Annotated in this window: 56 protein-coding genes and 3 pseudogenes (3 of these 59 cut by a window edge); 23 read left to right on the top strand and 36 right to left on the bottom strand. The window is 66.4% G+C overall.

From position 1 onward, the window contains the following. Position 1, top strand: partial view of a CHC2 zinc finger domain-containing protein gene (locus tag ACYVIP_RS21535; protein WP_460399056.1) — a 1-nt sliver only. It extends 368 nt beyond the left edge of the window; just 1 of its 369 coding nucleotides falls inside the window; the start codon falls outside the window, past its left edge; its stop codon straddles the left edge of the window (only 1 of its three bases is visible, at position 1). Here the strand turns inward: ACYVIP_RS21535 and ACYVIP_RS21530 are convergent. From ACYVIP_RS21530 to ACYVIP_RS21510, 5 genes and pseudogenes are all read right to left on the bottom strand, one after another. Then, positions 1-371, bottom strand: the 5' portion of a protein-coding gene (locus ACYVIP_RS21530) for a hypothetical protein (RefSeq protein WP_460399053.1). It extends 13 nt beyond the left edge of the window; only the first 371 of its 384 coding nucleotides appear in the window; it begins with the start codon at positions 369-371; its stop codon lies beyond the left edge, outside the window. The genes ACYVIP_RS21535 and ACYVIP_RS21530 overlap by 14 nt on opposite strands. Before the next feature lie 419 nt (positions 372-790). Next, positions 791-940 (bottom strand): annotated as a pseudogene (locus tag ACYVIP_RS21525) (hypothetical protein); the annotation flags it as partial. A 179-nt stretch (positions 941-1,119) separates the two neighbouring features. Next, positions 1,120-1,539: a hypothetical protein gene (locus tag ACYVIP_RS21520; protein ID WP_460399051.1), complete on the bottom strand. Its 420-nt coding sequence runs from the start codon at positions 1,537-1,539 to the stop codon at positions 1,120-1,122. 2 nt (positions 1,540-1,541) lie between these two features. Continuing rightward, a complete protein-coding gene (locus ACYVIP_RS21515) occupies positions 1,542-2,003 on the bottom strand; it encodes a hypothetical protein (RefSeq protein WP_460399049.1) in 462 nt (153 codons plus the stop codon). A gap of 467 nt (positions 2,004-2,470) precedes the next feature. Then, on the bottom strand, positions 2,471-3,988 hold the full coding sequence (locus ACYVIP_RS21510) for a competence protein CoiA (RefSeq protein WP_460399047.1): 1,518 nt from the start codon (positions 3,986-3,988) through the stop codon (positions 2,471-2,473). 496 nt (positions 3,989-4,484) lie between these two features. Here ACYVIP_RS21510 and ACYVIP_RS21505 point away from each other — a divergent pair, with 496 nt between their 5' ends. The 3 genes from ACYVIP_RS21505 (at position 4,485) to ACYVIP_RS21495 (ending at position 6,447) form a co-directional block, all read left to right on the top strand. Next, positions 4,485-4,976, top strand: coding sequence for a hypothetical protein (locus ACYVIP_RS21505; protein WP_460399045.1), 492 nt, complete (start codon positions 4,485-4,487; stop codon positions 4,974-4,976). Between the two features lie 209 nt (positions 4,977-5,185). Beyond that, positions 5,186-5,725: a hypothetical protein gene (locus ACYVIP_RS21500; protein ID WP_460399043.1), complete on the top strand. Its 540-nt coding sequence runs from the start codon at positions 5,186-5,188 to the stop codon at positions 5,723-5,725. A gap of 269 nt (positions 5,726-5,994) precedes the next feature. Beyond that, entirely contained in the window at positions 5,995-6,447 is a 453-nt protein-coding gene (locus ACYVIP_RS21495; protein ID WP_460399041.1) for a hypothetical protein, read from the top strand. A gap of 310 nt (positions 6,448-6,757) precedes the next feature. Here the strand turns inward: ACYVIP_RS21495 and ACYVIP_RS21490 are convergent, their stop codons facing one another. Further along, positions 6,758-7,303, bottom strand: a complete 546-nt coding sequence (locus tag ACYVIP_RS21490; protein ID WP_460399039.1) for a dihydrofolate reductase family protein — start codon at positions 7,301-7,303, stop codon at positions 6,758-6,760. A 756-nt stretch (positions 7,304-8,059) separates the two neighbouring features. Between ACYVIP_RS21490 and ACYVIP_RS21485 the strand changes: the two genes are divergently transcribed. Beyond that, positions 8,060-8,203 (top strand): hypothetical protein, encoded by a 144-nt coding sequence (locus ACYVIP_RS21485; protein WP_431428854.1) that lies wholly within the window; start codon positions 8,060-8,062, stop codon positions 8,201-8,203. Between the two features lie 72 nt (positions 8,204-8,275). Beyond that, entirely contained in the window at positions 8,276-9,472 is a 1,197-nt protein-coding gene (locus tag ACYVIP_RS21480) for a JmjC domain-containing protein (protein ID WP_460399037.1), read from the top strand. On the opposite strand, the gene ACYVIP_RS21475 is transcribed toward ACYVIP_RS21480, so the two are convergent. From ACYVIP_RS21475 to ACYVIP_RS21465, 3 genes are all read right to left on the bottom strand, one after another. Next, positions 9,458-10,297 (bottom strand): hypothetical protein, encoded by an 840-nt coding sequence (locus ACYVIP_RS21475; RefSeq protein ID WP_460399034.1) that lies wholly within the window; start codon positions 10,295-10,297, stop codon positions 9,458-9,460. The genes ACYVIP_RS21480 and ACYVIP_RS21475 overlap by 15 nt on opposite strands. Before the next feature lie 65 nt (positions 10,298-10,362). After that, positions 10,363-10,581, bottom strand: coding sequence for a DUF397 domain-containing protein (locus ACYVIP_RS21470; RefSeq protein WP_460399032.1), 219 nt, complete (start codon positions 10,579-10,581; stop codon positions 10,363-10,365). A gap of 28 nt (positions 10,582-10,609) precedes the next feature. Continuing rightward, a complete protein-coding gene (locus tag ACYVIP_RS21465) occupies positions 10,610-11,413 on the bottom strand; it encodes a DUF5753 domain-containing protein (protein WP_460399187.1) in 804 nt (267 codons plus the stop codon). 254 nt (positions 11,414-11,667) lie between these two features. On the opposite strand from ACYVIP_RS21465, the gene ACYVIP_RS21460 reads away from it, so the two are divergent. The 7 genes from ACYVIP_RS21460 to ACYVIP_RS21430 all read left to right on the top strand — a co-directional run bounded on the left by ACYVIP_RS21460 (position 11,668) and on the right by ACYVIP_RS21430 (position 15,012). Continuing rightward, on the top strand, positions 11,668-12,021 hold the full coding sequence (locus ACYVIP_RS21460; protein ID WP_460399030.1) for a hypothetical protein: 354 nt from the start codon (positions 11,668-11,670) through the stop codon (positions 12,019-12,021). A 98-nt stretch (positions 12,022-12,119) separates the two neighbouring features. Further along, positions 12,120-12,431, top strand: coding sequence for a hypothetical protein (locus tag ACYVIP_RS21455; protein WP_460399028.1), 312 nt, complete (start codon positions 12,120-12,122; stop codon positions 12,429-12,431). Positions 12,432-12,452: 21 nt separating this feature from the next. Continuing rightward, on the top strand, positions 12,453-12,839 hold the full coding sequence (locus ACYVIP_RS21450; protein ID WP_460399026.1) for a hypothetical protein: 387 nt from the start codon (positions 12,453-12,455) through the stop codon (positions 12,837-12,839). A gap of 133 nt (positions 12,840-12,972) precedes the next feature. Further along, positions 12,973-13,260, top strand: a complete 288-nt coding sequence (locus ACYVIP_RS21445) for a hypothetical protein (protein ID WP_460399023.1) — start codon at positions 12,973-12,975, stop codon at positions 13,258-13,260. An 11-nt stretch (positions 13,261-13,271) separates the two neighbouring features. After that, the gene (locus ACYVIP_RS21440) at positions 13,272-13,652 is read left to right on the top strand and encodes a RapZ C-terminal domain-containing protein (RefSeq protein ID WP_460399021.1); all 381 of its coding nucleotides are present in this window, start codon (positions 13,272-13,274) and stop codon (positions 13,650-13,652) included. 242 nt (positions 13,653-13,894) lie between these two features. Continuing rightward, positions 13,895-14,194: a hypothetical protein gene (locus ACYVIP_RS21435; RefSeq protein WP_460399019.1), complete on the top strand. Its 300-nt coding sequence runs from the start codon at positions 13,895-13,897 to the stop codon at positions 14,192-14,194. 302 nt (positions 14,195-14,496) lie between these two features. Continuing rightward, positions 14,497-15,012 carry an NUDIX hydrolase gene (locus ACYVIP_RS21430; RefSeq protein ID WP_460399017.1) on the top strand — a complete coding sequence of 172 codons (516 nt, stop codon included), beginning with the start codon at positions 14,497-14,499 and terminating at the stop codon, positions 15,010-15,012. A gap of 20 nt (positions 15,013-15,032) precedes the next feature. Here ACYVIP_RS21430 and ACYVIP_RS21425 read toward each other — a convergent pair whose 3' ends face one another. The 9 genes from ACYVIP_RS21425 to ACYVIP_RS21385 all read right to left on the bottom strand — a co-directional run bounded on the left by ACYVIP_RS21425 (position 15,033) and on the right by ACYVIP_RS21385 (position 22,293). After that, positions 15,033-15,584, bottom strand: coding sequence for an NUDIX hydrolase (locus ACYVIP_RS21425; RefSeq protein WP_460399015.1), 552 nt, complete (start codon positions 15,582-15,584; stop codon positions 15,033-15,035). Beyond that, positions 15,581-16,423 (bottom strand): class I SAM-dependent methyltransferase, encoded by an 843-nt coding sequence (locus ACYVIP_RS21420; RefSeq protein WP_460399013.1) that lies wholly within the window; start codon positions 16,421-16,423, stop codon positions 15,581-15,583. The genes ACYVIP_RS21425 and ACYVIP_RS21420 overlap by 4 nt, the downstream gene beginning before the upstream one ends. Positions 16,424-16,493: 70 nt before the next feature. Further along, positions 16,494-17,414 carry a DUF2797 domain-containing protein gene (locus tag ACYVIP_RS21415; protein ID WP_460399011.1) on the bottom strand — a complete coding sequence of 307 codons (921 nt, stop codon included), beginning with the start codon at positions 17,412-17,414 and terminating at the stop codon, positions 16,494-16,496. Between the two features lie 30 nt (positions 17,415-17,444). Beyond that, positions 17,445-18,140, bottom strand: a complete 696-nt coding sequence (locus ACYVIP_RS21410; protein WP_460399009.1) for a dTMP kinase — start codon at positions 18,138-18,140, stop codon at positions 17,445-17,447. A 20-nt stretch (positions 18,141-18,160) separates the two neighbouring features. Further along, positions 18,161-19,228: a hypothetical protein gene (locus tag ACYVIP_RS21405; protein ID WP_460399007.1), complete on the bottom strand. Its 1,068-nt coding sequence runs from the start codon at positions 19,226-19,228 to the stop codon at positions 18,161-18,163. Then, positions 19,228-20,043 carry a hypothetical protein gene (locus ACYVIP_RS21400; protein ID WP_460399005.1) on the bottom strand — a complete coding sequence of 272 codons (816 nt, stop codon included), beginning with the start codon at positions 20,041-20,043 and terminating at the stop codon, positions 19,228-19,230. Before ACYVIP_RS21400 ends, ACYVIP_RS21405 begins: the two co-directional genes overlap by 1 nt. Continuing rightward, a complete protein-coding gene (gene folE / locus ACYVIP_RS21395; protein WP_460399003.1) occupies positions 20,043-20,669 on the bottom strand; it encodes a GTP cyclohydrolase I in 627 nt (208 codons plus the stop codon). The genes ACYVIP_RS21400 and folE overlap by 1 nt, the downstream gene beginning before the upstream one ends. Positions 20,670-20,902: 233 nt before the next feature. Next, entirely contained in the window at positions 20,903-21,607 is a 705-nt protein-coding gene (locus tag ACYVIP_RS21390; RefSeq protein ID WP_460399001.1) for a 7-carboxy-7-deazaguanine synthase QueE, read from the bottom strand. Beyond that, on the bottom strand, positions 21,604-22,293 hold the full coding sequence (locus ACYVIP_RS21385; RefSeq protein WP_460398999.1) for a 6-pyruvoyl trahydropterin synthase family protein: 690 nt from the start codon (positions 22,291-22,293) through the stop codon (positions 21,604-21,606). Before ACYVIP_RS21385 ends, ACYVIP_RS21390 begins: the two co-directional genes overlap by 4 nt. A 273-nt stretch (positions 22,294-22,566) precedes the next feature. On the opposite strand from ACYVIP_RS21385, the gene ACYVIP_RS21380 reads away from it, so the two are divergent. Together ACYVIP_RS21380 and ACYVIP_RS21375 are read left to right on the top strand one after the other, a co-directional pair. Further along, positions 22,567-23,100: a GntR family transcriptional regulator gene (locus ACYVIP_RS21380; protein WP_460398997.1), complete on the top strand. Its 534-nt coding sequence runs from the start codon at positions 22,567-22,569 to the stop codon at positions 23,098-23,100. Positions 23,101-23,130: 30 nt separating this feature from the next. Beyond that, positions 23,131-23,859, top strand: coding sequence for a GntR family transcriptional regulator (locus ACYVIP_RS21375; RefSeq protein WP_460398995.1), 729 nt, complete (start codon positions 23,131-23,133; stop codon positions 23,857-23,859). 28 nt (positions 23,860-23,887) lie between these two features. Here the strand turns inward: ACYVIP_RS21375 and ACYVIP_RS21370 are convergent, their stop codons facing one another. The 12 genes from ACYVIP_RS21370 to ACYVIP_RS21315 form a co-directional block, all read right to left on the bottom strand. Further along, positions 23,888-24,691 carry a 3-deoxy-manno-octulosonate cytidylyltransferase gene (locus ACYVIP_RS21370; RefSeq protein ID WP_460398993.1) on the bottom strand — a complete coding sequence of 268 codons (804 nt, stop codon included), beginning with the start codon at positions 24,689-24,691 and terminating at the stop codon, positions 23,888-23,890. Between the two features lie 9 nt (positions 24,692-24,700). After that, positions 24,701-25,726 carry an NAD-dependent epimerase/dehydratase family protein gene (locus tag ACYVIP_RS21365; RefSeq protein ID WP_460398991.1) on the bottom strand — a complete coding sequence of 342 codons (1,026 nt, stop codon included), beginning with the start codon at positions 25,724-25,726 and terminating at the stop codon, positions 24,701-24,703. Beyond that, positions 25,723-26,541, bottom strand: a complete 819-nt coding sequence (locus ACYVIP_RS21360; protein WP_460398989.1) for a phosphotransferase family protein — start codon at positions 26,539-26,541, stop codon at positions 25,723-25,725. The genes ACYVIP_RS21365 and ACYVIP_RS21360 overlap by 4 nt, the downstream gene beginning before the upstream one ends. Before the next feature lie 77 nt (positions 26,542-26,618). Then, positions 26,619-27,281 carry a histidine phosphatase family protein gene (locus tag ACYVIP_RS21355; RefSeq protein ID WP_460398987.1) on the bottom strand — a complete coding sequence of 221 codons (663 nt, stop codon included), beginning with the start codon at positions 27,279-27,281 and terminating at the stop codon, positions 26,619-26,621. Then, positions 27,278-28,057: an aminoglycoside phosphotransferase family protein gene (locus ACYVIP_RS21350; RefSeq protein WP_460398985.1), complete on the bottom strand. Its 780-nt coding sequence runs from the start codon at positions 28,055-28,057 to the stop codon at positions 27,278-27,280. The genes ACYVIP_RS21355 and ACYVIP_RS21350 overlap by 4 nt, the downstream gene beginning before the upstream one ends. Further along, complete coding sequence (locus ACYVIP_RS21345) at positions 28,054-28,902, bottom strand: class I SAM-dependent methyltransferase (RefSeq protein WP_460398982.1); 849 nt, start codon at positions 28,900-28,902, stop codon at positions 28,054-28,056. The genes ACYVIP_RS21350 and ACYVIP_RS21345 overlap by 4 nt, the downstream gene beginning before the upstream one ends. 73 nt (positions 28,903-28,975) lie before the next feature. Next, positions 28,976-29,494 (bottom strand): P-loop NTPase family protein, encoded by a 519-nt coding sequence (locus tag ACYVIP_RS21340; RefSeq protein WP_460398980.1) that lies wholly within the window; start codon positions 29,492-29,494, stop codon positions 28,976-28,978. Between the two features lie 111 nt (positions 29,495-29,605). Next, positions 29,606-30,673, bottom strand: coding sequence for a hypothetical protein (locus ACYVIP_RS21335; protein WP_460398978.1), 1,068 nt, complete (start codon positions 30,671-30,673; stop codon positions 29,606-29,608). Further along, positions 30,670-32,355: a carbamoyltransferase family protein gene (locus ACYVIP_RS21330; RefSeq protein WP_460398976.1), complete on the bottom strand. Its 1,686-nt coding sequence runs from the start codon at positions 32,353-32,355 to the stop codon at positions 30,670-30,672. The genes ACYVIP_RS21335 and ACYVIP_RS21330 overlap by 4 nt, the downstream gene beginning before the upstream one ends. 41 nt (positions 32,356-32,396) lie before the next feature. Beyond that, positions 32,397-33,362 carry a thymidylate synthase gene (locus ACYVIP_RS21325; protein ID WP_460398974.1) on the bottom strand — a complete coding sequence of 322 codons (966 nt, stop codon included), beginning with the start codon at positions 33,360-33,362 and terminating at the stop codon, positions 32,397-32,399. Then, positions 33,359-35,215 carry a glycosyltransferase family protein gene (locus ACYVIP_RS21320; protein WP_460398972.1) on the bottom strand — a complete coding sequence of 619 codons (1,857 nt, stop codon included), beginning with the start codon at positions 35,213-35,215 and terminating at the stop codon, positions 33,359-33,361. The genes ACYVIP_RS21325 and ACYVIP_RS21320 overlap by 4 nt, the downstream gene beginning before the upstream one ends. Beyond that, positions 35,212-35,925, bottom strand: coding sequence for an HAD family hydrolase (locus tag ACYVIP_RS21315; RefSeq protein WP_460398970.1), 714 nt, complete (start codon positions 35,923-35,925; stop codon positions 35,212-35,214). The genes ACYVIP_RS21320 and ACYVIP_RS21315 overlap by 4 nt, the downstream gene beginning before the upstream one ends. Positions 35,926-36,186: 261 nt before the next feature. On the opposite strand from ACYVIP_RS21315, the gene ACYVIP_RS21310 reads away from it, so the two are divergent. Together ACYVIP_RS21310 and ACYVIP_RS21305 are read left to right on the top strand one after the other, a co-directional pair. Further along, positions 36,187-39,270, top strand: coding sequence for an orotidine 5'-phosphate decarboxylase / HUMPS family protein (locus ACYVIP_RS21310; protein WP_460398968.1), 3,084 nt, complete (start codon positions 36,187-36,189; stop codon positions 39,268-39,270). Next, positions 39,267-39,740 (top strand): GNAT family N-acetyltransferase, encoded by a 474-nt coding sequence (locus ACYVIP_RS21305; RefSeq protein WP_460398966.1) that lies wholly within the window; start codon positions 39,267-39,269, stop codon positions 39,738-39,740. The genes ACYVIP_RS21310 and ACYVIP_RS21305 overlap by 4 nt, the downstream gene beginning before the upstream one ends. A 327-nt stretch (positions 39,741-40,067) precedes the next feature. On the opposite strand, the gene fxlM is transcribed toward ACYVIP_RS21305, so the two are convergent. Next, entirely contained in the window at positions 40,068-41,309 is a 1,242-nt protein-coding gene (gene fxlM / locus ACYVIP_RS21300; protein ID WP_460398964.1) for a methyltransferase, FxLD system, read from the bottom strand. A gap of 409 nt (positions 41,310-41,718) precedes the next feature. Here fxlM and ACYVIP_RS21295 point away from each other — a divergent pair, with 409 nt between their 5' ends. Then, positions 41,719-42,159, top strand: a complete 441-nt coding sequence (locus ACYVIP_RS21295) for a hypothetical protein (protein WP_460398962.1) — start codon at positions 41,719-41,721, stop codon at positions 42,157-42,159. A 304-nt stretch (positions 42,160-42,463) separates the two neighbouring features. Next, positions 42,464-43,762, top strand: a complete 1,299-nt coding sequence (locus tag ACYVIP_RS21290; RefSeq protein ID WP_460398960.1) for an AlbA family DNA-binding domain-containing protein — start codon at positions 42,464-42,466, stop codon at positions 43,760-43,762. A 211-nt stretch (positions 43,763-43,973) separates the two neighbouring features. Here ACYVIP_RS21290 and ACYVIP_RS21285 read toward each other — a convergent pair whose 3' ends face one another. Further along, entirely contained in the window at positions 43,974-44,360 is a 387-nt protein-coding gene (locus ACYVIP_RS21285; protein ID WP_460398958.1) for a hypothetical protein, read from the bottom strand. A gap of 209 nt (positions 44,361-44,569) precedes the next feature. Here ACYVIP_RS21285 and ACYVIP_RS21280 point away from each other — a divergent pair, with 209 nt between their 5' ends. The 4 genes from ACYVIP_RS21280 (at position 44,570) to ACYVIP_RS21265 (ending at position 50,752) form a co-directional block, all read left to right on the top strand. Further along, a complete protein-coding gene (locus ACYVIP_RS21280; protein WP_460398956.1) occupies positions 44,570-48,037 on the top strand; it encodes an AAA domain-containing protein in 3,468 nt (1,155 codons plus the stop codon). After that, positions 48,034-49,485: a phospholipase D-like domain-containing protein gene (locus ACYVIP_RS21275; protein ID WP_460398954.1), complete on the top strand. Its 1,452-nt coding sequence runs from the start codon at positions 48,034-48,036 to the stop codon at positions 49,483-49,485. The genes ACYVIP_RS21280 and ACYVIP_RS21275 overlap by 4 nt, the downstream gene beginning before the upstream one ends. 141 nt (positions 49,486-49,626) lie before the next feature. Beyond that, on the top strand, positions 49,627-50,241 hold the full coding sequence (locus tag ACYVIP_RS21270; protein WP_460398952.1) for a hypothetical protein: 615 nt from the start codon (positions 49,627-49,629) through the stop codon (positions 50,239-50,241). 28 nt (positions 50,242-50,269) lie between these two features. After that, on the top strand, positions 50,270-50,752 hold the full coding sequence (locus ACYVIP_RS21265; RefSeq protein WP_460399189.1) for a hypothetical protein: 483 nt from the start codon (positions 50,270-50,272) through the stop codon (positions 50,750-50,752). Positions 50,753-50,862: 110 nt separating this feature from the next. On the opposite strand, the pseudogene ligD (ACYVIP_RS21260) reads toward ACYVIP_RS21265, so the two are convergent. From ligD (ACYVIP_RS21260) to ACYVIP_RS21245, 4 genes and pseudogenes are all read right to left on the bottom strand, one after another. Next, positions 50,863-50,985 (bottom strand): annotated as a pseudogene (gene ligD / locus ACYVIP_RS21260) (non-homologous end-joining DNA ligase LigD); the annotation flags it as partial. 125 nt (positions 50,986-51,110) lie between these two features. Continuing rightward, positions 51,111-51,260, bottom strand: a pseudogene (gene ligD / locus ACYVIP_RS21255) (non-homologous end-joining DNA ligase LigD); the annotation flags it as partial. Between the two features lie 99 nt (positions 51,261-51,359). Then, positions 51,360-55,601, bottom strand: coding sequence for a hypothetical protein (locus ACYVIP_RS21250; protein ID WP_460398950.1), 4,242 nt, complete (start codon positions 55,599-55,601; stop codon positions 51,360-51,362). Then, a protein-coding gene (locus ACYVIP_RS21245; protein ID WP_460398948.1) for a hypothetical protein crosses the window boundary here: on the bottom strand, positions 55,598-55,937 show its final stretch. 1,076 nt of this gene lie beyond the right edge of the window; only the last 340 of its 1,416 coding nucleotides appear in the window; its start codon lies off the right edge, out of view — the gene reads right to left on this strand; it ends in the stop codon at positions 55,598-55,600. The genes ACYVIP_RS21250 and ACYVIP_RS21245 overlap by 4 nt, the downstream gene beginning before the upstream one ends.

The raw sequence follows: 55,937 nt of genomic DNA, 5'->3' as shown, positions 1-55,937 counted from the left end.
ACACATGGCCCGTCGCTAGTAGGGGTGACGGGTTCGTCCGCGTCGTAGGGCCGCAGTCCGAGGTAGAGGGTGTAGTAGGCGTCCCTGACCGCGCGCAGCTTCGTCTTGCCGACACCGAGGTGTCCGGCGATGGCCCGGCCGGTCGGCGCGCCGGCCCACGGACCGGTCGGGTGGGTCTTCACCGCGCCGCCCCGGTGCGCGTGGTCGATCCGGGCGAGGTGGCTGGCAAGCTCGTCATCAGTGAGCATGGCTGGGCGCCGTGCCAGTGCGGTCAGTTCGATGATCGCCGCCGACAGTGCGATCCGCCGCCGACGGAACCGCAGCAACAGCTCCGCACACTGCTCCTCGAGCACACTGTCCGGCGTGGGCATCGCCGTCACCGTGGTTGCTCCGGAGTCGGCACCGAACTCGGCTTCGACGTGGGCGTCGAAGTCCGTGCTGGTCCGAGCTGAGCCGTGCGGCGTGCCGCAGCCTGCGCCCACCGCTGCCGAAAGGCGTCCGTCGCTTCCGCGTCGTCGACGCGGGAGCTCAGCCACAGCTTGACCCGCGGCGCACGTGGGCCGCCTGGGTTCGGCGCCGTGTCGTCTGGCTGGCCGAGAAACGACTTGATCATCGCAGGAGTCCATCCGCGGTCCTTCAACTCGGCCACCCCGACGTAGGCCCCGCACCTGTGTCGCCAACTCAACAGTCGACTCCTTTCGCTCGCGCTACCCGGATCGGCAACGAGAGCGACACAACCGCACTGACCAGCGGATTGTCGAGCCCGGGAACTAATGCATAGGCTTCACCCTCAATTCGCCCGTTCAGGGGAGCACCAGCACACTCGGCTGACCAGCGGACGTCGTGCGGCGACGTCCAGCACTTGGGCGCTGCCGACCCCCGACACGGCAAGCCCTACGGCGACCGCGATGAGCGCCGCGAGCACGAGCAGGACGACACGTCCGCCATCGACCGTGTGCGGCCACTGTCGTGGCTGCGGGAGTTACAGTTCAGGCCCGGAACTCCCGCAGCCGACCCCGAGCCGCAAAGTAACGGCTTCTCGCTGGTCAGGTGAAGGATTGGCTCGACGGTCACGGCTTGTGCGCCGTGAGTCGGTGCCCTGGTGGCAGGACAGGCAGATCACGTGCGAGGCGCAGGCGAGGCCCGGTGTGGGTGTGCGGCGTGCCGGGCGAACGCCTGCTCGAGTTCGGCCGGGTCGAGCAGGTGGAGGAAGGATCGGCCGTCGCAGACGCCGCACAGCGTTGCGCAGCCGACGTCGTATCCGGCGCCGTATCCACCGGGCTTGCTGAATGCCGAGGTGACTGCGCGTATTCCGCTGACGGCGCCGCAGCCGGCGCACCGGTCGGCGACCGGGCAGTCGGTGGTGTCCAGCAGCGCGTCGTCCGGCGGGCCGGGGAACGCGACATCGTCGAAGTCGGCATCGTCGAGGTCGGTCAAGCCGACGGTATGCCAACCGTCGAGGGTGAGCCCGTCCAGCCGGGTGTTGCGGCGGCGGTGGTGGTCGGCGCGCCGGATGCGGTTGCGTTGCGCCTTGCCCATGGTCAGGCGCCCCGTGTCGAGTCGGTGTGCTGTGTCGCCGAGGCATCCGCTCGCGGCCGCGGCGGCCGGCCGAGTCTCCGGGCGACGTCGGTGATCTCGGTATCGCCGTACGCGGTGCGGGTGCCCGAGATCGACATCCCCGTGACTGCGGCGAGATCCTTGAGTTGGTACGGCTGTGGTGTGGTGAACTCGCGGGCGTAGGCCACGAGCAGCCGCATGCGCGCCTCGGCGGCGCGCATCTCGGTGCGGGCGCGGGCGATCTCGGCCAGCAGGGGGTCGTAGTAGAAGTCGGCGTTCTCGTCGGCCAGCCGCACGTTCTGCTCGAACGCGCGCCGCTGCTCGTCGACCTCGCCGCGCCATGCGTCGTGGCCGTCCCGCTCGTCCTCGGTCGCGTCCTTGGGCGGCGGGTCCGGCATCGGGTGCACGATGTCCACCAGATCATCGATCATGTCTCGCTTCGCCATGTGAAACAGTATGCGTAACAGAGTACGATGATCGCAATGGGTTGCGCATGTCGCATCCTTGGTGTGGTGTCCTGGTTGCTGGCGGCTCTCTGTGGCGGTAAGGAACCATGGGAGATCAATCCTCGGGCAGGAAGGCATCACGTGGTCGACATCGGATACACGCTGCCCGGCGACGACGGCGAGATCCGCTACAACAACGGCAGGCCGAGCATGTGCCCCGGGTCCGCGAGCTGGTCGTGTTCGACAACGAGCAGTGGTATCAGGTCGTTGACGTCCTGTGGCAGGTCGTGGGGCCGATCCGGCTGATCACCATGTCACGGTGACTGGCTGTGAACTGGGCTGGCACGAGAACATCGCGAAGACCCTGACCCGAGTGGCGTGCCCACAAAACTGGCCAGTGACCTCGCTCGAAGAAGCCATCACGTTGTCCGTCTCGCGAACCCCACTGTCCCCTGCGGTCTTCTAGATCAGCGACAGTTGTTCGTACTCCGGTAGGTCGAAGTGGATGACGCGGTCCGGTTCGATCCTTCCGGTCTCGGTGAGTAGGTGGGCTTCGCGTGCGTTACGCACGAACACCGGGACGATTCGGGGAACTCGGTGCAGGGAGGCTGGGCTGGGACGCAGCACCCCATACAGCTGGCGGCTTCGGTAGATCGCGATGCCGTAGCCGCAGGAGGCGGGGGTCCGTGGGAGTCGAACTCGAGGCGGATGCCGTCCTTCTTCCGCACCGGGTCAGCCACAGCGGCGCGCAACTCGTCCACCTGCGCGGATGACACCGCCTGCCACCACTGGCGCGCGGCCTGCTGCTCACGCTGCTCCTGCTGGAGCCGCTCTTGTTCGGCAGCCCGTGCCTGTTCCTGGCGTCGGCGTTCCTCGGCTTCCCGCTGACGTCGCGCCTGTGCGGCTTCCAGCGCCCACTGCCGCCGTTGTTCTTCCCACTGTTGTTCGCGGTGGGCCCGCTCGGCGGCCTCGGCGATCTCGCGTTGGCGTTGCTCCTCCTGCCGCCGTGCCTCGGCTTCGTCCCTGCGGCGCTGCTCGGCCGTCTGCTCCCGCTCCCGCTGTTGGCGCTTGCGCTCGTCTTGTCGTTGCCGCATGGCGTCGTGCCGGATCATTTCGTCGACGCTGCGGGAGGTCGTCCAGATCAGGTGGCGTCGGACGTAGCGCCTCTCGGCTCCGATCCCGATCCGTCGGTAGCGGGTTCGGACCTGGTGGACGAAGGTCTGCTCGTAAAGCACCCAGCCGACAAAAGCGTCCAGGGGAAGGCGTTGGATGCGCCAGGCGCCATCGGAGTAGCGGAAGCCGGCAACACCGTCGATGACGGTCCACGCCAGGTCATGATCCACATCACCGTCAGCATCACGGGCAACATCGTCAGCGTTCCCGTTGGTGTCGCGGTCGGTGTCGCTATCTGTGTCGCGGACCCGGATGGAGGGCACGACCCCCATCCACGGCACCCGTGCGGCCGTGCTGACCCAGCACACGCCGACGCCGTCGTTCTGGTAGCGGAGGGTGCGCTCGCTGATGTCCTCGTCGGCGATCGGCGAGAGCTGCGCTTCCCAGGCCACCTGGTGCGTCCCATCGAGCGAGACGGCCAGCACGTCCGCGCGCCAGCTGCCGTTCGGGGCACGGGCTTCTAGATCGGCACGCCAGCCGACAGTGCGAATCGCGGTCGCCAGCGCCAGCTTCAGCCGGTGATGCTCCAGCGACTCGTTGAGCCACACGCAGTCAGCGGGCCGACCAGGGTCGTGAGCGAAGTACCGCAGCTTGCGGCTGGAGACCTTGGCGTGCACGCCGTGCCCGCACGCGGGGCAGCGCAGCGCGACCCGGGGCCGGGCCTTGTGCACCGCGGCCCAACTCATCCCGCATCCGAGGTCCAGCAGGGTGGCGTCGATGCGGCCAGCCTCGGGATGGACCGCGGCGAACGCCACGTCAGCGGCCGCCGTGTTCGAGGCGAGTAGCCGCTGACGCAAGCTCCACGCGGGCACGGTTACCACCGTGCGGGTCGCTGGTTGTCGTGTTCGTGGTACCGAGTCGTTGCCAGTAGATCAGATATGCCTCGCCGTCCACGGCGGAAACCTGCGTGAAGACCAAGTTCGCCATAACCGCGCCGTCCTTTGCACCCATTGGCGACACTCAGAGTCCTACCTGTCGTCAAACACTGTCGTCAATTCTGATCGACTCGCATTGGATCGAGGGTTCCCGATGATCGTCGCGACCTCATGGACGACCGCGCGCCTAATAAAGGACCGTTGACGACGGACTTGGATGGCAGCGATCACGGGGGCAGCGGTGGGTGGCGCTCGCCAAGCCACGATTCCGCATTCAGCCGCGGCGCGACACGACAGCACACCCCCCGGCCGGCGATACGGACCGGCACCGATGAGCCCTGTACGTTGCCCGAACGAAGCGAGTAGCAACGAGGCGATCGCCCAGATGCTCCCGTCGTCCGAGCGCGATGGGGGTCGAGGCACGATTGGTGACATGGTGAGCGACAACGCGGAGGCGGCCCGGCAGCTGGCTGGGCAAGCCCATCGGGTGGGCCGCGTGTCGGGTCGGGAACCGTGGCGTGTGGCCCTGCGGTGGATCAGCCGTGGCAGGCTCGGCGAACCACGTGGCCGTCCGGTGGCGCCTGAGTTGAGCACGCCCTGGCAGGACACGATGTCCGGTGAGCGGCCTGGTTGGCGTGAGCGGGCCGCCATCCTCGACGGCCAGCCCGCGTTCGCCGTCGATTACCAAGTCTGCCGCCGCTGCCAGCTCGGCTGGGTCGAGCAGCCCTACACCGATCCGGACCTTCAGGGGTGTGGCTTGGCCAGCGCCGGCTTGGCAGCGCTGCGTATCGAACACCCTGGCCTGAGCTGGCATACCCTCGGCGGCCACTTCGCCGACTCACAAGCGTTCTGGACAGCCGTCGGCACCGGAGTACCCGGCGGCTACGAGCAGCGCCCACTCTGCCCACACGTCAGTCCAGGCTGATCAAGCTCGCAGCGAAGATGGGTCGCGCTCCACCGAGAACCGTCCGGCAGAGAACGGCTACTTGAACGCCTCCGGTGGCCGGGTTTGCAAAGGTGTTGCCCCATCAGCGTGAACCCGATCCTGCTATGCGGTGACAGCTCTGTTCAAAACCGGCTTGTGGTGATGGGCTTGTCGTCAACGGAAGCGGGTTTCGGTAGATGGAGGTCGCCGTGGCGATCCGGTTGAAGCTCGGGAACTACGAGACTGTGCAGGACGACCCCCTGGGCCGCTCGTTCATCGGGTACTTCCCCCGGATGACCGAGGACGAGGCGTGGGAGACCGGGCGGGGTGTGTGGCGGATGAACGCCGACAAGGCGAACCGGCAGCGGTTCGCGGTCATCGTCGGCGAGGGCCTGATCCGCGCGGTCGGTGAGATCACTGGCGTGGCCGTCCACGGCGATCGCGTTGCCCTGGAGGGCGCGGTGTTGACTGATGGTCACCCGGTGCGGGATGCCTGGCTCAACCAGCCCGACCCGGTGGCCAACGGGTCGCAGAATCCGGTCGGTTACTGCGAACTCCCGGAGGAGAAGCCGTTCATCTACCGACCCTGCGCCTGCGGCTGCGGTGACCCAACCGACCGGGACTTCCTGCCCGGCCACGATGTGCGCGCCATCCAAGCCCGCGTCCGCGAACACTTCGACGGCTCGCCGCTGAAATTCATCCAATGGGTCGACGGCACGCTCGCTGGTTCGGCCACCGGAGCAGGGTGATGGGGTGGTTCCGGCGCAAACCGGCCAGGGACACCGGGGACGAGAAGCCGGCGGCCGGACACGAGCGTCCGCCGCTGACCGACCGGGCCAATGAGGCGGACGCCATCCGCCAGGCCCTATACCTGGCCGGATTCCATCCGCATCAGGAAAAGAGTGGCGGTCGGGTTCGGGCTGGGTACCGAGTCGAGGACGTCGGGCTGGGCCCGACGTTCCTGGTGCGCCACAGCGGGAACGCTGACGAGGAACGTCTACACGAGGAACGGTCGTACATGGCGGCGTTGGCGGCCTTGGGTTACGTCGTCGAGCCGGTCACCGATGAGTCGGCAGGCGGGTTGCGGGTGTGGCCGCTCGGGCAACGTCCAGCGCTGCCGGTGATCGATCCGCGTGAGCTGGTGAACGAGTGGCTGCGCAGCCTGACCATCATCGGGGAGGGCAAGAGCATCGACGAAACCCTCGCGCTGATCGCGAGCGTCAACCGCACCGGCACACACGCCGTGCCGATCCGTACACCCCTTCCACCTGACGACGCCCGCGCTCTGGAATCCGTGCTCGCCTGGAACAACGAGATCCGCTCGCGTCAAGCCGGGGTGAACCTCCTCGTCGAGCAACTACTCATCCGCTGGCTGGCCGAAGCCACCGGTCAGACCTGGAACCAGGTCGTCCAGCGGCTGGCCTTGGGCATCGAGGAGTTGCTGCCGCCGGAACAACCCACCAACTCCTGATGGTCCGCGCCACCGAACCCGCACCTTCGCCAGCCAGGCCAGACACCTGCACGCTCACCTGGAGCAAACCAGCCCAGGCAACGTCAAGGTCGATCCGCGGATCGTCTCCGGCAACGCCGGCGAACCCGTGCTGAGCGCGCAGCAAACACCAGCCGACATCCTCGTGGTGCTCGGCCACACGGACCCTCGACGGTGGCCACGTGGCCACCGTCCTGGAGGTCCCCGCCGCTGATCTGTGCGGCGCCGTCAACGCCCGTGTCGTCGTGCTGAACACCTGCTACCTGGGCGTTCATGTAGGCCCGGTGAGCCATCAGCGGCGGACGCGGTAGCGAAGGTGAGTGACGCCGTCCTCTCCTTCGAGAACTCTGACCCTCTCCAACTCGCGCCGCTCATCGCCGAAGTAGAGGACCGGGATCAGGTGGATTTCGAGTTCGTCGAGTAGCCCGGCGGTCAGTGCGCGCCGTGCGGTGCTCGCCCCATGGACAAGCACGTTCTTGTCGCGGGCCGCGTGTTTAGCATCTCGTATGGCGGTGTCGATGTCGCTCACGTAGTGCACAGCGGGCCAATCCACCGCCCAGGAGGGCGCCGGGTGGGGGCTGGGGATGTAGATGGGCACACCGTCGTGATAGTCCCCTCCCCGCCCGCCTGCGGTTTCGACGCTCCCGCTTCCGGCGACAATGGCTCCGGTGGACATGAACTCTTCGTAGATCTGGCGGTTCGCGCCGTGATCTGCGTCTGGAAAGGGCCACTCGTGCAGCCGCTCTCCGCCGTCACCGAGTCCGTTGTCCGGGCTCACGTTAGGCCCTGCGGCGAATCCGTTGAGAGACAAGGACAGGTGCAGCACAGTCGAGGACATCGCTCACTCCTTGTGTTGGTCGAGCGCCAGTGGCTGCCCGGCGCGTTACACAGCTACGTCGAACCGTCGGCTCGGATATCGACACCGTCGCGCCCGTTCATCGATGACCACCGTCCGAAGGGCCGGATTCACACCCGTGGCGTGCCTCGACCCGCGCAGCACCTGACGCGGTTGCGGCCCCACGCCGGTCACTCTCCCGGCTACAGCGAGCAACCTTCAGTACCACGTCGACTGCCCGCTGATCAGCATCGGCTCGGCGGGCGGCTAGCTGTAGGGATCGCACGCGGCCGCAGTCGCCCTGCCCGGGAATCAACATGGCTGGCGCGGCGACCATGGATCGCTGCAGAGAGTACAGGGTGGGGTACGCCGTGTTCACACTCTGTGTCTCGCCATGTTCTGCGGATTAACTGAAACGCGACCATCGCAGGCGCGCGTCGGAGGCGAGCAGGTTCGACGGGACTGCACTTGGCCTACCGGGAGCGCGAAGGCAGATCGCGGCGGCCGGCGCGGCCGACAGCGAGGAGCGTCATCAGTGCCGCCTCCGCGCCGCGCAGACACGTTACCGTCCGTGACACATCGGCGAGCCAGTCCGAGCGGTCACGGTGCTGGGCCAACCGGGTGATGATCAAAGCGTTGTGGCGAAAATGCGTTTCGCATATGCTCCTGCAGACCCTATGGGCGCTAGCCTCGACGCCTTGGGAACCCTGTGAGCGCCAGCCAGGGTGCTCACGCCGAAGGAGAGGTAGTAGATCCCCCATGGAGGACGAGCTGGTGATCGGTGTGCGCGACTTGACGGTGATGCGTGACCGCCTCGACCTGGCCCACGGTGACCCGTCCACTTACGGCGGCGGTGACGGTCACGGCGACGCGGGCGGCGATGGGCTGAACATCCCCGAGTGACCCCTGGGTGAAGGAGCGGCGGCGGCGGTTCCTGTCGCCGCTCCTTTTGAGTACCAGCAGAAAGGAGCATTGGTGGATCACCTATTGGTCGAGTCCATTCAGAAAGCGTTGGGATGGCATGACTCCGGCCCTCTCGGCACCGGGTTCGTTCACGGCAGCATGACCGATCCCTTGCTGTGCCAACAGATTCTGACACCGACCCGATTGCTCGACATCATCATGCGACGGTCGCTGTCGTACCCGCAGTTCCGGGTGTTCCAGGACGGTGAAGAGCTGCACCCGGACCGGTACCTGCACGATGTGGTGACGCGGCGTGGGCAGAGCCTGTCTATGGCGCGCATGGAACGTCTCGGGCGGCTCGTCCGCGCTGGGTGCACGATCGTGCTGGACACGCTCGATAGCTTCGACCCAGCGATGGAGATCGCCTGCCAGGCGTTGCAGTGGTGGTCACACGAGCTGGTGCAGGTCAACACCTACCTCACGACAGCGGACGCGGCCGGGTTCAACCTCCACTGGGACGACCATGACGTGATCATTGTCCAGCTCGGCGGTGAGAAATCCTGGGAAGTCCGCGGCACCAACCGGATCGCGCCGATGTACCGCGACGCGGCCAAGGACGACAAGCCGCCCGAGGAGGTCGTGTGGTCAGGCACGATGCGCGCCGGGGACGTCATGCACATCCCGCGCGGCTACTGGCACCAGGCCACGCGCACCGACCGCGGTAGTGACGATGCCGGATACAGCTTGCACGCCACGTTCGGGTTCGTGAAGCGCACCGGCGTCGACTGGCTGTATTGGATCGCGGACCGCTCCCGCATGCTGGAGGAGTTCCGGCACGACCTCGACCGCGGCAGGCCCAGCACCGAGTCCAGGGTGGAGCTGACCGAGCTGGTTCCGGACCTCGTGAAGGCGTACCCGCAGAGCGTGTATCTCGCGGCGCGCGAGCACGAGCGACCGCCCCGACGCCGTGTCGTGACCCATGACGTGTTTGGCCCGCTGACCGGTGTGGTGTGCCTGACCGATTTTCCGCCGACTGTCGTCACCACCGACGATCAGGTAACGGTCACCGCCGTGGGGAAGGAGATCGCCTTCCCCACGAAGGCCGAGCCGGCGCTGCGGATGCTGCTGTCCGGCAATCCGGTCACCATTGAGGCTGTCACCGAGGCGACTGGCGTTCCGGCCGACGTCGTGGCGCGCACGCTCGTGGATGAGGGTGTGTGCTCGGAGCTGACTGACGAGCTCCTGGCCGGGTATCTACAGGTCCGCTAGCGCGGCCAGCAGGCCAGTGGAGGCCGCCCGTGCGGCGTGGGACAGTGACGTTTCGTTCCCGCGCCGCGCGGCGGCCCGGATCACGTTCGCGCACTGGACCAGCATCGAGAGCGTGCCGGAGCGGGTGTCCAGTTCGGCGGCGAACTCGCGGCGGACCCGCGCGGCCAGGTCGACGTCCCGCAGCGACGCCTGCCACAGGCACGCCGCGTCGAGGCCCTGCGGCGCGGTTCCCCAGTCCTCCCAGTCGATCAGGTGGCCCTGCACGGACAGGTTGTGCCAGTGGACGTCGGTGTGGGCGGTCGACCACTCGTCGATGCGGGTGTTCACGTGGTCGCCGAACACCTCGGTGATCCGCCGGGTGACGTGCGCCTGGCTCATGCCGACCCGCTGAGTCTGATGTGTGGCGAGGGCGGCTAGCGACGCGCGCAGACCTGACCACCACACGTCCGGCAACAGTGCCGCCGTGCGGAGCTCTCCCACCATCGGCGCGGTGATCAGCTCCAGCTCGTCCGCGCGCCACACCACGCCCCGGCCAGGATCAGCCCACGTCACGGACTGGAACCACCTCGGTTTGGTGACGCCCTCGATCACCGAAGCTGCCTCGAGCCCGACCCAGGCGGCTGCGAACCGGGTCGCGCCACGGCGCTCGATGCGCACCCATGTGCCCGTGTGCGTGCGGAAGCCCTCCGTCGCGCCGGACTCGCCGTACACCACCGAGGCTCGGTCCAGGCGGACCGCCAGCGCGGTTTCGACGCGTTCGAGCACGTCCGGGTGCGCTTCCTCGCGCACGTTGATCATCGGCCGGGTCACGGTCAGGTCGGTCATGTCCCCCCTCGAACAAAGAAGGCCCCGAACCAGACTGGACGGGGCGCTCCCTTCTTTCGCTGCGGTCAGTTGTGCTGGTATTCGCCGTTCACCACGGCGTCGAGGAACAGGTTCCACTCCAGCGCGGTGTAGATGTGGGCGGGCTTGCCAGGGTTCTTGGTGTCCCGGACAGCGACGTGGCCGGGCGCGTAGCCGACCTCCACGCAACCGTTGCCCTGGGCCTGGCTTGCCTCGGGCTTGTGCCAGCCAGTGAACTCGGACTCGGAGGGCGTGCGCGACTGCATGATCATTTCTCCTTCGGGCTGGCGGCGGTCACTCGTAGTCCTTGGCTGCCCGGAGCAGGAGGTCTCTCGATGCCGCCGGATCGAGGGCCGCTCCCAACAGCCCGGTCCACAACCCACTGTAATCGGCCAAGTCCTGGAAGCCATCCAGGTAGTCGCAGTTCGTGAACTGCTCCACAAGCACGGTCTCCAACGGAGGCGTCCTGGGGCTCGCGGAGGGTATCCGGAAGTACACAAACGGGTACGAATGTGCCTTCGGGACGACAGGCGTTGCGAAGGGCAGAACGTGGATGTGCACGTTCGGTCGCATCGCGACCTCGGCGAGGTGCAGCATCTGGTGGAGCATGACGTCGCGGCTGCCGATCATCCGCCGTAGGCAGGATTCGGACAAGATCGCGGTGATCTCCACGTCCGGCCGGTTCAGCACCTCCTGGCGCTCCAGTCGCGCCTTGACCTGGGCTGCTGTCTTGGCGTTTGGCTCGTGAACTGGAGCGAACAGCGCCCGCATGTACGCCTCGGTCTGGAACAGGCCGTGGACCAGCTCGGTCAGGTAGATGTTGATCGCCGAGGCGTCCTGCTCGAAGTCGACGGCGGCGCGGAACCACTTCGAATAGACGCCGCGATGTCCTCGCCACCGGCCGCGGTTCTCCGCGCCTCGATTCAGCTCGGCGAACTCCTCGAGATCGATCGGGTCGCCGCCGTCGGCCGGGCCGCCGGCAGCATCGGTGCCGATCTTCTCCTTGTAGAAGGTCACGAGATCACGCAGCGGGCCCTGTCGGATCCCGGTGATCCCGTTCTCCAGCTTCGACAGCACAGACCAGGACCGGTCGAGCACCGACAGCAACTCACTGTCGGTGATGTCCAGCTCGGCCCGTTGTCGCAGGTGGCGCAGTTCGTGGCCGAGCACTTTCCGCTTCGTTGTCGGGCTTGGCACGTCGCGCATCCTCTCACCCGCGTGATCGACAAGCCATGAGCGGCACAGGTCGTACCAGATTCACTCATACAGTCGCATTGTCGTATCGCATATTCGACGCTACAGTCATCATGCGACAACGCGAATCGCATATGCGATGCACGAGAGGGTACTCCGTGAACCCACTGAGCCTGCTCACCGGTCCCGCACCCGCGCTGCTCCTCCTGGCCTCCCCGGAGTCGAGCAGCGACCCCGAGGTGAGCTCGCTCGGCCCGATCCTGGGCGTGGTTGGGGTCCTACTCGGCGTCGTACTGCTGGTAATCGCGGTCGCGGCCGGGCTCAGCCGTCTTGCTGAGCACCGGCGTATGGAGAGGGCACGGCTCGCCGATGACGCCACCGCACCGGCGCCGGCGAGCCGTGCCCTCTATCAGAACCCCGCTGCTGCCGAGGAGACCCCTGAACTCGTCGGCAGCAGCGGCCCCCACCCCAGCACTCCGCTGTGTAAGGAGCGCCGGTTATGGCCCGGCTGATCTGGAACGTCCCACCCTCCGCTCTCCCGATGTGGCGGCCCCCGACCGGATGGGCTGCCAGATCAGCCGGGCCCTTGCTGTATCCCGAAGGAGATTCCATGTCCATCCCGCTCAATGAGGTGACGGCGGAGACGCGGTGCCCGGAAAGACTCGGCGGCGACCTGCACCACTACCCGTTCACGCGGGATGGGAAGGCCGTCACGATGCCCGGCCCGGACACGGACCGGTACGGCCTGACCAAACCCGTGATGCTCGCGCTCTGCATGACCGCGCGCAAACCCGTATACCTCGTCGCGCCGCGCGCAAAGCCGGACCCGGCGAACCCGTCGCGGACGTGCGCGGAGTGCGCGTACGAGCACTTCCTGGATCTACGACGAGCCAAAGAGGACCAGCTCGTTGTGGCGGTGTAGGGCGGGGTGGCGGTGCCATGCTTGAGCCCTGCCGACGACGTGGGAAAGCACGACCTGCTTGGCCCGGACGGCTGGCCGCTGATCGGCACATTCAGCGGCCAGTTGATCACCGAGGACGAGTGCCCCACCGAGCGGATCTGGCGACCAGCAGTGGAGATCCCCGAGATTCCCGAGTCGACCATGGTCCTGCCGCGTGTGCCGGTCGACTCGCCGGAAGACACGGCGCTGTTGCCACCTATCTCCGAGGTCGGTGACGAACTGGCCGAGGAGCGGCGGCGGGCGACCGACGTCGCATGGAACCGCAGCCAGAACGCGGTCACACCGCTCAACCCGCGCAACCGCTCGGATCTCCAACGTCTCCTCGACGCGCTCAACCGCTGGAACCCTAACAGGAACCGGAAGGACTGAACATCGTGGCAAATCACCGAGTGCGCGGGATCCACTGTGGACCAGCTGTGCCGTTGCAGGTGACGGCCTGGCTGTTGGCCATCGTCCTGGTACTGGCTGTGCTGAGCGCTCTGAACTTCGGGGGTGACGCCGCATGAGCGAGAGCACGTTCCGGGCCGTCGTGTTCAGCGTCGACCCCGACGCTGTGTGCAAGGCAGTGCGGCTCGAGAACGGGTTCCTCTCGTGGTCGAACCCGACGCGCGACCTGTTCCAACTCGGAACCGCCACGATCGAGCTGCATCGGCACGGCGGCGAGTGGGCAATACGCGTCAACGCCGTCACCGAGGACGACGTGCGCGACACGCTGGCCCGGCTGCGTTTGGACCCGACTGTGGACGTCACCGACGAAATCAAGCCCCAACCAGTCCGGGCTCGGCAATGAGCGTGCCGCCCGTGCTGTACGTCGCGAGCTTCGGCTACCGCCATCGGAAACCACCTGCGGCCAACGCCGTAATCGACGTCCGATGGATGCCGAACCCGTTCAAGACCGTCGACCTGCATGACCTGTCCGGGCTCGACACAACCGTCCAGGCGTGGCTGTTCGGCCAGCCCATGATCGAGAACTGGTTCGAGTGCCTGCTCGATGTCCTCTATCCCCAGATCCAGCGTGCCTCGGAGAAGGACTCGCATGCGATCACCTGGATGTTTGGTTGCGCGGGCGGCCACGACAGGTCGGTGGCGGTCGCCGAGCATGTCGCCACGTCGATCCGCCGCACCGACCTCATCCCCGTGTTCGTGGGCCACCTGGACATCCACCACCGGGGCGGACGATGAGCCGGATGCTGCGTGCGCTCGCGTTCGCCGCGTGCCTACCGGTCACCATGATCGTGCTGGCGGCAGTGGGCGTGGCGCAGGTCCTCGGTGCGCTGGTGATGGTGTCGTCGCTGTGATCGGGTGGTTCCTGCTCGCGGGGCTCCTGCTCGGTTTCCGGCTGTACATCTGGCAGGTCGAACGAAGATCGGCCTGCCAGATGCCCCTGATGCCATTGCCGTGATCCCCAATATCCAGGACTGAGAGTGACGCCGCCCCGACGCGCCAAGCGCCCGGTGACGGATCAGGAGAGGGACAAGATCATCGCGCTGTTCCTGGACGTTGGCGTGGTCGCGTGCGTCGCCCGCCAGGTAGGGCGGCACCACGCCGTCGTGGAACGTGTGATCGATCGAGCGGGTCTCGAACGCCGCCGGTATCTGCCGAGGTACGGCTGCGACTCGCCGGTGATTTTGGAGGTTCACGAGACGGACGGACTCTGGATGGCGAACCGGCTAACGCTGCACGAGTACATCACCGAGATGATCAGGTTACAGGCTCAGCTCTGAGCCAGGCGCTACCGGCGAGCGAGCGGCCCACGAACGCTTCGCTGCCGTGTACGGACGTCCTCCTCAGCCGCCAGGTGTCCCGTCTTGGCGGCGAACTCTCCCGGTGTCGCGCGATGCCGGGCGGGTAAACATCATCCAGACTGCGGTGACCGCCGCGCCACGACACCGCGCAGGATAAGCCACCGCACTCCCGTGATCACCTGACCCTCGACTGGGTGCTTCTGGGCATAGCGGTGACACCAACCGGGCTGTTCTTTCCGGCAAACGTCAGGTGGCAGCGACGTCGGCCTAGGCTGGGTCAGGTGATTGACCAGGTGACGGTGGAAGCGGCGGTCGCCGATGCTCGCCTTGCTGCGACAGAGTTCGATGACGCCCAGGCGTGGCTGCGCGCCCATCAGACGCTGATGGAGCCGCTCGCGGCCGAGGTCTGGGTCACCGACCCGACGTACAGCCAGGTCTTGCTCGTGCGGCACCGCGTGCGTGGATGGGTACCGCCTGGCGGAAAGGTCGAGCCGGGCGAGACGCCGCGGGCAGCTGCGGCTCGTGAACTCGTGGAGGAGGCCGGCGTGGCGGGCGAGTTGCTGCCTGTGCCGGCCGCGGTGGCTGTCCGCTCTTTCCGTGCCGACTGGGCGCCGACGCTGAGCCTGTCCTACGGAGCCGTCATCGGCCGTGATGTGCCGCTCGGCGGAGAGACTGGACAGCCGTCGAAGTGGGTCCACCTGGACGAGACGTGGGAGAGCGTGTTCCCCGAGGACCGCGAACGTATCCGCGCGTACGTGCGCCGATTGGCGGCGGGGAACGTAGTGGGGGCGCACTGAGGCCCGTGGCCGGTGCACGGTCAGAGGACCTGGTCGATCAGACTCAGGGTGTCGTCGGGCAGCGTCACCAGTTGGAGCTCGTGCAGGAATCGAACCCATACCGGCTCCAAGCCGGGCTCCGCGGTGAACTGCTCCTCGCTCAGCTGCCCTCCGGCATAGGCCGCGGTGCGGTGCGCGTACTGCTGGAGCTGGTCTTGGTGCAGCCATCGGGGGGCGCGCACCTCTTGGGCAGAAGGTCGGACCGATCCAGACGTCTGGGCCCGATAGATCCACCACTGATGGCCCACGCGATCCCTGGTCGGCCGGCGGCAGTGGTTGGGGCGCCATGCGCTCAGCAGCAGGTGAAGGGAAGTGACGGTCAGGCCCACTTCCTCGGCGACCTCAATGCGGGCGGCTTGCTCGGGCCCTCCGTGCTGGTCGACATGACCAGCGACCGGTGCGATCCCCGCCGGCGGCCTCGCCCGTTCGAAGACCAGCAGCCCGGCCGGTGAGGAGATGAGCACACCGACGGCCGCGTGGTCGCAGAACTTTGTCCCACTGCCGCGGCTACTGGCCGGCGACGGGGCGGTCAACGTTGTTCCCTGGGCCGCTGCGCGACCACCACGAGCCAGCTCGTCACGGTAGGCGTGTCGGGCGTGGTCAGCGAGTACGCCTTGTCGAGGATGTCCATCCGCTGAGCGTGCGTGAACGCGCCGTCGGGTCGAGCGAAGACCGGAATCGACAGCCACGCCTTCTTCTCGGCCATCGTGCCGTGCTGGGCGACGACCTCCGTGTCGAGCACGGTCAGCCCGGCGACTGACAGATGCTCGGCGACCATGTCCACCGACAGCTTGGGAGCCGCCTCGGCGGCTGGAGGCGGCGGGGCGTAGCCGTAGTCACGGGCCGCGACCTGACGGATCAAAGTGTTCAGCGACGGTCCGGTGTGCACACTGGTCTCGTCGGGGTGGCGGACGCCGGCAAAGCCGCCGCCGACGTTGAACACGAACCGTCCGCCGGGTCGTAGAACCTGATGGACGGCGGCAAACACCTGTGACACGTCGGTCTTCCAGATCGCGGAGTTGCACACCACGGCGTCCACCGAGCCGGGAACGTGGTCGGCCAGATCTTCGGCTGGGGCGGTGACCCAGGTCAGGCGCGGGTCGGCCACGGTCCGTCGGCCAACGCGCTGCATGGCAGCGGCGTTGTCCAGGGAGACGACCCGGGCGTCGATCGAGACGAGTTCGAGGATTGCATCTGCGGTCGCGCCGGCTCCGCCGCACAGGTCGACCACCATGCAGCCGTCGGTGAACTCAGCGCGCCGGGCAAGGTCTCGGCTGGTGGCCGCGTACATGGGGAAGTCGCGGGTGAAGGCGGCGTACGCCTCTGCGGTGGTGTCCTCGTCCCAGCCGAGAAGGGCGTCCAGGGGTGCCATCGCGGGTACCTCGCTTCAGGGTGCAGGCCGGGCTCTTGGCGGACGGACGCGATGAGACAGCCGGGGTCGGTTAGAAGAGAGAGTTCTGGAAGGCGGCGGCGGGCGACGTGAACGGGCCGAGGGTGACGCGGCGCCCTTTGAGGGTGCCGAGGTCGAGCACGTAGTCCACCTCGTCGTCACCGTCCAGGACGGCCAGTATCTGGGTGCCGACGCACGAGACGACGGTGAAGCCGTGCTCGCCGTCGCGCAGGTCCTGTGGATACAGCATCCGTACACCGTCGGCGACGCGCATTCGGTCGCCTTCGGCAGGAGAAGTCCACTTCTCCAGCATTGCCGGGGTGTCCATGGCGGCGAGCGCGTCAGCGGCGCGGGAGACGTGGTGGTCGTGGGTCGCGCTCGCGGTGGACAGGTCGGTCAGGTTGGCCAGCGCCTTGAGCTTGGTTGAGGCCCGGACGGTCTGGGGCACCTGCAGGCCGCGGGTGATGGCGTCTTCGAGGTGGCGTACGGCCCGGCCGTCGGGACTCTTGGTCAGGTAGGTGGCGATCAGCGCGCCCTGCTCGTCGAGGCGGGATTGCTTGCGTGGTTCGGCTGCGGTGCCGACTTTGGTGGCGCCGTCGGCGAAGGTGGCGAGGTAGAGCCAGTGCGGCTGGTCCATGTACTGGCGCAAGGTCTCGGGGACGTTGCCGTCCTGGTGGAACTGGTGGGCGAAGCGGAACTCGTCTTGGCGCAGGCACCGGGCGCACTGGTCGCTCTGCTCGGTCGGCGCGCGGTCGGGGCACGCGAGGGCCGCGACGCGCACCGTGTCGGCGAACTGGTACCGGCCGGTGCACCACCGGCCAGTACCAACCGCAAAGCCGAGTCGCTGGTTCATGATCTCGGCGTAGACCAGCGGCCCGTCGGGCAGCGGGGCCAGCAGCAGCCGGGGATCTCCTGTCGCCCAGGTGATGCCGTGGCACACGTACTCGCCGTCGGTCGGTCGGGTCACTGGCATGGGTGCGTTCCTCGTGGTGGCTGCGGGCGGTCAGATGGCGAGCTGGAGGCGGTCGGCGAGCGCGTCGGCGGCGGTCTTGAAGACCGCGTCGCGGTCCATGTCGGTCACGTCCATCGACAGCCATCCGCCGCGCTGCTCGTGCTCGCGCAGCTTCGCGAGAACGACGTCTTGGTAGCGGATGAAGTCCTCGTCCGCGCCGCCGGAGTGGCCGGTTTCCAGAGAGCTGAATTCGCCCTTGCGGGCGAGCGCGTCACGGGCGCTGATGCGCAGGAAGAACACCAGGTCGGGTTCGGTGAGGTGGGCGAAGACCTGCTCGGCCAAACTGGTGGAGACGTCGGGATTCACCGCGTAGCGAGCGAGGATCTTGTGGTGGGCGTTGTCGAGGATCACGTATGTTCCGGCGGCGAGAGCGGGCTGGATGACGAGTTTGTCCTGGAGGGTGTACCAGGCGGCCAACGCCAGCAGCCAGTAGTGGTCGCCGCACGCTTGGGCGACGCGTGCGTCGCGGCGATAGACCAGGGCGTTGAGCCGATCGACGTAGGCGGACAACTCCGGGTTCATCGGGACTTCGGTGCTGTGCTTGCCGATCAGGATCGCTTCGTGGCCGGCCTCGTTGAGCGCTTGGTGCAGGCGGGTGGCGAGGGTGGACTTGCCCGCGCCGTCGATGCCGACGACCGTGATCTCCCGTCCGCGCGTGGGGTTGAAGAAAGGTGCCGCGTTCGTCATGTGGTGCTCCTCCAAGGGGTTCAGATCGGCCGGGCGGCCAGTCGGTTGGCGATGACGTCTTGGATCTGTCTGATGAGGACGGTGCGTCGCCGGACAACGTCGTTGTGACGCTCGTTGGACAAGTCCGCGGGGTAATGGCGAGCGAGGTTGTTGGAAATGACGTGTAGATAGCCGAAATCGATCCCGGCGTCGCGTGCTGCCACCCCCATGGGGCCGATCTCCGGATCGACGAATGCGTGCTCGGCGTGCTCGGTCAGCCAGTCCCGGTTCTCCAGCAAGATCGAGGGCGAGGTGACGTGGACGCCGGTGTGCACACCCGGCTGGGCCGTGGCGAAGTCACCGAAGAAATCGGGCCACGTCACGACGCTGCCACTTACGAGGCTTGTGTTTCCGGTTGCAAGTCGCGTGTTGGGTTCGATGTCTGGGTTCAGGGCACCGACTTTGCCGACGTAGACGACGTCGCGGGCACCGAGCTCCGCCAGGCGCGTGACCACGCGCCCGGCGACGTCGCCCCAGATGCTGTGCAGGAAACCGAGGTAGACCACCCGGCGGCCGTGGACCTCGGTGCGTTGCCAGGCGTAGCCGTGCCCGTGGTTCCACACACCGTCCGGCGGGGCAAGGTGCGCCAGGCCCCAGCCGACGATCACGAGGTCGCCATCGAGTTCGAGGTCGAGCATCCCCACCGCCTCGCGAGACAACGTCGGGTCGGGCAACTCGTAGGTGACGGTGTCGGCCGCTTTTCCTGTCATGGCAAGGTACGTGGCGATGATCAGCGCGTAGTGGTGGACGTAGTCGGCACCGGGGAATGCCTTGACGGTGAGGTCACGGCCTTGGACGTCGGCGGTGGGGCGCTCGAAGTTGAACAGCTTGCCGGTCTTCTCGTACGCGGAGATCACAGCTTCGCGGTCGTAACTGCCGACGACGTGGATGCTGTCCCAGTCGTGGTCCTGGATCAGGTGGTGCACCTTGATCTGGAGGTAGCGCAGAAGGCGGTCCGGGGCCATCGTGTGCCCGTCCACCGCGATGGGAGAACTGCGCAACGCCGAGTCGAGGCATGCGGGCAGGACCGCATTGGCGAGCAGGTTCATCAGGCGGCCTCCGGGATACGGACGCTGCTGCCGGCCGCCTCGCGGACGACTGCGATGTTGCGTCGGATCAGGTCGAACCGTTCCTCGGGGATGGGGCCCAAGTCCTCGATCCGAGGAGTTTTGGGCTTCTCGTAGGGGCCGCCGGGCAGCATCTCGATGCCCATCGCGCCGAGGATGACCGGCGCGGCGCCGTCGACCGAGGCGATCCATTCGTGCTCGCGCTGTTCGACGAGTTCCAGGTGTCCGCTGCGGCCGAGGCCGAGCAGCCGATAGACGATCCTGTCCTCGATCATGCCGTGGTCTTCCAGGTACTGGGTGGCCGCCCAGCGGGTGCGGCAGAGCTGGTCTTCGGGGGCGGGGCGCCGGGATGCGGGCAACGCGATCGCTCCGACGTAGTCACTGGAGGCGAAGTAGTCGTAGCAGCGCAGCCACTCTTGATCGTCTGCCGCGTGCAGCACGACGCACAGCCGGAACTCCCCGCTCAGGTCGAGGATCTGACGGGCGGCTTCGTCGCTGGCTTGGATGGTGGCGAGCCCGTCGCGCATGACGTCCGGCAGGATGATCTCACGGGCGTCGACTATGCGGGCTGCCGCGATCAGGTCGGCGGCCGGCAGGGCGTGGCCGAGATCGAAAACTCCGTTGTCGACAATGATCTCTGCGCCCCGCTGGGCTTCGCGGTGGAAGAACGCGCGGTAGGCAGCGTCGGTCAGAACACGCTGGGCTGCCACGTGGTGGACGCTGGCGGGCTCCTGCGCGACGAAGGCGTTCAGGTAGTCCGGCGGCGCGATCGCGGAGAAGGCGATGCTCTTGGCCATCAGGCTGCCCTCCACCTGTCGGTGGCGAGGGTGAGGAATTGTTGGGAGAGCACAGGATCGCTCTCGAATCGACCACCGGCCTGCACTGTGGTGGTACGAGCTGCCTCCATCCGCACACCCCGCGCACTCATGCACAGGTGCGTGCCGCGGACCGCGACGGCCACGTCGCTACTGCCGAGCACGACGGCGATCTCGTCCGCTACCTGCCGAGTGAAGCGCTCCTGCACCTGAAGACGACCCGCGTACTGCTGTGCGATGCGGCCGAACTTCGACAGGCCCATCACCTCGCCGTCCGGCACGTAACCGACTGCGACGTCCAGGTTCATGGGCAGCAGGTGGTGCTCACACAGCGACCAGACGCTCAGGCCGCCGATCACGACCAACTGGCCGCTCAGGTGCTGCTCGGTGAAGCAGGTCGGTGTGGCCGACGGCTCCGGGGAGAAGAAATCGCGCCACCACGCGGCGACCCTGGTCGGCGTGTCCGACAGGCCCTCCCGTCCGGGGTCCTCGCCGATCGCGGCGAGGAGCTGGCCGACAAGATCGGCGACGCGCTCGGTGTCAACCGGGCCCGGCGACGCCAGATCCTGGCTGTCGCTGGAAGCCAGCCTGTCGAGAGTGTTGGTCACAGACTTCGTCTCGCTTCCGGGTTTGGTAATGGGTCAAAGACGTCAGCAGTGGCGGCTCGTGGTAGCGCCCTGGCGCGCAGGTGCTGGGCGACGTGCCAGCGCAGTGACGACGACCGCGAGCATCAGGGTGATCTCGGCCAGGTCCTCGGAAGGCGTCCTTCAACAGGAGGCCGCTGAGGTTTGGTGCTGATGCGGGAAACCGCGCGATCCGGTGCTCGGTCTGGGAATCGGTGTCACCGCGCTCCGGTCAGGATGTGCAGGCGGGTGGAGACGTTCCATCCGCGTTCAGTGGCCGGGCCGTAGAGCGCATCCATACCGGCCAGAACCTTCTCCTGGGTGGTGCCCTCCGGCATCACCCACACCGGAGCCAGCTGGTGCTCCTCGACGAGCTGGGCGATCTCGTCGAGGTCCCGGTCGGGCTCGGTGACAACGAACTTGAACACCGCGCGGTCTGTCGCGACGAACGCCGAGAGGGCATCGGGCTTGATGCGGGTTGAGTAGGTCATGCCGGAGTTCGCGAGTTTCGGACTCACCACCCAGAGATCGACCAAGGAGGCAAGTTCCGGTGTGGGCGCCATCGTGCCGTTGGTTTCGACCTGCACCCGCACGTTCGCCAGGCCGCGGGCGAGGGCGGTCATGGCGGGTTGCTGCAACATCGGCTCCCCGCCGGTGATCACCATCATGTCCACGCCGCGCTCACGCACCCACGACACCAGCTCGGCGATGGGGACTTTGTCGCTGACCTCGGCCGGGTTGTATCTGCTCCAGTCCCAGCTCTCTGGGGTGTCACAGAAGCCGCACCGGAGGTTGCACCGGGAGAACCGGACGAACACGCAGCGCTGCCCGGTCCACGGGCCTTCGCCCTGGAACGACTCGAACTTCTCCGTGAGAATCGCGGAACCCTCTACACGTTCGGGAGCCAAGGCCGGCGTGTTCACGAGGCATCGCCTCGTTCCCACAGGCCGGTGGTCTTCCCCGAGTCGACCCGTACGGATACGAGTCGACCGCGGATCTCCGGCTCGACGTTGTCGACGAACCAGCCAGCCAGGTGCGCGACCAGCGCAGGGCCGGCAGCACGTAGCCCCGCGCCGGCGTCAGGCGCCTGGAGGTACGTCCCGAACGGCTTCAGGTCGCCGAAATCGGTGATGAACCCAACCTCGTTGAGTCCGTCCGCCCCCAGAACCAGCGTGACGTCGCCGTGGCTGGTCTTGAAGGTCTTCGAGATCGTGACCTCGCTGGTGACGCCGTCACAGCGTGCTGACGTGGTCGCGGTCTCCGACACCACCATCTCGACCAGCGTGATCGGCATTGCCGATTCCATATGGTCCCGGAACCACTCGGCAAGGTGCGCAGCGAGAAGCTCGCTCGTCGGGTGGAAGGTGACCTGCTCGTTGAGCAACCGGTGGTCGAACGTCGCGGCCAGATAGTCCCCGAGAGGCGACAGGTCTCCGGGGGCGTCATCGTGCACGAGCGCCGAGGCGGTCACCGTGTAGTTGTGGCCGTGGTTGCGGCGACATTTGTGACTGCCCGGTAACTGCCTCAGCTCGTGGCTGGCGCTGAAGCCGAACGACTGCGAGATGGTGATCTGGCCGCCCGCCACACACTTCTCCTCAGTGGCCTTCATGTAGCCCTCCTTCCTCGGTCATGCCGAACGGCACTGGGACGATGTGCGCTGGCTGCCGAACTGCCTTGCCGGCTCGGATGACGCAGCGGCCGGAAAGTTCGGGGGTCGAGCTGACCAGTGACGATCTGTAGTACCTTCGCTACGATTTACCTTACTGCGATATCGGAAAGGTGACAAGGTTGTCCGGATGAGCGTCGAACGTGGCCTTGCTGCCTTACGACTAAGGTCAACGGTGGGAGTACCTCCCACCGCGAGACACAAGGAGGGCGAGCGATGACGAGCGCCGGCCCGTGGACGAGCGTGTCGATGCCCTACGTGAGCGGCCACCGGGGCGACGCCTGGGGCGCCGAGGCAGCAGAGCATGGCGGCACGGGAACTCAAAAGTTGCTGAGTGTTGACGAGGTGGTCGCCTCCGCGACGGTCGCCGACATGCTGGGCCTGAATGCGGGCGAGGCGGTGGTCGTGCGGCGCCGCCTCATGTTGTTCAACGACCACCCGGTCGAGCTTGTCGACTCGTACTACCCCGCGAACATCGCTCGGGGCACCAGGCTGGCCGAGCCCCGCAAGATCCCCGGCGGTGCTGTCGCACTCCTGACTGACCTCGGACATCCGCCTCGCCGCGTCCGTGAAGACGTCAGCGCACGCTTGGCCACACCACACGAACGGACCGCGCTGGAGCTGGACGACCCGTCCTGTGTGCTGCTGCTCGCTCGCGTGCTCGTCTCCGAGAACGATCTGCCCGTCGAAGCCAGCGTGATGACGATGGTGGCCGAGGGGCGACGGCTGCGATACGAGCTGACGCCATGACCGCCCTGACAGCGTCTCCAGGAGTCGGCCTTGCCTCGCGCCCGTGACATCCGGCCCCGGCATCAGCAGATCGCGGCGGAACTGCGCGATCTCATCATGCGCGGCGAGCTGAGCCCAGGTACGCAACTGCCGTCCACCGCGCAACTCGTCGAGCGGTACGGTGCAGCGAACGCCACCATCCAGCACGCGCTGAAGGCACTGAAGGACGAAGGCTTCCTCGACAGCCGTGTTGGCAAAGGCGTCTATGTCCGCGATCGGCAGCCGTTCATCATCGACGCCTCCGCCTACATCAAGCCTGAACCAGGCCGGTTCCGCTACCAGTTGCGCAACGTCGACAACGTCGTCCCACCCGCGGACATCGCCGAGGGATTGCAGCTGATGCCAGGTGCTACCACGATCATCCGCACCAGAATTCTCTTCCACGACGAGCAGCCCGTGGAGTTGTCCGCGTCGTACTATCCCGCCGAGATTGCCGCCACCAGCAGCCTGGCGAAGGCCGCGAAAATCCGCGGCGGTGCACCCCAGGCGCTTGCCGACCTCGGCTTTCCTCAGCGGACCTTCGTCGACCGGATTTCGGCACGCCCCCCGACGGTGGAGGAAGCCGAGACGCTGGATCTTCCAGATGGGACGCCGGTGATCCGGCAGTTGCGTGTCATTTACAGCGACAACGAACGCCCCGTCGAAGCCTCGGTCCTCATCAAGGGCGCACACCTGTATGAGCTGCTGTACAGACAGACCGTCGAGACCGAGTCTGGGTAGAGTCAAGACGTTGTCTGCACCTTCGATCTCAGACGAGGTTGCGGGTATTGCCGGACGGTTCACTACGATCTACCCGTGTGTGTTCTATGAATGCTTGGGCGCGTTCAAGGTCTTGAGGGGTGTCAACTGCGATACCGGTGTCGCTGACTTTGATCATTTGTACTGCGAGGCCGCGCTCGAGAAGTCGGAGCATTTCGATTCCCTCCGCACGTTCTACGGGGCCAGGCAGTGTTGTTGTGAAGGCATGAAGACCGGACGGTGTGAATCCGTACAGGCCAAGTTGTCGACAGTATGCCAATCGGGTCGACGTGTGCGGATAGGGTATTGGTTGGCGAGAGAATGCCAGTGCGCAGCCATCGGTGCGTAAGGTCAGTTTCACGACGTTGTGGTCGCACACCTCGGCTGGCTCGTGCAGGTCGCAGTATGCGTTGACCGCCGCGATTGTGCCACCGCAGTGGTGGCGTAGGGCGAGGCCGACGGCGTCGATGGATTCGGGCGAGACGAACGGTTCGTCGCCCTGGACGTTGATGTAGCCGGCGTAGTCGCGGAATTCAGGTTTTTGGGCGCATTCTGCGACACGGTCGGTCCCGGTGGGGTGGTCTCTGGTCATGGTCGACGGAATTCCCCACTGGGTGCACGCGGCGGCGATCCGTGCATCGTCGGTGGCGACCACGACGTCTGCAATAGTCCGCGCTTTCATACATTGCTGGTACACGTGCCATAGCATTGGCTTGCCGTCAATCGTGGCCAGCGGCTTCCCTGGGAATCTTGATGATGAGTATCGTGCGGGTATCACGGCGAGAACACCACGACCAACGTCGGTGTGTGCCATGGCGGACTCCTAGATGGCTGGCTGGGTGAATGGCGCGAGCGATGTGTTGTTGTTGGTCGTGAGGATGCTCACTGTCGGGTCGAGCGACCGCAGTTGCTGGGTAATTCCCTCGGTGAGAGTGACGGTGGGATGCCAGTTCAGCAGGTGCTGGACGGAGGTCGTGTCGGCCAAGGTGGCGTCGACATCGCCGGCGTGGTCGGAGACGACCTCCACGGGTGTGGGCCGGTCGACGAGCTGGTGGATGATGTCGAGGACGTCGCGGAGGCTGGCTCCGACGCCCGCGCCGACGTTGAGGACCGTGCTGGGTGTGCGCGCGGTTCCGGCGGCGATCGTGGCCGCCACGACGTCGTCGACAAAGGTGAAGTCGCGTCGTCGATGACCATGCCCGAACAGGAGAAGGTGTCGACCGGTGAGGGTGGCGGTGAGGGCGCGTTGGATGAACATGTCCGGGCGTTGGCGTGGCCCGTAGACCGAGAAGTAGCGCAGGGCGACCGCGGTGGTGGGGGAGTCGCCGCGGGCGGCGTGGGCGAGGCAGAGTTGTTCGGCGGCCAGTTTCGTGACTCCGTACGGGGAGCTGGGTCGCGGCGGATCGCTTTCCCTGCTGGGTGAGCCATCGGTCGATCCGTACACGCTGGACGACGATGCGACTACGACACGAGGGACGCGCAATCGGGTCGCCGCGTGCATGATCCGTTGGGTGGCCAGAATGTTGCACGCGGTGTAGTCCTCGAACTGTGTACCCCAGGAGGGGCGCACGCCGGGTATCGCGGCGAGGTGGTACACCACGTCAACGTCGCGAACATGCTGGTCGAGTGGTTCCGTGCAGAGGTCGGCGACGACGTGCGTGAGGTTGGGTGCGTCGAGCAGCGCGGCGAGGTTAGTGGCTGCGGCGTGGTCGTTGTGTGGGCTGCGTCGGTCGATGCCGATCACTGTTGCGCCGGCACGGATGAGTGCGGAGGCAAGGTGGGAGCCAATGAATCCGGCGACGCCGGTGACGACGGCGCGTTGGCCCGCCAGAGAGGGGAGGGGGTTCATGGGGTGCTCCACAGCTCTGGAGAGGGGTCGGGATGGCGCATGAGCCGGTCGAGGAGAGTGCGCCCGTGCAGGGTCAGGTCGGTGTTGTCGGTCTCGGTTCCTCGAACCAGGGCCGTCGCGGCTTCGAGCGCGCCGAAGTGGTACAGCAGCACCCGTTCGCTGTTGTCGAGCGCTGTCCCGTAGCCGCGGACGAAGGCGTGGTAGAGGTCCGGGCGGCGGGGCCAGTAGCGGTGGGCGAGTCGGGCCAGGTCGCGGACGCGGGCGTCGGGCCGAGCGTGTTCGTAGTCAATCAGCCGCAGAATGCCGTCGTCGTCGATGATCCAGTTGCGCGGTTGGAAGTCCAGGTGGCAGAAGCGCACCTCGACGGGAGCCGCGCCGATGGCGTCGGCGTGGTCGAGTAGCAGGCGCCGCTGGGCTGCGGTCAACAGCGCCCCGGTGCGGTCGACCCAGTGCCGGGTTCGCTCGACGAGTGTCACGGCCATGCGGAGGCTGTCCTCGGGTGGGGCGCTGTCATGTAGCCGACGGAGCACCGCGCCGGCGGCGTGATGGGCCGCGCGCTCGGAGTCGCCTCCGGGTGTCACGTGGGTGGCGGGCACGCCGGGTACCGCGGTGAGCAACAGCATCAGGTGATCAGGATCGGTAGCCAACAGGTGCGGAGCCCGGTCGTGGATCGCGGGAACCCAGCGCTTGTAGGCGTGGCCTTCGCGTTCGTAGCGCTCGTGCGAGGAATGCCGTTTCACCAGATAGTGTCGACCGTTGGAGTCGGCGAAGGCCCTGATGTGCACGGGGAGATCGGGGCGTGACAGTGCCGTCACGGGTCCGAGTGTTCGCCGGACGAGCGTGTGGAATGCGTCGTCGGTTCCGGTGATCTTCGTGGGCTCGTGCTCTTGGTTCATCGGATGTCGTCTGCCGGTGTTGTCGCGTGGAGGTGGGTGGTGTCGTTGTGGCGGTCCAGCCACCAACTGTCGTGGCCGAAGCGATCGCGTCGGTGCTGCCACCGGGTGAGGGAGGCGTGCTCGACGGTGAACCGCACGCGGTTGTCGGCCGACAATCCGAGCAGGAGGGCGTGTGCGGCAATGACGGTTTCTCCGTGCGCGGCAACAACGATGCGTTGCCCGGCGACCCGCGACAGCAACTCCGCGAGATCTCCCGTGGCGCGGCGGAGGTAGTCGTTCCAGGTGTCCGATCCGGACGCCCATGGCCGGTCGGGGTGGGTCTGGGGATTCCCACGAAGGGATTCGGTGATCTCCTGCCAGGGCTGTCCGTCGGCCTCGCCGTGTCGCGGTCCGTCCAGGCTGGGCTCAACAGCGATGGGCGCGTTGAGGGAGTGCGCGAGGATTTCCGCGGATTCGCGTAGCCGCTGGCGGGGCCCTGTGTAGACGGTGGTGATCCTTGGGATGCCGGGGTAGTCGGCTGCGAGCCGTTCGGCTACCAACGTCATCTGGTGTCTGCCGTGGTCGGTGAGCCCGGTGCAGGTCCGGGGACCACCAACGATCCCGGCCGCGTTGCAGTGTGCCTGTCCATGGCGGACCAGCAGCAGCTCGGTGGTGATCACGGACGCACTCCTTGCCAGGCGGTGGGTTGCACGGTGGGCCAGGGGTATCGGTAGCCGCCGCGGCCGATGTAGGGCGCGGTGAGGATGTGGTGCAGTGCGGCGTAGCGGGACAGGTGCTCGAGGTCGACGTGGCCGAGGCGCGGGCCGTGGCGTGCCGCGGCGGTGTTGTAGGCGTCGAGGGCGCGGTGGATGAGGGTGTCGGGGAGCTGGCCGTGGGTCATGGCGAGGGTGACGATGAGTTTGGCTAGGTCATAGCCGAACGGGGCGAGGGTCAGGTCGTCGACGTCGACGGTGACGATGTGGCCGGCAGTGGTGATGAGGATGTTGCGCGGGTTGGTGTCTTTGTAGAAGGCCACCGGCTGCGACATGGCCGTGGCCAGGATGGCGTACACGGCGTCGAAGTCGCGGTCGGTGAGGTCGCCGGCGTCAAGGCACCGGTTCAACGCGTCCCGCCGTGGACTGACGAAGTCGGACAGCGTGGTATCACGGTCGATGGGGTGCGGCTGGTCCATTCGGGCACGGTGGAGCTCACTAGTCCATGCGGCGCGGTGGGCGTCACCGAGATGCGCGGCGATCCGGACAAGGTCTGGTGGGGTGGCGTGGCGCCCTTCGACCCGGACGAACTCGAGGTTGGTGCCGTCAGCACGGAGGAGCCCGGGGAGGCGGAGTGGGCGCGCGTGGATGGTCAGCCAGTGGTAGTGGTGCTCCGCCGCCGCGCGGGCCTGCGTACTGGGGTAGGTCTTGATGAACCTGTCACGATCGATGCGGCTGGTCATTGGGAGCCGCCTCGGCGTGCAACCACGTAGGTGACGGTGGAGTCGGTGTCCACCGGCTGGTCCGGGACGACGGTGATCAAGGCAGCCTCGATGGCGTCCACTTGGCCTTGCAGCGTCGACGGCATGTGGTACTTCGGGCTGGTGGCCAGGTACTCGGCCACATGCCGCAGGCTGGTGAATCGGAACCGGTGGCGCTCATGCGCCACCTGACATACGTGCAGGGCCGTGGCGGCGAGCGACGCGAGGTTCCCGCTGTGGGCCGAGGCGTAGAGACTGGGGCGGACGCGAGCATCGCGGTCAAGCCCTGCCACGGCGGCGAGGGCGTCGAGCTGGTGGTAACTGTCGAGGGACTTGGTAACCAGCACCGCCAGACCGTTCGGCTCCAGACACCGAGCGATCTCGGCGATGGCCCGCTCCGGATGGGGCGAGTGGTAGAGACAGAACGCCGCGACCGCGAGCGCACACACCCCGGTCTTGAACGGGAGTTCGTGAAAGTCGCCCCGAGTCCAACCGACAGCGGGCCGGTCACTAGCGCCCGCCATCCGGCGCCGCGCCGCCGCCAGCATCGCGGCCGAGGCATCGACGCCGACCAAGAGGTCTGGCTGCAGCTGCGTAGCCAGCGCCTGTGTACTGCCGCCGCGGCCACAGCCGATGTCGAGGACCACCTGCCATGCGAGCCCGTCCCGGTGCACGTGGGCGAGTTCGGCCACGACGTCGGCGACCGGACGTCCGGCGGTCTTCGCGCGATGCAAGGCGCCTGTGCGCGCCGCGAGCCGGTCGGCCGTGCCATAAAGCACCTGGCCGATGTCGCCGCTGACGAACGGGTTCACACCGTTCCGGGTCATCGGACCGTCCCGTGGCGAGCACGGAGTCCATGGCGAACCGCGCCGACTCCCGAGGGCACCGCTCGGGGAATGACTACGGGCGTGATTGGTCGTGGGCGACCGTGGTCAGCCAGCGGCGTACCTGGCGTCGGCTGGTCAACGTGACGACCTCGGCGTGGAGGGCGTGTTCCTGGATCTTGCGCAGCACCTTGGGGCGCATCTTCGTGCGGTAGATGCGGATGTAGCGGATGACGCCTCGGTGGATGCGGTTGAACTCGCCGGTCTCCCGGTGCTGGCCAGCTCCCCGCCGCAGCTGCCTCCACACCGCGCCCCACAGGCACGTGGCAGTCGGCAGGTCCAGGAAGAGGACGGTGTCGCAAGCCTGCAGCCGCACGGGCAGCGTCGAGTTGTAGTTGCCGTCGATCACCCAGGTCGGCTCGGCGACAAGGTCGCGCTGCCGTGCCTCGAACTCCTCCTTCGGGAGTTCGTTCCAATCGCGGTCGTAGAACACGGCGTCCAGGTGCGTGACCGGCGCGTTCAGCAGTGCCCCGAGCTCGCGCGCGACATAGGACTTGCCGCTGCCTCCGCAGCCGATGACCGCAACCTTCTTCATGGCGCTCCAACCTAGTCGTCTTGAGCTGGCGACCTGTGGTGCCGGTGCCGGCGCGTCGGGGTGACCATGGGCTGACCGGACCGAGATCCAGTGGGTCGACCTGATCGTGGGTCATGCGTACCCACCCGCCAGCGTGGTCACTGGTGTGGCCGCCGGTGTGGTCAGGTGATCCAGGACACGCTCGACCGTGTCCAGTTGCGTGGTGAGGGCGAAGCGGCGGAGGAGTCGCAGGCTGCCGGCCAGCAGCTCCGCGTGTTCGCCACGGCCAGCGTGGTCGCGTAGCCACTGAAGCCGATGCACGGCGTCTGCGCCGTTGCGGATCAGCAGCTCGGGCGGTACCAGCGTGTCGGCGTGGTGGATCGTGGCGGGGCACAGCGGGACGCAGCCCTTGAGGACAGCTTCCGGCAGGCGCTGGGTCATTTGCCCGGTTCGGGCGTAGCGCTTGGGGACAAGCAGGATCGTGGCCAGCGCGGTCCCGTACAGCTCCTGCACGTCGAGGAAGGGGATGCGGCCGATGAACCGGACGTGCGGCCAGCGGTCGGTGTCGGTCCACTTGCCGGCCACCACGTGATCCACCGCAGTGGCCGTGGGCGCGAAGAAGGCATCGAACGCGTCGTCGCGGTCGTACTGGTTGCCGACGTAGGCCAAGGTGAGCGGTCGGGGCGAGGAAGCCAGTTGTGCCGGATCGGCGGCGGCGATGGCGTCGTCGGCGACCGGGAACAGCAATGACACCGCGTCGGGGCTGGGAGACAACGCGGGTTCGCACACCGCCACGTTGCTGACGCGGCGCAGCGGGTCGTCGCCGGGCAGTTGCTGGTCTTTGTCCCAGACGACCGTGGGCGTGGCGACACGGTGGGTGTAGTGGTCGAGCAGCGCCTGTTGGCGGTGCAGGTCGCAGGTGTGACCGGTCGTTGCGCACGGGGTGGTGTTGCGGCCGGGGATGGGCCAGCGCCACTCGAGAAACAGGGCATCGATGTCGGGGAAGCCGTCGTCCCACGTGTAGGTGCCAGTCAGGTCGAGCCCGGTTTCGGCGCGGTCGCGGTCGCGTTGGAGGAACACGATGTCGTGGCCGCGGGACCGGATGCCGTCGATCAGTACCCGGCGGTGGCTGCGCCCGCCATCCGGCGTGTCGACCACACCGGGACCGAGGAATCCCCAGAAGCTGTACCCGATTCTCACTTGGTGATCCACCAGCCTTCGATCATCAGCGCGTCCAGTCCACTCTGGATCAGACAGTTCAGCGCCATGTCTGGCGTGCCGCAGATGGGCTTGCCCTTGACGTTCAGCGAGGTGTTGATCAGCACCGGCACTCCTGTGAGCCGAGCGAACTCCGTGAGCACGTCGGCCAGAAACGGATTCTGGCGCGGCGTGACTGTCTGCACGCGGGCGGTGCCGTTGGTGTGCACGATCGTGGGGATGGTGCGCCGGGTGCGGTCGGTAACACCCGAGGCGATGGACATGTACGGCGCCAGCTGCGGCAAGGTGAAGTACCCAGGGGCGACCTCGGCTAGGACCACCGGAGCGAACGGTCGGAAGGGCTCGCGGAACTTCACAGTCCGGTTGAGCCGATCGACCACATCCGGCCGCAGCGGAGAGGCCAGGATCGACCGGTTGCCCAAGGCCCGCGGACCGGCCTCCAGCCGGCCGTGAAACAGCCCCACGATCAGGCCATTCGCCAACTGCTCAGCCAGAAATCGGGCGGCGTGAGCTGGGCGGCGCGCGGCCAGGCCGGGGCGCGGGTGCGGCGGGAACTCTAGGCCCGGGTAGTGCGGCCCGAGATAGCACTGCGCGGTGAGGCCCGTTGGCCTGGAGAGTCCGCGGTCGAGGTGTACCGCGGCGGCGGCGCCGACCGCCGTGCCCGAGTCGCCCGGCGCAGGCGGCACGTGAACCTCGTCGAACAAGCCCTCGGCGACGATGGCGCCGACGGCGACGCAATTGGCCGCAACCCCACCGGACAGGCACAGCCGCCGTGCGCCGGTGAGCCGCTGCACCCGACGGGTCAGGTGCAGCATCACCTGTTCGGTGCGCTGCTGGAGCGCGGCGGCCAAGTCCGCGTGAACCTGCTCCACCGGGTGGTCGGGCCGGCGGGTGGAGCACGTGGCGTGGATGAAGGTGGGGCTGACGCGTGCGAAGCGACGGGACAGCACGCGCAGCGGGAACAGGCCGGGATCCAAAGCGAATCCGTGCTCGGTCATCGGGATGGCGCGGGCCATGAGGTCCGCGAACCGGCCGGGATCGCCGAGGGCGGCCAGGGCCATCACGGTGCCTTCCTCGTCGCCGCGACGCCATCCGAGATGCTCGGTGACCGCGCCGTAGGCGTACCCGAGCGAGGCCGGATCCGTGATTTGGTCGATGACGCGGTAGTCACAGGTCGTGCTGCTGTGGCGGGCGTGCGCGAGGGTGGTGGTCTGCGTTTCGCCGAGGCTGTCGACGACGAGGACGGCGGCGGTGTCGTAACCCGAGGAGGCGAACGCGTACAGGCCGTGTGCGCGGTGGTGCAGCACCGGGGTGATCTGGGCGGCCGGGAACTCCTGGGCCAACATGGTTAGCCGGGCCCTGGTGCGGCGGTAGACCTTGAGGACGTTGCGGGCACGGGGAACTGCTCGGGCGCGCGTCGCCCGCCGAACCAGGTGCGTCGGGGTGTCGGTGAGCGCGCGGAGGTAGCTGGTGGGCTGGAAGTTGTAGCCCACGGCCGCGATGTCGGCGCGAGAGAGGTTAGCGTCGCGCAGCAGCCAGTCCACTGCCTGGGTCGGGAACACTTTGGTGTGCTTTTCACCGACGAGCCGCTCCTCCTCGGCGAACCCCACCAAAGCGCCGTCGACGAGCAGGGCAGCGGCGGAGTCGTGGGTGTAGGCGCACACCCCGAGCACTGCGTCCGGTCGAGGCTGCCGAGCCGGCCGCGTCACTGTGCCACCCCCATCGCTGCCGGATGCTGATGGTCAGCGGTGAGCAGCTGATACCAGCGACGCAAGGCCGCGCCCAGCTCGCCGTCGACGTCGGCGGCCAGGGCATGGGCGGTCGCGCGATCGCCGTTGCCCCAGGCCCGGTAGCTGGCCATGATGGCCGCGAACGTGCCCCAGGCATCTCCGGCTCCGGTCGGAGGGGCGCCGTCGATGACCGAGCCCACCACGGCGGCGAATTCGTTCCAGGGCGCGGCGACCGGCGGCATCGGCACTGACGGCGTCGAGGGCTCTGCCGCCACGGTGGTCGCGGAGTTGTGGTGGTTGGCGTAGAGGTGCAGGGAGTCGACGGTGTGGTGGTACTCGCCGAGCTCGACGCCCAGCCAGCCGGCCATCAGCTCCTGGATCAGGGTGGCGGTGAACACGTCGTAGGGGAATCCGAGCCAGAGATCCTGGCTACGCATCGTGGTGTGCATGCGCAGTCGGCCTTGCCGTACGAAGAATCGGTAGCCGAGTGTGCACGGCACGTCCCGGTACCCGCGGGTGTCGTGACCGGGGTTGTAGAGCTGAACAACCGCCTGGCGGGAGTCCGGATCGTCGATGAGGGTGCGGCGCACGTGATCCAGCTGGTCGACGCTGTTGTTCCAGCGGCGTATCCGCGGTCCATAGGCCCCTTGGAGCACGCCGTCATCGGTGTAGCGGGTCAGCGCCTTGTTGTATCGGTAGATCCACGGCGCATCGCTCCCGGACACGATCCACAACGCTTCGGCGACGGCGAACGCCGGGTTGATCACCCGCGCGGGTGGCAGGTCGACGAACCGCCGGCGGGGATCGGTCAACCGCAGATGCACACCGAGGATCTCGCGCGTCTCGAGCCCGCGCGGATGCACCGCCACGCCGTCGCGCAGTACCGCGTCGGCCGCCGCGATGTACAGCTCGTTCGCCGACTGTCCAGCCAGTGTGATCATCTCAGTGATTCCCCAGGGAACGTGGTCGTGGACTGATGCGGTCGCCGTGTTGGGCGGGCGCGATTGGTCGTACAGGCCGCGACGAGGTCGGCGACGGACTCGGCGCTGCGTCCCGGCGTCCGGCACACGGCGTCCTTCGCGCTCTCGGGCACCTTGACCACGGTGCCGCGGCCGCCGAGCTGGTCGAGCGCGACAGCTACATCGGTGCCGTTCGTGCATCGTCGGGCGGCGTGCTGTTCGGCCAGCTCAAGGGTGCGGTTACCGGGCAACGCCAGTTCGAGCACCGGTACGTCCAGCAGCAGCGCCTCGATCCCACACGTGGACGAAGCGCTCACGACCGCGTGCGCGCCACCCAGACAACCACGGGCACCGACCTCCGAAGCCACCACGCCAACCGGGACCCTGGACGCATCAGCCAGCAGCGAAGCGAACGTCTCCTCGGATTGCACTGGGTGCGGCGCGATCACCAGCCCCCAATCACTGATGGCCTGCCGCACACCCTCGACGAGCACGTCGAACTGCGCGCGGAGACGGCGGGCGCTGACCGGTTGGCACGCCCACACCAGCAGCTGGTCCGGAACACGACCATGCGCCGCAAGAAGATCGCTCAGATACTGGCGCTGGCGAGTCTTGTCGACGCCTGCCAACGGGTCGAAGCGAGGTTGACCCACGACGTGTACCTCCGCGTCAGCTCGACGCGCCCATCGCCGAGCCACAGGGACATCACGCGTTCCCATGACCGCGATGTGCCCGCAGTGCTCCGCCCTCCCCGTTACCTGCCCGGACACCCACGCGCCATGCTGCACATACACGGTGTTCGCGCCCGCGCGATCCGCCGCACCTACCGCCAACACGCCGACCGGGCTGGTGTCGTTGCTGCACAACAACACCGCAGGCCGTGCCACGGCGAACACTCGATCCAACATCTGCTCCAGCCGACATGCGGCCGCCCACGAAGGCTGCGTGCAGTCCGTGCTCCGCAGGACCGTGCGCGACACTAGAGACGCAAGCCGACCAAGATCGATTCGGCACACACCGACCGAGAGCGTGCGGCCCGATCGCCAGTCCGCCGCGCCCGAGATGGCCAGCCCGCCCGTCTCCTCGAAGACATGCGCTGGCACACGCGAGACGGTGATTCGCTGTCCGGAGGTGGCCGTCAATACGGTGGGAACCCGCTGATCGAGCTCGCTCGCACAGTCCACGACCAGACTGGACGTCCCGCGCGCGGCGAGAATCTCCAACACAGGCAGCAAGGTCTGCGCATGCCGTGACGACCACGACACCGCCACCACATCCGCCGCAGCCGTAACGAGACCGGCAGCCACATCAGGAGCCACGACGACGTCGGAAGGGTTCTCCTCGATGTGGAGTGCTTGCGCACTGGGACTGTCGGCGAGCAGGAAGGCGATACCGGCCCAGGCGGCCGTGTAGGAGTGATAGCCCAACACAGCGTTGTCTCGCGTCTCAACGAGACGACTGTCCACACCGGTCACGAGCGGACCCGGCGATGTCGCAAAGGGAAGCCAGTTCGACAACGCCAGCAGTTTCCGGACCGCCTGGTTCACCAGGCGCCGTACGGGCACTGCATGAACCCGCAACCAGCTGACACCGCCTGGTGTCACCGCATCCGCACCGTGCTCGCGCTCCAGATGACGCACGAGCGTGTCGGTGTACGAGGTGATCTCAGCGGCGTCGAGGGGAGTCTCCTCCAACGCCGCCAGCTGGATCCGCGGTGTGGAGGTCGGCAGCGTCGCGCCGTCGTCCTGGGCGATGCGCCAGTATGGCGATCTCGAAAAGCCAGCAGGGCCAGGACGCTCGTCGTAGATGAGTAGATCAGAAGGGCTCGTGCTCATGCAGACGTGACCTCTCGTCCACAGGGATCGGTGAGCGCCGCGATCAGCTCCTGCGGATGGGACAACACCACCGCGTCCGTCGTTGCAGGCGCGCCGTAGCCCCAACTGGCGTGCAGGTACGGAATGCCGGCACGATCCGCCGCCTGCTGGTCCACCGACATGTCCCCGACATACACCGCATCGCGGGGGTCAACCCCGACATCGGTAACCGCCAAAAGCAGCGAGTCCGGGGCGGGCTTGCCGCGCCCCGAACCTGGCGTGCGGATCACCGCCCACTCGCACCCAAGCCGATCCAACAACGGAAGAGCGGAGGACTTCGCCTTCGAGGTGACAACGCCCAGGAGAAGCCCTCGTGAGTCCAACTGACGAAGCGTGTCGACCACACCAGAACAGGGGACGGCCAGGTCGGCGTGTTCAGCCGACACGGCCTGGTAGGTGCCCAGGACACGCGCCGAAGAGTCCTGCGGAAGATCAAGGCCGAGCATGCCGAGAATGGCGTCAAATGGTCGCCCAAGATGGTCGGCGTAGTCCTCAAAAGATGCCGAAAACCCATACTCGGCACGGACCCGGCCCCAGGCGACACGCATCACTGCCAATGTGTCAAACAGCACGCCATCAAGGTCAAATAGTGCAAGCTTTGTCGAACCTGCGGGGAGTGTCCCGTTGGCGGCCGCGCCGGTGTTTTCGGTGCGTATCCCCGGAGTCGTCATCAATCAGTTCCTTTGCAGATTCACGCATGAATTCGACAGCCACACGAATCGGGCGGCTGGGTGCACCGGTTGAACGCCCACTCGCCGGTGAGACGTCGTGCGCTGGTCGACATCTGCCACTTCGAACAGGCTGCATGAGGCCAGGGCGGGCAGGGGAGGGGCTGGCGTCCTAGTCTTGTCCTAGAGTCGGGTGTAACCGTGCGTTCCGACGTCGACGCACGGCGGCGCCAGCTGGCAAATAAACCCGGGGGAGCAGCGTTGGTGACGATCGTGAAGTGGTCCGGCGTCGAAGCCCGAGCTCTGCGCCTTGCTCGGCGTATGAGTGTGCGCCAGTTCGCCCGCCACCTCGGCTTCAACGACGCTGCGGTCGCAAACTGGGAAAGCCGCGGTAGCGAGGCACGGTTGCGTCACCACACGCAGGACGTGCTCGATACCGACCTTGCTCGGGCGCCCGATGATGTCCGACAACGGTTCGCTCAAGCCCTCGGCTCGGGACGAGACGAAACCGGTGGCCTAGCGAGCGGCTCGTCCGACCGGACGTTCGCCTTGCTGGAAGCGATGCAGGCCCAACTCCAGGCCGACCTGCCGTACCGCCCACCGCTCGATGCCAGTGATCGCGTACGGGCGTTCGTGCAGGCTCCGTCTCGGGTCTACCTGATCAACGGACCTGCGGGAAGTGGCAAGAGTCGACTCACCCACCATCTGGTCAACATCCTCGGCTCCGAAGTAGATTTCCAACTGCACGCCGCGACTTCGTGGGCACCACAGCATTTTGACCTTGCTGTAGAGATCCTGCGCTACGCGTCTATTTCTGGTGGAGAAGACTCGCTACTCACCCTGGAGGGCGAAGCTGCAAAGCTGCCGAGGCCATGTCTGATCGTCATCGACGGAATAACCGCTCAAGAACAGTTCGATCCGATAGCCCGCCATATTGACATCATTCTCCGGCAGGTGCAATCCGCGTTCCTGCGCTTTATACTTGTTATCCGAACTCCACCTCAGATCCAGACCGCCGCGCATCCCGTGCTCAACGCCTCGATCTTCCACCGGCCAGGACCGCGGTTGGAGTCCGAACCATACGTGATCCCGCACTGGACCACGGCTGATGCGCGAGCGACCTGGAACAGCGCGAAGCCCACCGGCACGGCCAGCTTCGACGCATTGCCGCATCCAGTGCAGCAGCTGACCCGACTGCCGCTCTACCTGAGACTGCTCCTCGCGGCCGGACCAACGACCGCGGACACCGACGCCAACCCGTACTCTCTGGTCGACCACTGCATGCGGAGCCTCGTGGGCGGAGCGGGCCTGGACATAGATCGAACCTTCGACGCATTAGCGAACCTGGCCCAACGCGATATGCCTACGGTCATCCCGGCGATACTGACTCCCTCGATCAATTCCCAGCCCGCCAAGGATCAAACCCTCCTGGCAGACCGCGAAGACTTAGCGGCGATCCTCCGAACACAGATCCCCGGGAGAAGTCCCGAGTTCGTACACGACATCCTTCGTGAGTACTTCCTCGCCACCCGACTTACTCAACTCCTCACCAGCAACGGCCGCTCCGTGACCACCGTCAGCGCTCTCAACGACCTCGCCGAACAGGCCGCGACCTCCGCGACCGCACGCAACGTCTTCGAGTTCGTGATACATCACCTCAACAGCACTGCCCTCGACGTGGTCACCGCCGCGGCACTCGCTCCGACGATCTCGCTGAGCACAACGCTGCCTCTCATGCTGAAATTCGCCGACACCGCCTTTGCCACGTCCGAAGTACTCCGAGCCTGCGCTGAACGCTGCGACCACGACTCAGCCCACGAACTGACTACCGCGCTCCTCGCCACACCTGCCCTGATACCCGCCCTCGGCGATGCCTTTCACCGATGGCTGGTCGCAGCACTACGCAAATTCGGCACCGCGATCTGGGACAGCGCCGCCCGATTCATCGAGCAAAACTTCGATACCCGCGCCGTCCAAGCACTTTTCGCGGCAGCCGACCTTGATCACGGTGACGAAGCCACCTTCGTCGCCCGACACTTCTTCCTGTTCTTCGGCGACAACGAAGCGCCCGCTCTTACCTCCCTGCTCAACCACCAGAACTGGCGCGTCCGCGCTGCGCTCGCGCAAGGGCTCCGCGACCAACGTGCCCCCACTACCCAGGCCAGCAACCTCGTAATCGGCACCGTTGCCAACGACACCGACTACAAGGTCCGCGCTGCAGCCGCCCTCTCCCTCATCCACATGCCGACCAACGCGGCCACGACTCACCTACCCACGCTCCTGTTGGACAGGAACTGGCATGTGAGGGACAGAGTCCTGCAGGGACTGCTGCTCAACGCGCCGAGTATCGGCGATAGTGCAGCATCCATCGGTGAACTCGCCCAGGCCGCGTTGTCCCTCGTGGCCACTGAGCCGAGCTGGGAACGATGCCCGGCCCATGTCCAGCCCGGCCTCCATCGACTCCACCTCCTGTATGGCACACATAATGGCAACAGCGACCCGCGCGCCTTGTTCGGCGTGCTCCGCGAGGCCCGTACCGGTTGGCTCACACTCACCGAAGCGCAGCAAACCCACATAGTCGACCAAGTTCGTCGCAGCCAGGACTGGCTCGTACAGCGCGAATCCGATGCTCTGGCCGCGGCGGCGGCACAGCCACTCACCTACAGCCGTCAAGAAGAGTTCCGCAAGTTACGGAATCGTCGTTCGATCCAAATCGCGCTTGACCTCCATGATCTCGACGAGGCAGCCGCCGTGGCCTGCGCAGCTGCCGACGCAGGGGCAGACTTTGTCGAAGTCGGCGACCCGCTCATCAAGGCGACTGGACTCAGCGCCATCACGCACATCAAGCGACACGTACCCGACACAGCCGTGATCGCCGAGATGATGTCAGCCGATTGGGGCCGAGACCAAGTCGTGCTCGCCGCCCAAGCGGGCGCCGACGTCGTGCTCCTCATCGGACCCGCCACTGTCGCCAGTGTCTCTGCCGCCGTTGAAGCGGGACGGCGCCTAGGAGTCCCCATTCTCCTCGACACACCACTTCCCCTGCTCTCCCGCCAGTGGATCACCGACATGGAACGAGCCGGCGTTGACGGATTCACCGTCACCACCAACATCGACATCGGGATCGGCAGCCGACGCGCCCTGACCAGCGCCCACACCATCCGTACCTGGACCCGTCTACCTGTCGCAGTCTCCGGAGGCTTCGGGCCCACGGACTACGACATCATCGCCGACCCAGACTGGGACATCCTCATCGTCGGCCGCAGCGTCTCCGACGCCGTTGATCCCAGCGATGTCGTCCGCCACCTCACCAACCTCGTCCGCGTTACGACACCAGGAGCACCATGAAGATCACGCCGCTGCGCATTGACCTCATCCCACAGATCCTCGCGCTCATGGACCTCGGCGCACCCTACGTCAAGGCCCGTACCGCCTCCGACTACTGGCTCTACGCCACCCTCTTCTCCTCCACATGCCCCACCGCCCTCATCAACGATGAACTCGCCGGAGCGGCTATCGCTTTCCGCAGCCAGGACGCCCCGAACGAGGTGTACATCCAGGACGTCATGACCCATCCCGACCACCGCCGAGCCGGCATCGCCCAAGCTCTGATCGGCCACGTCCGAGACCAAGCAACCGCCTGGAACTGCACACGGATCTACCTCACCTCTGAACCAGAGAACACGGCCGCACAAGCCACCTGGGAATCGATGGGCTTCTCCAACGCCGGCGGCGATCGCATCGTCAACGGGGTTCCCGTCATTGCCAACTTCAAGGGACCCGGCAAGGACCGCGCCGTTTACCAGCTCTCGATCTGATGGGTCAAGCGGACGTTGTTGTCAGGCTCACCACGTCGCAGAGGAAGCATCAGATATCGGCCCTGAACCCATGGACAACAAGCTGGCGACCTTCATCCGTCCCGCGTCCCCGACACCGCAGGACGACCAGTCGTGACACGGAGGTAGTCCCGAACCAGAAGGTTGAACAAGTTCTGCGGTCCCCTTGGTGCCATGCACCCTCTCTCCTTTCACCATATCCACGCTGGCCGCCTCAAGCCCGCGCCCCGCTGTCTGCAGTAATGACGCCGGGCGCAGGACTGTTCGACACGGTCGCCTGCGGCCCTCCTGACCTAGGGATTTAGGTCACTACGAGTGAGAAGCTCGCAACAGCACATCGTCGTATGCGAGTACGAACCGACTGTTGGCTTTCTCGATGGCAGGTCCTGCCAGTTCGTTGTCCGGGGTGTCAGCCGGGTACACGATGAGTGTGGGCGCGTGCTGGTCCCGTGTCGGAGCCCAACTCCGGATCTCGTCGCACAGGTACTCGGTGAGCTCGGGAGCGGCGAGGCCGTGGCCGACGGCGCCCAGCTCCCAGCGCACCTCGTCGCCGGTCTCCTTACGTCGGTAAGTGAGGTATGCCAGCGTGGCGCCGTCGATGAGTGCCATGCGCCACCAACCAGGTACCGGGTCGCAGACCTCCGGTGGGACGTCGGCGTCGACCTTGAGCCTGCACACGCGCGAGTCGGTGACCGTCATGCGGAGCCAAAGCCCGTCGTGGGACTCGTTGCCGGCGATGGTGACCCCGGACCAGGCAGTGACCCGCGGCTGGTTGAGCACGTCCCGCAGCGCAGCGAGGTCGACGGCTTGGTCGCGGTCCCAGTGAAGTGTGATCAGGCCGTCGGTGGTGATCGGGCCGTCGAGTTCGCCTTCGTGTTCGCCGCGGAGGTACACGAAGCCGCAGAGATGGAGAGAGTCGGAGATCAAGCGGCCATCGGTGTGGGTGAAGGCCACGCTGCGTCCCTGGCCACGCCACCGCAGCGGCGCGACCAGCCGGCCGCCAGGACCGAGTTGCTGCCACCAGGGGAGGGGGATGTCCCACGGTGAGACGGTGGCGATCATGCGGTCGTACGGGGCGTGGGCAGGGTAGCCGAGTCCGCCGTCGCCGGTGATCACGTGCACGTCGCCGTAGCCAGTGGCGGCCAGGGCCCGGCGGGCTTGCTCGGTGACGTTTGGGTCGATGTCGATCGTGGTCACGAGGTCCGCGCGGCCTGTCAGCTGGGCGAGCAGGCAGGCGTTGTACCCGGTGCCCGCACCGATCTCCAAGACGCGGTTCCCCGGTTGGACGTCGAGCTGGTCGAGCATCGCGGCGACCACCCATGGTGCCGACGCGCAGGACAAGGCCCGACCGTCGTCGAACCGGTGGGTGACCACCGCCTGCCACGGGCTGTAGGCAGTCGCCAGGTCCGCGTCCGGCACGAATTCGTGCCGCGCCGTGTCACGAAGAACCTGCTCGACTTCCGGGCGTTGTGCGTGCCCTGACTTCTTGACCTTCTCGACCATCAAGGCGCGCAGGGCCTTCGGCGTCGTAGCGGTGATGTCTGTGTCCATTGTGTCTTTCTGCAGTGCTGGTCTGGTTGGTCGGGATGTAGTGACATCGTCTTCCAACTGCCGTGGACGGCGCGGAAGGGCTGGAGGTCATGTCGGGCTGGCGCGACGTGGAGCAGGGGCGTCAGGAGTTGGACTGGGATGTGTTCGTCGGCGACCTTGACAGGCGAGCATGTCACGTCGCTGGGTCGGGAAGCCGCGCGTCGCGCGTCGTCGGGCTGGGTGAGTTCTTCGGGTCGGCTGGTTGCCGAGGGCCGAACCGGTTGATACGCGGAGCCGTGTCGCGTTGGCGATGGTGAGTCCGTCGTTGTTCGCTCCGGCCGAGCGGCAGCGTGATGCCTTCGTCGGGTTGCTGGGGTGGTAGGGCAGTGTCCAGGTCCTGCAGGACGCGGGCGCGGACGGGATCGGCGTGTTGCGCAGGACGATGCGCAGCAACCCGGTCCGGATCGAGCTGCGGCGCGCGGTCGCCCAGGCACGGCTCGCAGCACAGGCGCTGCTCGCTGGTGCTCGTGTGACGCTGGAGCCGCCGAAGTCAGACGGCAGGCCGGGGGACCTGCGGGCAGCGCGAGGCGGTATCGACGTGTTCCTCGAGTACCGAGCGATCGATCCGGACAACCGGTCGATCGAGCACACCCTTCGCATGGAGCGTACGAGCATGTTCCTCCTGACGGTCGGCGGTCGGCATGGGGTGACCTGGTGGGGAGACCTCCCGGTGGAACCCGACGAAGCCTGGTACCAGCGGATTCGTGAAGCCAGCGAGCAGTGCGCCCGCACCGCAGCATCCGTTGAGGTAGACACAGTCGACGCGGTGCTGGGGTGCACCCGGCGCGGTGAACCCGACAGACGAGGGTAGCGGCGTTGTGAGATGGCCGCGATTCGATCGGGACCTGCACGATCGGGTGATGCGCGCTCAACGCGAAAGCCAATCAGACCAGGGCAGCAGGCGCTGCGTGGATCTGGTTGGAGGACGGCGGAGCGCTCTGGCCGCGGACGCCGTTCGCCGTGTCCTCACTCTCGGGCGAGATCGACACACTCGTTGACGTCTTGGACGGCTTCTTCCCCGAGCATCGGCACGTGCTCGGCGTCGTCCTCACCTCGGTAACGGGGGTCGTGTAGCAGACCCAAGATCACCGTCGACCCTGTGTCATGCTCAGCTGGTGGTGTCAACGCATTCGTTGTTCATGTGTGCTGCAGCTGATGTGACGGTCGATCGGGTCCGTGCCTTGGTCAAGCAGAACCCGCTGGAGAGTCTGACTCATGAGTACAAGGAGAAGTACAGCCCGAGCCTGGTGAAGTCGGTGGCGGCGATGGCCAACAGCTACGGTGGCTTGATCGTGGTCGGGGTCACCGACAAGCCGAACGACGACGACCGGTTGGTCGGTGTGTCGGAAGAAGCCATCACGCAGATTACGAGCGGCTGTCACACGCGTTTGGAGCCACCGTGGGAGCCCGAGATTCTGGTGTTGCCATTGCCCGAGAAGACTGGCCGATATCTCTTGGTGATTCGGGTCTTTTCGGCCATCGCACCCCGGCCCGTGCTGTTGGACGGCGCGGCACCGATTCGTCTGAACGGTCGCAACGCGACAGCTGACCGTATGCGGCTTGCGCAACTGTTCAGCGAGGTGCCGCAGCGAGCCACGTGGGCGGCGCCGCTGCCTGTTCCACAACTCGCTTCCGCGCACAGCCGGATGGACGCTCTGTTCATCCTGCGCAGCGGTCTGCGATCCCCAGTCGGGCCCGCTGCCGCGTGGCAGCCTTTGTCGGAACGTGCCGTGCGCGATCTCGGCGACGCACTCGAGGAGTCGCAGCTCACTCAATCTCTGCGAGGTTGGAGCAGAGACGTCGGTATGACCGAGGCGAGTCGACCATTTCACCGGAGAGGCTTGAACCGCGCCCGGAGAGTCCGGCTCGCCAGGAGCGGCCTCTCCGATCTCGTGGACGTGGTGCTGGAGCTGGAGCTGCCAGAGACCTACGGCGCACCCGCATCCGAGCTCACATTGACGCTCGACATCGTTGCTGCCACGGAACTGCGTGAACAGACCAGCGGGGTCTCGTCGAACTCAGATGCCGATCAGGGGTCGTGGCGTCTGTCGGTGCTGCGGTTGCGTTCACTTGTGACCGTATTGTTGGCCGCGCTGGTGGATCCCAATGTGGTGAACGCGGTGGCAGGGATCGCCGGGGTCGACCCGGTGGTGCTACCACAACCGCCTAGCTTGGCATTCCGCTCCAAACCAGACGTGAAGGATCTCCTTGAGACAGAGGGACTGACCTCGATGATCGACCGTGGCAGTTCCCACGGCGCTGACGCGGTATCGAACCCTGCATACGACCTGCGCGAACGTCGGGATCTTGATGCTCAGGTTGACGACTGGCTCGCCCAGATCGGCCTGGACGCTGGCCTTCTGGGCATGGAGCGATTGCTTGACCAACCTGGCCTCCCGCCCGGCCTGCGGTGAATACAGTTTGCTCCCAACGGGCGCGCCCTTAAAACAATGGCCATCAGGGAGTCGGTGAAGGTTGATGGCTCGCCGCCCCGAAGGTGAGGGCCATGACGGATGCGTCCCGCGCGACTACCGAGCGAAACATCGCCCCAATCGCTCCGCTGGTTGCGTGCCGTTGGGAGGGCGCGATACGCCCGGTGGAGTGGCTAGCGTTGAGGCTAGACCCTTAAGCAAGCGGATGGTGTCCAGGAAGCGTTGGGAACGCTCGGTTTTCGTCATCAGGGGCTTCGTAGGAGGCGTCTCGCCACGGCTCCACAATCCCTGCGTACTCGCGCTGCTGAGGCTGCCGTTCGCTCTCGGTCCACGGGTAAATCTCATTCTCCACGGCCACGGTCATGCACAGCCGGCGGCCGTGGTCGAGGGTCACGTACGAGCCGGGCGGGCTGGAGCCTTCCATGGCGGCCGACCAGACGGTGAGCGTTTGACCGATGTACGGGGACCGCTCGTCGATGATCGTCAACTTGGCGACGGCCGGCTTGTCCCAGTCGATGTCGTCGTTCGGGTGGCCGTGCCATTCACCGGCCAGGTCCTGAAACGCGTAGAGCAGCGGCATGGCCGGAGCCTATCGACCAACTCGGCACGCGCCGGCACGGCCTGGCCAGCGGCGGAGTTGCTCATCACCGCCAGCCTCCGGACGAGGGCAACGCATCCGAACGAACGAAGGATCGCTGGACTCGACGTCACCCAATGGCGTGTTGATGCGGGTGCACCAGGCGACGCGTTGTAGAGTTTCGTACTCGCTTCTGCCAAGGGGAGATCGTGATGCGCGTAGTGGCGGGCCGGTACGTGGTCATGCCGGAGGATCAGCAACCCGGTGGGGCGCAGCGTGTGGGTGGTGCCTCTCTCGTTGTGAAGGCCATTGACCAGCAGACTGCTGGCGTGGTGGCGGTAAAGCTGATTTTGCGGGCCGACGCAGATGACACGCACCGCGTGTTTTTTCAGCGCGAAGTGGAAGCGTTGGGGAGGCTGACTCATCGCAATATCGTCTCGTTACTCGACCACGGAGAAGACGCCGGTGAGGACGCTTTCTTCCTGGTTTTTCCGTGGGTGGAAAAGCGGCTGCGAGATGTTCTCCCACCGCCGGAGGATTTCGGGTGGGATGACTTCGCTAACGCGTACGGCCTTGCTCTGCTCGACGCGCTGGCATACGCCCACGAGCGTGATGTCGTGCACCGTGACGTCAAGCCCGCCAACATCCTCGTCAGTGACGACCAGACGCCGCTGCTGGCAGACTTCGGCATCAGCAAGATCCGCAGTCATCTCACCGAAGCGACTGTCGCGGAGTTCGTTTCCCGCCCCTACGCTCCGCCTGAGCTGAACGGGTTGGGCAGCGCCAGTAGAGATGTATGGGGTTTCGCCGCCACCGCGGCGGCGTGTCTGACCGGCTGGACCCTCACTGACTATCCGCACCTCGATGCCGCCCTCGACGAGATCGATGTGCCTCCGGAGGTCGGGGCGTTACTGCGCCAGTGCACCAGCGGTGACCAGGCGGCCCGCCCGCGTGATGCGATGGTGCTGCGTGAGCGGCTCCACGAGATCCAGACTCGGCGCAACCGGAAGTGGCTGCGGCCGCGCCTGGCTCAGTTGGACTTCAAGGACCAGGCCGCGCGGGGTCTGGTCTCACCGCCCCTGGACCGCGACGCCGAGGCCCTCGAGCGAGCGTTGCGGGCGGAAATCGTCCCAGGTACCCACCTGGTCCGCGGCACGGACCCCAAAAACGGGCTGCCGATGCCCGACACCCTCGATCTGGTGGGTGAACGACATCGCCTGCGTCTGGTGGTCCTGCCGGACCAACCAACGTTCGTTGTCTCTCGGGTGTACGAGGAGAGCGAGGCCGCGTTGGAGGCGATGCGGCGTCGTGGGTGGCCGGTTGCCGAGGAGATCACCTGGACCAGTAGGCGACAGCCACCCGCTGCTGCCCGGCAGGCGATGGAGATGGTGCTCGCCGCCCTCGACGAGCACCATCTGCGGCTGAAAGACGAACAGCGGCAGCGTGATGAGAACCGCATGTTCGACAAGTGGATGGCCCTGCTCACAGCTAAGGAAGACCTGGAACGCACCCGCACCGGAGCCTTCCGATACACCTCGGCCGAGGTTGACGGCAAGAGGGTGCGGTTCCACCTGATCGTGGCGCCTGCTGTCGACGTGCTGGGCGAGGAGCGGGTCTGCCGTGTCGAGGTCGCCGATGGGTCCGGGCGGGAGCGCATCGCCGGTGGCGTCGGCGTGGTCATCGCCCAGGAGGGCACTGTTCTCACCCTCGCCTACCTGCGAAAACCTCAGAATCTGCCGTCTGCGGGTGAGCTTGTCCTGGATATCGGGCCGGCGAAGGCGGCGTTGGCTCGCCAGCGCGATGCCGTGGTCAACGTGCGTTCCGGTATCGCGGTGCGCCCTCTGCTGCGTGACCTGCTGTTGGATCCCACCCGCATCGGTGAGCGTGCCGTTCCCGTCACTGCGGAGTGGTTCGACGACCGGCTGGATTCCGACAAGCGGACCGCGCTTGGTCGGGCACTGGGCAGCCAGGACTTCTTCCTCCTGAAAGGACCGCCTGGAACCGGCAAGACCAGCTTCATCACCGAGCTGGTCCGTCAGGAACTGCGCCGCAACCCCGCCTCTCGGATCCTGCTGGTCAGCCAAACACATGTCGCGGTGGACAACGCGCTCGTGCGGCTCGCGGACGCTGGCCTGGAGAACCTGGTCCGGCTAGGCCGCTCCCATGAGCGGATCGCCGCTCAGGCACGACAGCACATGCTGGAACAGCGCATGCCGATCTGGGTTCAGGAGATCCGTGATCGCGCGGATAGCCATCTGCGGTATCTGGCCGAAGACCAGGCAGTGGAACTCGCCCACGTCCAGGGCGCGGCGACTCTGCTGGAATGCATCGCCGCCCTGAAGGACCAAACCGCGGCGGAAGCCAAGCTGAGGGCGCTCGGGGGATCACCTCGCCAACCCAGGCCGCGCGCATCCAAGAACACAGCACCGGGGGACAGGCTCTCTGAGGACGAGGAAGAGATCGTCTCGGAAATGACCGCGCTGACCGACCTCGTGGATCGGTCAGCCGAACGGGTCCAGAGCCTGCGAACCCGCGCCGCCGAACTGCTCGACGAGACTCAAGCAGAAGCGCTGAGGAGGATTGAAACGGCACCGACCGTTGCGGCCCTGCGCGCAGTTTTCAAAGACGTCGTCAACGACGATCCCCGACTGGAGAAGCTGGTCGGCATCCTGCGGTTGCAGGCGGAGTGGTTGCAGCGGATCGAGTCCAGCCGAGATCTGGAAGCGGTACTGCTGCGGCGGGCCCGGGTCGTCGCCGGTACGTGCATCGGGTTCCTCTCCCATCCCGCGGTGCGGGAACTGGAGTTCGACCTGTGCATCCTCGACGAGGCGTCCAAGGCCACCGCCACCGAGACTCTCGTACCGCTGTCCCGCTCCCGGCGTTGGGTTCTCGTCGGGGACCCGAACCAACTCCCTCCGATGCAGGAGGAGGTACTGGACAACGAGGAACTGATGACTCGGCACGGCCTGGAACGTGCCGAGGTGGAGCGAAGCCTGTTCCGTGACCTGCTGGAACAGGCCCCGGAGGTGGCCCGCCATCAACTCACCCACCAGTACCGGATGCACCCTGGCATCGGCGACCTCGTATCCGCCTGCTTCTACCAGGGCACGCTGCGCTCGGTGACCACCTCCGAGCTGCCCGGATGGGAAAGTCTGTATCGGCCGGTCACCTGGCTGGACACCGCTCGCTCCGACCGGCGCCGGGAAACACGCAACGGCCACGACGTGCTCAACCGCTACGAGGTCCAGGTCATCAAACGAGCGTTGGCCGAACTGCGCACCGCCCTGGACGACGGCACCGTCCACACCGAGGACGGCCGACCCTTGCGCGTCTTGGTACTGACGGGCTACCGCAAGCAGATGGAGGAACTGCAGCGTGCGGTAGTAGGACCTCCTTCGACGCTGCTGGACGTCGAGATCAACACCATCGACGCCGTCCAAGGCCGCGAAAGCGACGTCACGTTCTACTCGATCGTGCGCAGCAACCGCCAAGGCACGATCGGCTTCCTCGGCCCACGCGACTGGCGACGAGTCAACGTAGCTCTGTCGCGGTCCCGTCACGGCCTGGTCCTCGTGGGCGACGCACCATTCTGCGAAACCCGCCCCGGCCCGCTGAACGACGTAGTGACCTACATGCGCAAACATCCCGACACCTGCCGGATCAGGACGGCCCAAGCATGACCGACACCACCACCATCGCCGCACGCCGCTACAGCGAGCTGCACTCCGGCTTCCAGCTCGTGACCGCGGTCGAGGCCGCGATCCCCGTTTCCTGGCTCACCCTCGACCTGGTGGCCCTGGAACGCAAACCACTGCCCGTCGTCGACGAGTTCGTCCTCCGGTTGTGCCAGCAGGGTGTGGACACCATTCCCGACATTGCCGCAGTGCTTGGCGTGGACCGAGATGTCGTCCAGACCGCTGTCGCGGGGCAGCTCTCCGCCGAGACGCTCGACTACCGTCTACGCAGCCGACCCGGCCAGCCGGGCCTGCGCTCGGTCAGCCTCACCGCCGCCGGTATCAAAGCGGTGACCGACCTGGAGACCTCCACCCCTCAACGCGTCGAACAGCCCTATGCCTTCGATCGTCTGCGGTGGGTTCCCACCGAGCACACTAAATCCGACATCCTCACCCGCGACGAAGCCCGGGCTGACGGTCTCGTGGTTTTGCCCTCCATCCGTACGCGCGAGGTGACCACTCAGGATGTGACACCGCGCACGTTGAACATGCTGATCACCGACACCGAGGACAATCCCAAGCCGACGCCACCTCGGCGTCCCAGGTCGTCAGCCAAGCTGGAGGTACTGGCGGTGGAAGCGGTCACCCGTCAACCACGCCGCTACCTGCCGGTCGTGCTCCTGGTGTACTCCGCCCTCGACTTCGACGAGGTGCGCCTGAGTGTCGTCGTCGACGACCTCGCCAGCGAGCCACACAGCCGCGCCCTGCTCGAAGCTGGCGGCGTCGAGAAGTTGGGTATCACTGTGGCCGAACCCGTCGGCGAACCCGAACTGCCTGCTCAACTCCTCGAGCAGCGCACGCCCTACGACACCGTACGAGGCCTGCAAAGAAGGGCTGACAACACCCCGCCCGGCGTCCCCGCCTCAACCGGGGATGTCGCTCCCCACGACAGCGCCACTGCCCGCGCCGAGCTGGCGGCACTCGCGGTGCGTGCCGTGCCCGCCTTCGAGCATCGCGAACTGCTCGCGCACGGGCTGCGTGACGCCCGGCGCCGCTTCCTGCTGATCACGTCTCGTTTGCGCGGCGCGGTAATCGATCCTGACCTGATCGCCGAGCTGGAGCGCATGCTCCGCCGCCGAGGACTCATCGCGTACATCGCCTACGGCCTAGGCCACCCGGACGACGAGCACGACACCGAAGCCGTCGATCGCCTCAGGAAGCTCGACGAGCGCTTCCCCAACCTCAACCTGGTCCGGCTCCGAGACGCACTACCGCATTGTTTGATCTTCGACGACACGTGGATCAACAGCAGCTTCGACTGGCTGTCGTTCCGCAGTGGACAGGAACGCACCTATCGTCGAGAGGAAGGCACCCTCATCAGCGCCGCGAACATTGTCAACGAACGGTACGTCGAGGCGGTGGCCGCGATCGAGTTGAACCGCAAGGCGAAGTAGAAGGGCGGGCTGCATTCCCGCGACGGGGGGTTCATCGGCCCGTCGCCAAGCCGCGCTCCTGCTCGCGGAGGCCGGCAAGCCGCACAACTGTCCACTCAACATGTTGATGAGATGCGGCACCGCTCCAAGTAGTCTTGTGACATGGACAGCGAAGGGCCCGCCGCTCCTGCCCTGGACGAGCAAAACAGCGACTTCAACTACGGCTACCGCATGAACTGCGACTGCGGCGAGATCTCGTCCATCTCTGCTGCGGACTACCATATCAAGTCGACCATCGACGCTCTGTTGCCGTGCGAACACTGCGGCGGCACCATCCATTTCGGGCCGAGGGTCGCCGCGTTGCGAAACCCAGACGACCCGGTCCTCGACAACACACAGATCAATCGGGTGGCCTGGTACCACACCAGCACTCACCTCGACTGGCCCTCGGCAACCTACGCGAACGACCAAAGGGCGAAACTCCTCGCGACCGCGCACTGCCTCCCGGCTGGCCATTCCAAGGCGTTCGTCGAGCAACAGCTCAATCAGGCGCTGCACGTCGGCACCTACGAGTCCGCGATCGAGAACATGTTGCGTCGGATGAGCGATCAAGACGATGGAGCAGCTCAGTTCTACCTGCACCGAGTGACGCTCGCCGTTCCACCTGGCCGTGTCAACGACGGCTACCGCGACGAACCACGAATCAGCTGCGCAACTGACCACGTCGGACCTTCGACAGAGTGGCCTCGTCGCCATCCGGTACCTGAATGTCTATGAGTCGGTCGGCTCGCTCTCGCTCGCCGTGTTGCCGGAGGCGATCGCGTATGTGCAGACCGTCAGCCTCCCTGTCACGCCCCTTGCCCGAACTCACGATGACGCGTTGCACAACATCTTGGCACAGTTCCAAAGATCGGTCGACGACATCCGTGCGGGCGCAACAGAAACATCGACCGTAGAGGCGGTCCGACTTCGACTCAGGCAGCTCATCGACCCCGCCCTAGAAGAGATCGATGTCGCGAGCGTTGGCCACGGAAGCAATTATTACGAGCTGTGGAACTCGCTCGTCGCTGCGCTGACTGCGCGACGTCTACCCAACATCTCTCCTGTTGTCCAGGAAGACTTCGATAGTGCGATGAGCGCGTGGCATCGTGAGCAAACCGAGCAGAGCGCACGCCGATTCGCCGACTTCTTCGCCGCGAGCGCCGTGGCATTGACGCGACCCCACGCGGTCATGGCTCTGGCAGCGACGCAGCAACCTCGTCCGATGACCGGCAGCATGTCAGCGTGATCGTACTTCTCAGCGGAGCGGGCAGATCGTGCTGTCTCATCGAGGTGTGCGAACAAGTCGCCGTGTTCCTCGGCTCGTTCGAGTACGTCGTCGCCTGTGAAGACCAACTGTTCCGGGTCGTGGCAGCCGCGGACCTCCTCCCAGGCGGGGGTAGACACGGTCGAGTTGGTGCGGCCGCGCAGTGAGTACGACGCGGCCATGGTCTTGGCCGGGTTCTTCTGGGGCCAGTCGATAGAGACCTTGCCCAGCGCGGAGGTTCTTCGCCATCGTCGCCACCACGAGGTCTGGGGTGGGGCCAGGCGGCCAGTCGCTCGGCGAGCGTCTTCGCGTACCCGGACGGGCCCATCGTATTCGCGGCGCTGAGACCAGCATTGAGCTGCATTTCCCTGGAGCCACTGGTCTTTGCGACCGAGGCGAGGCCGTCGGTGACGACGATGTCGTGGAGGCGCCCCGCGACGCGGCAGCACTCACCGATCGTCGTGTCCTGGCCGGGGTCGAGGTCGAACACGAGCCGGTCTGGCGGTTCTCGGGTCTCGCCGGCGACCGTTCACTGTGGCACGTACGGCTCCAGCGCGGCGACGTTCGACTGTGACGAGGACGTTGTGTCTCATTCGTGTTGGGGTCGACTGCGGTAAGCCGATCGCAGTTTTTCCCACCCGTCGGATATGGCCGCGCCGACGAAGGTTCTGCTGCGCGCATCGGCAATCGCCCGACACAGGACCTCGTCACCGTCCACGCAGGCAATGTCCCGGATGACCATAACCATTCCGACACCGGCAGCTGGACCGTGCGTCACGATGAAGTCGATCAACTCCCGACCTCGGGGGAGCCGAAGGACATCATCCGCGTCGTCGATTCCGAACAGGACTCCGGGACGCTTCGCGGTCGGGCTCGGCACATTCTCCGCTGCAGCCCGGGCCTTGACTATCCTTACCGCGGCTTCAAGGTTCCTCACCGTGTCCGCGATGTTGGTGGCGATCCACGCCGGAGTCTCGACCCACGAGTCCCAGAGGCGATCGAAGCCGTGCTCGTTACGGGGATCGGACGGGAAGATGCAGAACATCCCAGACCCGACCGCCTCCAGCAGCACGACGCGCAGTGCGCTGGACTTGCCGGTGCCGCCGTTGTCGAGTATCCAGACGTGATCAACGGTGCCGGCTTGCGGGTCGTTGAGCCAGATCTGCGCGGTCCGGCCGGTGATGAGGCGGCCAGTTCTGATCGTTCCGGTCGCGACGTCGTACGAGTTCCCGCCTGGGTGTACCACCGTACCGTCGAAGGCCATCGCCAGATCGCGTATCTGGGCGATCACCTCCGCTACGGAGGCACCGGTCAGGCTGGCGAATTCCTTGGCCAGTCGCGACTCAACACCGACGAGGTCGGCGAGGATGCGGACCATCCCCTCCCGGTCCCCCCGCATCAGGATGTCGTTCAGCTCCGGGTACCAACTGTTGTTCAGGCACTTGAGGATGGCACGCGTCGGCACGGTGTCGACCAGGTCGTCGTGATGGGATCGGATCAGCCTGTCCTCGCACCTGCTTCGCACGTCCTCGATCGACTCCCCCGTGACTTCGATGATCTTGTAGGACACTGTGTCGATCATGCGCCAAGCGCCGATGAGGTGGTCGACGAAGTCCTGCGGCTTCCCGGCGGGCTCCCACAACGCGTCCTGAACCTCCTGCGCGTGCGGCAGGTCGTCGCCGATGAGTTCGTCGAGCAGCGCGCCGTGCGTGGCGATCGCGTGCACCCGGTCGACAACGAGTTCGGTTCCAGCTGCAGGTGTCTCGACATCGACGCCGTTCTCCACGGCAGGCATTGCCGGTTGGGTCGGCAGCAGATCGAAGTGACGACAGCGTTCCGGCTTGTATCGGGGCCTGACCGGCGCGGATAGCGAGTTCGACAGGCTCTCTCCTGGTTGCAGACCGTGCCTGCGGGTGTGTTGAGACTCTGCGAGGGGCGCGGCCATGCGAATGTTCCGGGCCATGGCTTCGACGTTGCCGGGAAGTTTCTTCCGATACCGGCGGACGAGATGCTTCGCCTCCCTGGCATGCCGCCGGTACTCGTCGACATGACCGTTCTGCGCCGCGTGAAGGGCTTTCAGGGAGCTAATCCTGATGGTCATCCAGTCGCGTTGTGTCGCCCTCCAGTCGACCTCGGCGAGTTGGTCGTCGATGTCCGCGAGGAGCATCTGGACGAGGCTGTTGATATCGCGGTATGGGAATCCCGTCACCTTGTCCAGGCACACTCCGCTCAGACCCAACGCGAGCTCGATGGACTCGTCTACCCGGAACGCCGGATCGATCCCAGGAATGTCAGACACGATCTGCTTGAACTGTCGGAAGTGCCGCAAGGCCGCGTCCACCGCGCCTTCCGACCCGTGCGCTTCAGCCAGGGCTAGGTGCGCCATCGCAGCCACGCCTGGTTCCTTGTGGTCGCGTTGGCCTATCAGGGCGAGCAATCGTTCGGCGCAGTCCTGGAAGTCGGCACGCACTCCTGCATTCCAGGTCATCTCGCGTGCGATCACGACCAGGCAGGAGGCACGCACCACCGCGGCCTGGTGCGTGGGCTCGGGGAGGGCTTTCGCCTTCTCGAACTGCGCACGGACCTGGGCCTCGTCCGTAGCCAGGTACGCCTCGACCCGACATTGAAGTGCCATGCACTCGACCAACGCCTCGAAGTGCGCGGGAATGAGCCGGTGCATATCGTGGGCGCGTCGAGCCGCTTCCAGGGTCGTTCGTGCGGCGTCGGTCTCATTGTGCTCGAGTTGCAGGTTTGCCAGCATGGCCAGTGTCTTCCCACGTCGGCCGGCTATTTGGGGGTCGTAGTCGTCGGGTGGTATCAGGTCCAGCGCCTCTTTGACGAGGCGTTGGGCGTCAGCGAGGTCACCCTGGAGCTTCGCGATCGACGCCGCATTGGACAACATCGCCGTGGTCGTCTGCCAGCTCTGCTCGTCGTACTGCAGCAGGCGTTCCGCGAGCGTGATTGCGTGCAGTCGCAACGCCCCGCCGGTCACCATGTCCAGCGCGTGAATGCAGTCGACCATCATGTCGGTGACGGCCAATTCGACGGCGAGCAACGTTGTTCGAAGCTCGTCCGGGTGTGTGCTGAGTTCGGCGCGGACGACGTCCTGGACGACTCGGTGCACACGCACCCAGTCCCGCTTGGCGTCGTCCTGCCAGCGATCGATCAGCGACAGTTCTGCCAGCGCGGCGACCGAGGCGTTGAACGTGCCGCGGTCGGAGGCCAGGAGCCGCACCGGGATCCGGTCCGGGAAGACAACGCTGGCGCGATCTAGGACGGCGATTGCGTCGGCGGGAAGGTCGCCTTCCCTCGCGCGCAGTCGTTGTAGGGCAAGGTTCACGGCCGCGACTGCGGTGCGCGGGTAGTCGTCCAGGTGTTGGAGCGGGAAGTTGAGCGCGTCGAGTCTGCGCACCTCGTCACCGAGGGTCTCGAGGAAGTCGTCGATGGATTCCCTGGTGCTGCGCAGGTAGCTGGTGGCGGTGACCAGGCTCAGCGGGAGGCCGTCCAACGTTGCGCACAACGCGTCGGCATCCGAGTCGGCGAAGGCCAGGTCCGCGAGCCTATTCTGGACGAGGACACGTCCTTGCTCCGCGGTGAGTGCGCCGACTGCGACGGTGGGGTGTGGGCTGTGCCAGGCGCTGTTTCGGGTGGTGATCAGGACAGCCCCGTAGCCGGAGGCAGGCAGCAGCGAGGCGATCGTGTCGGCCGTCGTCGCGTTGTCCACGATCAGGAGCCACGACCGCGAGCTCCCAGCGAGAGCTTCGGCGACCGCGCGCGCGGCGTCGACCAGTGACCGGTGCGGACCGCGCCGGATCGCGACGCCCCTGCCCTGGAGCCAGGTGGCGAACTGCTCCAGTTCTTCCCCGAGGACGTCTCCGGTCGCGGTCGCGTCGTCGTCACCGTATGCGGTGAGCTGGTAGATCCAGTCGAACTCGGCGGCGTTGTCGAGGGCGTACTGCTGGGCCAGCGTGGTCTTGCCGATACCAGCGGGACCGGTCAGTACACACGTCCGAACCCGTCCGTCCGTCGTGTGCAGCCCGTCCTCCGTCGCGAGGTGGTTCGTCACCTCCTGAAGGAGCCCGTCACGTCGTACGGCGTGCTCGCGATCGACAAGCCGGATAGGCACCCCCCATCTGGCCGCGAGGGCGGCTTCCAGGTCTGTTCGTGACGCACCCACCGCTTCCAGGAAGTCGCCACGATGCCACGTACGACCTGCGACGTCGTCGGCTTCGGACTTGTCCATGGCCAACCCGAGCAGATTGGCGCGCAGAAGTTCGGCCGCCTGACCGCCGATCTCCTGTCCGGCTGCCGAGCGAACCCGCCTGAGTTGGACCTGTACTCGTTCGCGTAGCTCGGACATCCCGTACGGCTGGACTCGGACCGACGACCGCCGTAACGCTTCCAGCATCGCGACGCTCGCTTTCCTTGTGGTCGTCAGCTGCTGCACGGTTCGCGCCAAGTCCTCGTCAGGGAGGCTGTGCGCTCGGTGGAGCAGTTCAATGAACTGCCGCGCCTTGGAGCTGAACGTCCCGTTCGCGACGAGCTCCAGCCGCGCGGACCCGCTCGCGTCCCGCTCCAGCGACATGAGCAGGCCAAGCAGTTCGGTGGCGGACCACGCCTTGGCACCCCAGCGACTCTTGACCTGAACGACCCCGTCATCGGTGCTGATGCGCCCGATCAGTTCGTAGTCGACCTTCTCTGCCCCAGGGCGCCCCTCGATCACGATGGATTCGACGCCTTGGTCATCCGATCCGCACCACAGCTCCAGCGCGGTCAGCAGGATGACGTGGTATTGGAACCGATAGCCGGCTAGACCGAACTCGCCACTCACGACATCCCCCGTACAGCCCGGCCGGAAGCGGCACGCCGTTTCCACGGCCGCCAACGCGACCTCGGGGCCTTCCGAACTCCGGCCCAGGGGACCTCAGCCACGGCGACGATGCCTGAACGTCTGGCGTGAAGGAGCTCGGCTTCACGATCGGCATCGGTGTAGGAGACTTGCCCACGAGGGATCCGCACCCCGACGAAGACCCCATAGACCACGCGGACCACTCTGTGTGCTTCTGCTGCCGCGACCCATTCGTCGTCGATCGACAGTTCAGCACGGGCCCAGATGCCACCTTCATCCCACAACTCGAGTCCTTCCGGTGTTCGCCTGACCGACCAG

The organism is Actinophytocola sediminis (assembly GCF_054779715.1).
The sequence above is the reverse complement of the archived record's forward strand: the minus strand, read 5'-3'. Positions and strand labels throughout refer to the sequence as shown.

What these genes read in the sequence shown, in the direction of transcription:
- ACYVIP_RS21520 (WP_460399051.1), bottom strand. Translation starts at nt 1,539, where the DNA reads ATGGGCAAGGCGCAACGCAACCGCATCCGGCGCGCCGACCACCACCGC.
- ACYVIP_RS21515 (WP_460399049.1), bottom strand. Translation starts at nt 2,003, where the DNA reads ATGGCGAAGCGAGACATGATCGATGATCTGGTGGACATCGTGCACCCG.
- ACYVIP_RS21505 (WP_460399045.1), top strand. Translation starts at nt 4,485, where the DNA reads ATGGTGAGCGACAACGCGGAGGCGGCCCGGCAGCTGGCTGGGCAAGCC.
- ACYVIP_RS21495 (WP_460399041.1), top strand. Translation starts at nt 5,995, where the DNA reads ATGGCGGCGTTGGCGGCCTTGGGTTACGTCGTCGAGCCGGTCACCGAT.
- ACYVIP_RS21490 (WP_460399039.1), bottom strand. Translation starts at nt 7,303, where the DNA reads ATGTCCTCGACTGTGCTGCACCTGTCCTTGTCTCTCAACGGATTCGCC.
- ACYVIP_RS21485 (WP_431428854.1), top strand. Translation starts at nt 8,060, where the DNA reads ATGGAGGACGAGCTGGTGATCGGTGTGCGCGACTTGACGGTGATGCGT.
- ACYVIP_RS21475 (WP_460399034.1), bottom strand. Translation starts at nt 10,297, where the DNA reads ATGACCGACCTGACCGTGACCCGGCCGATGATCAACGTGCGCGAGGAA.
- ACYVIP_RS21470 (WP_460399032.1), bottom strand. Translation starts at nt 10,581, where the DNA reads ATGCAGTCGCGCACGCCCTCCGAGTCCGAGTTCACTGGCTGGCACAAG.
- ACYVIP_RS21455 (WP_460399028.1), top strand. Translation starts at nt 12,120, where the DNA reads ATGTCCATCCCGCTCAATGAGGTGACGGCGGAGACGCGGTGCCCGGAA.
- ACYVIP_RS21445 (WP_460399023.1), top strand. Translation starts at nt 12,973, where the DNA reads ATGAGCGAGAGCACGTTCCGGGCCGTCGTGTTCAGCGTCGACCCCGAC.
- ACYVIP_RS21420 (WP_460399013.1), bottom strand. Translation starts at nt 16,423, where the DNA reads ATGGCACCCCTGGACGCCCTTCTCGGCTGGGACGAGGACACCACCGCA.
- ACYVIP_RS21415 (WP_460399011.1), bottom strand. Translation starts at nt 17,414, where the DNA reads ATGCCAGTGACCCGACCGACCGACGGCGAGTACGTGTGCCACGGCATC.
- ACYVIP_RS21410 (WP_460399009.1), bottom strand. Translation starts at nt 18,140, where the DNA reads ATGACGAACGCGGCACCTTTCTTCAACCCCACGCGCGGACGGGAGATC.
- ACYVIP_RS21405 (WP_460399007.1), bottom strand. Translation starts at nt 19,228, where the DNA reads ATGAACCTGCTCGCCAATGCGGTCCTGCCCGCATGCCTCGACTCGGCG.
- ACYVIP_RS21400 (WP_460399005.1), bottom strand. Translation starts at nt 20,043, where the DNA reads ATGGCCAAGAGCATCGCCTTCTCCGCGATCGCGCCGCCGGACTACCTG.
- ACYVIP_RS21385 (WP_460398999.1), bottom strand. Translation starts at nt 22,293, where the DNA reads ATGAAGGCCACTGAGGAGAAGTGTGTGGCGGGCGGCCAGATCACCATC.
- ACYVIP_RS21380 (WP_460398997.1), top strand. Translation starts at nt 22,567, where the DNA reads ATGACGAGCGCCGGCCCGTGGACGAGCGTGTCGATGCCCTACGTGAGC.
- ACYVIP_RS21370 (WP_460398993.1), bottom strand. Translation starts at nt 24,691, where the DNA reads ATGGCACACACCGACGTTGGTCGTGGTGTTCTCGCCGTGATACCCGCA.
- ACYVIP_RS21365 (WP_460398991.1), bottom strand. Translation starts at nt 25,726, where the DNA reads ATGAACCCCCTCCCCTCTCTGGCGGGCCAACGCGCCGTCGTCACCGGC.
- ACYVIP_RS21350 (WP_460398985.1), bottom strand. Translation starts at nt 28,057, where the DNA reads ATGACCAGCCGCATCGATCGTGACAGGTTCATCAAGACCTACCCCAGT.
- ACYVIP_RS21345 (WP_460398982.1), bottom strand. Translation starts at nt 28,902, where the DNA reads ATGACCCGGAACGGTGTGAACCCGTTCGTCAGCGGCGACATCGGCCAG.
- ACYVIP_RS21340 (WP_460398980.1), bottom strand. Translation starts at nt 29,494, where the DNA reads ATGAAGAAGGTTGCGGTCATCGGCTGCGGAGGCAGCGGCAAGTCCTAT.
- ACYVIP_RS21325 (WP_460398974.1), bottom strand. Translation starts at nt 33,362, where the DNA reads ATGATCACACTGGCTGGACAGTCGGCGAACGAGCTGTACATCGCGGCG.
- ACYVIP_RS21320 (WP_460398972.1), bottom strand. Translation starts at nt 35,215, where the DNA reads ATGAGCACGAGCCCTTCTGATCTACTCATCTACGACGAGCGTCCTGGC.
- ACYVIP_RS21315 (WP_460398970.1), bottom strand. Translation starts at nt 35,925, where the DNA reads ATGACGACTCCGGGGATACGCACCGAAAACACCGGCGCGGCCGCCAAC.
- ACYVIP_RS21305 (WP_460398966.1), top strand. Translation starts at nt 39,267, where the DNA reads ATGAAGATCACGCCGCTGCGCATTGACCTCATCCCACAGATCCTCGCG.
- fxlM (WP_460398964.1), bottom strand. Translation starts at nt 41,309, where the DNA reads ATGGACACAGACATCACCGCTACGACGCCGAAGGCCCTGCGCGCCTTG.
- ACYVIP_RS21285 (WP_460398958.1), bottom strand. Translation starts at nt 44,360, where the DNA reads ATGCCGCTGCTCTACGCGTTTCAGGACCTGGCCGGTGAATGGCACGGC.
- ACYVIP_RS21280 (WP_460398956.1), top strand. Translation starts at nt 44,570, where the DNA reads ATGCGCGTAGTGGCGGGCCGGTACGTGGTCATGCCGGAGGATCAGCAA.
- ACYVIP_RS21275 (WP_460398954.1), top strand. Translation starts at nt 48,034, where the DNA reads ATGACCGACACCACCACCATCGCCGCACGCCGCTACAGCGAGCTGCAC.
- ACYVIP_RS21270 (WP_460398952.1), top strand. Translation starts at nt 49,627, where the DNA reads ATGGACAGCGAAGGGCCCGCCGCTCCTGCCCTGGACGAGCAAAACAGC.